This window comes from Microbacterium sp. LMC-P-041 (assembly GCF_030209555.1).
Taxonomy (GTDB): Bacteria; Actinomycetota; Actinomycetes; order Actinomycetales; family Microbacteriaceae; genus Microbacterium.
This window is the reverse complement of record NZ_JARVRV010000004.1, coordinates 616,390-671,485: the sequence shown is the minus strand read 5'-3', so window position 1 is coordinate 671,485 and position 55,096 is coordinate 616,390. Positions and strand designations below refer to the sequence as shown.

Sequence of the window (55,096 nt, the reverse complement as noted above, 5' to 3'; positions counted from 1 at the left end):
GCCCGCCGCGGCGGCGGCGAGTCCCAGGACCAGACTGGCGGCCGCATACGCGAATGCGAGCACCGGGGCGTCGCCCCAGAGCGCGACCGTTCCGGTCATGAACGCGCTGTAGGTCGTGAAGCCGCCGAGCACGCCCGTGCCGAGCAGCAGTCTGAGCTCCGTGGCGCCGGGCAGGCGCGCGGCGAGAACGCCGATCAGGAGCGATCCGAGCACGTTCACGACGATGGTCGCGAGAGGCACGCCCCCGACATCCGGCATCAGCAGACCGATCGCGAGCCGAGCGGCGGTGCCGATGCTCCCGCCGACGAAGACGAGGAGCAGGCGGCGAAAGGTCACGCGGCAACTCTATCCGCGCCATTGCAACGCATCCCTCGAATGTCAACCCGTTGGGCGAAGCCGGTCGGCAGGCGAAGACTGAGGCCATGAAGCCACTGTGGAAGCTCGACCGGACCCCGCCCACCGGCACACCGTTCGACCCCGGCGCACGACACGACGTGATCATCGTGGGTGCGGGCCTCACCGGCCTCAGCACGGCGGTCATGCTCACGCGCGCCGGTCTCGACGTCGCCGTGATCGAGGCGGGATCCGTCGCCGAGCTCGCGACCGGCGGCAACACCGGCAAGCTCACCCTGCTGCAGGGGAAGCGTCTCGCCGAGATCCGCAAGCACCACTCCGCGGCGCTCGTGCAGGCCTACGTCGAGGGAAATCGCGAGGGCATGGACTGGCTGGTCGGCTTCGCCGATCATGCGGGAGTCAGCTACGAGCGGCGGATAGACCACTCGTACGCGCAGGACGCCGGCGGCATCGACTCGGTGCGCGAAGTGCACGAGGCGGCGCGGGAGGCGGGCCTCGAGACCAGGATGCTCACGCGAGGAGAGCTGGCCGGTGCGGCCTTCCCCGCAGCGGGAGCCGTGGCGCTCGACGACCAGGTGACCATCGATCCGGCACTCGTCACCCACGCGCTCGCGGACGAGCTTCTCTCCGCCGGAGGAACCCTGCACACCGGCGTCCGGGTCACGGCGACGCATGCGCTGCCCGACCCTCGAGTCGAGACGCTGCTGGGCCCGATGTTCGCCGATCACATCGTGATCGCGACCGGGTACCCGATCCTCGACCGGGGACTCTACTTCGCGAAGATGCGCGCCTTCCGCTCGTACTGCGTCTCGTTCCGCCTCCCCGGCGGCGTGCCGGACAGCACGTTCATCTCGGTCGACAGCCCCACGCGCTCGATCCGCCCGGTGTCGGATGCGGACGGCCCCGGCGGTCCTGCGCGACTGGTGGTCGGCGGAAACGGCCATTCCGTCGGACGCTCGGACGGCGAGACCGCCGCCGTCGACGACCTGGTCGAGTGGACGAGGCGGTACTTCCCGGATGCCGAGGAGACCCACCGCTGGTCTGCCCAGGACTATCAGTCGAACAACCAGATCCCGTTCGTCGGCGCCATGCCCCGGGGTCTCGGCCGCATCCGCTTCGCGACCGGGTACGCCAAGTGGGGCCTGTCGAACGCCCCCGCCGCCGCCCTGCGTCTCACCGCGGAGATCCTCGGTGCGAACTGGCACGACCGACCGTCGTGGATGGTCAAGATCGGCACGAGGCTCACCGTGCCGGCCGATCTGGCCCGCGGGGCCATCGAGGGCGCCAGGGTCGCTGCCGCCGCGACGACCGGGTGGGTCGACGCCGAGCGTCGCCCCGTGCCGGTCCCGCAGCCGGCAGAGGGCGAGGGCGTGGTCGCGAACCGCAGCGGCCGACCCGTGGGCATCTCGACGGTCGACGGCGTCACTCGGGCCGTCTCGGCCGTGTGCCCACACCTCGGAGGCGTGCTCGACTGGAACGACGCCGAGTGCACGTGGGACTGCCCGCTGCACGCCTCGCGCTTCACGGCGGACGGCACGCGCATCGAGGGGCCGGCGCTGCAGGACCTCAAGCCCCTGCCCCGCAAGGTCGGCGGCTGAGGCTCAGCCCGCCGTCGGCGCTCCGGCGCCCGGCGGCGGCGCGTCCCATCCCTGCTGCGGCTGGTCGCAGTTCTCGCGGAACACGTACTGCGAGGCGAGCTTGCGCTGATGGCTCGACCAGTCGATGGCCGGGCGGCGCTGCTCGGGCGGCAGATAGCCGAGGCGGTACACCGCCATGAGCTCGAGGTCGTCCGGCACGCGCAGCAGCTTGACGATCTCGTCCCACTGCCCAGGGACCTCCATCGGGAACGAGATGAACTGGATGCCCATGCCGAGCTCGACCGTGGTGAGCCAGACGTTCTCCATCGCCGCGCCCATGCTGAACACCGAGTAGAACGACGACAGCTGGCCCGGTCGGTATTCGCTGCGATCGAGCATCACGCCGAGCAGCAGCGGCGATCCCGCGACGAGCTTGTGATTCTCCTCCCCGAGGGTCTTCGGCACCCCGAACGTGTTCATCAGCTTCTGGCCGCGCTTGGTGAACACCTGACTCGTGAACGGGCGGAGGGCCGCGGGGAGCTTGTCGAACAGCATCCCGCTGCGCTTCTCCTCCATCTCGGCCTGGCTGAAGCGGAAGTACGGCTTGTAGCGTTCGAAGAACGTGCCGTTCGACATCGCCTCGGTCATGCTGTCGCCCGAGATGCGGGCGATCTTGTCGATCGTGTCGCGGTTCTCGACGACCACGAACCGCCACGGCTGGCTGTTCAGCTGCGACGGCGCCCGACCTGCCGCCTCCAGCAGGATGCGCTGATGCTCCTCCGATACCGGGTCGGGCAGGAAGGGCCCGTTCGTGGTCTTGCGGCGGCGGATGGCGTCGAGCAGTTCCATGCGTTCACTTCCGGTCGGTGGCGAGGCGCGAGCAGACGAGGCCCGCGACGATGAAAGGGGCTGCGGCGAGCGCGACGAGCGGATGCCGTCGGCTGTGCGTGCCGAGATACGGGATGGCGGCGAGCGGCGCGGCGGCGGGCGCGAGGGCCAGGGCCGCGCGACGGCTCGCGTGCTTCGGCCGGCCCCAGAGGATCGCCGAGAACGCGGCGGCCGAAGTGGCGCACGTCGCGATGTAGATCGCATGGTGCAGCCAGCGGAAGCTGCTCGTGTCGATGAGTCTCGCGGCGACGGCCGAACCGAGGGCGACGTTCGCGGTGTAGGCGACGGCCGCCGCCGCGAACAGCGGCGCGGCATCCGTGCGTCTGCGTCGGTGGCCCATGCCATGACCCTACGCCCACCTCCGGCATCCGCTCCCGGCCTTGATCCGGTGTCCGCACTTGTGCAATGCCGTGACTCCCGTGCGGGGTCGAGAACACATCGGAATCGGGTGATTCGGATGCGCTCTCGACCCCGCGGCGACCGGCGAAGGCGGTGCAGCGGGTTACAGGTTGCCGTCCGCGTAGATGCGGAGCGCGTCGCGGACGAACTCGGCGCCCTGCGTTCCGCTGGCGGACGTGGCGTAGTTCGCGCCGAAGCGCGGGTCCGCGACGTACATCTCGCCGAGGCCGATGACGTACGCCTTGACGTCGCCGCCGGGCACGGCCGCGGGAGTGCCCGGGATGCCGGTCAGCCACTCGACGTGACGGCGGGCGATGTCCTGAGCCTCGGCGGACGCCGGATCGATGCCGCTCTCGGCGGCAGCTGTCCAGTCCCGGCCGAGGTCGGAGACGCGCTGCTGCCAGTCGGCGCGATCGGCGTCGGTCATCCCGCGCCACCAGCGGTCGCTGTCGGCGTAGGTCTTCCGACCCCAGCGCTGCTCGACCTCCTCCTTGTAACGGGTGTGGTCGAAACCGTCGAACATGTTCTCTGCCATGAGTTCTTCACCTCCTCTCAATGCGTTGATGGTGTTCTCGACCGACGCGATCTGCCGCGCCAGTCGGTTCTGTTCCTCGCGCAGCAGCTCGAGGTGCGTCTCCAGCGCGGATTCCTCGCTCTGCCGTGCGTTCACCGGGTCGAGCACCTCGGCGATCTGCGGCAGACCGAGTCCGAGCTCGCGCAGCAGCAGAATGCGCTGCAGGCGCACGAGCGCCGCCTCGTCGTAGTGCCGGTAGCCGTTGTGCGCGATGCGCGAGGGCGGCAGCAGGCCCACGTCGTCGTAGTGACGCAGGGTTCTGCTCGTGGTGCCCGCGAGACGGGCGATGTCCTGGATCGACCATTCGCGACCGGCCATCTCGTCTTCCTTCCCTGGAACTGATGATGACTCCACGGTAGAAGTTGACGCTGCGTCAATGTCAAGTGAATCCACGCATGTCAGCATTCTGCACTCGAATGACTAGCTTTCGTGACGCAGCAATGACAGCCTCCGTGTGTAACGACAAAACGGAGGTGGACAGATGTCCCTAATGGCGGCAATGGAGCCGATGCTGATGAAGCGCCGCGCACAGGACGCACTGGATGAGGCGATCCTGCGTCTCGATGCCTGGTGGCTGGTGGTGATCGCGGCGATTCTCGTGTTCGGCGTCGCGTTCCTGGCAGCGCTGGCGCTGTGGTGCTTCTTCAAGGCGGGTGGCAGGCGCTTCACCGGCAACTGGCAGTGGGGCAAGAGCGGCGTCTCAGTGTGGATCGAATGCGTCTAACCCCTCGTCGCTTCCGGACTTCGACCCCGATGTCCGGAAGCGGCGGCTTCGCACCGGACCCGCGCGTCCTCCTCGACGTCTCATCGGTCTCGTTCGCCTACTCGAAGCGCGCTCCGGCGCTCCGTGATGTGTCGTTCGCGATCGAGCGCGGCGAGAAAGTGGGTCTCGTCGGACCCAACGGATCGGGCAAGTCGACGCTCATCCGCCTCACCGCCGATCTGCTGCAGCTCGGCCAGGGGAGCATCCGCATCACCGGGCGCCCTCATCAGGACCGCGCATCGCGCGAGCAGCTGGCTTTCATCGCGAGCAACGACTATCTGCCGCAGTTCCTGACCGGGCGCGAGTACCTCGATCTGATGCTCCGCCTCTATCGCCACCGTGCCGACCCGACCAGGGCCGACGAACTCCTCAGCCGCTATCAGATGGAGGCGCGTCAGTTCGACCTCATCGAGGACTACTCGCACGGCATGCGCAAGAAGATCCAGCTCATCTCGACGCTTCTGCTCGAGCGCCCGCTCACGATCATCGACGAGACGCTCAACGGCGTCGACGTCGATGCGCTCTTCGAATTCGAGACGGATGCATCCCGGATCGGAGGGGCGAGGGGGCTGCTGCTGTGCAGCCATGACTTCCGTCTTCTCGAGGCCGTGTGCGACCGCATCATCGTGCTGCGTCGCGGAGAGATCGCCTTCGACCTCCCGCTCCCCCGCATCCTGCGCGAATTCGGCTCGGTCGACTCCCTCGTCAAGACCGCGATCGCGCAGCCGTCGAGGGCGGTGGAATGACTCCCGCCCTGCAGCTCGCCGGCTTCCTCTCGGTGTTCCTCGTCAGGCGCATCGCTCGTCGGGGCGTGCTGCGCCTGCCGTCGGCGCGCTGGACGATCGCTCTCGCCGGTCTTGCCGCTTTCGTCGGCTTCTGCGCGTTCGGGGTGGTGATCCTCCGCCAGATGATCAGCGAGCCCGAGCAGCTCTCGCCGCTTCTGCGCGTCGTCGGCGTGTCCACCCCGCTGTGGGTCCTGACGGTCTTCACGGTCGTGCGCGTGCTCTTCATGAAAGCGAGCGATCTGGTCGAGCTCACGTTCTCTTTCCCCCTGACCAATCGGGCGCGAACGCTGGGATTCATGCTCTTCGAGTCGCTGGTCGTGGGCCTCGGCGTGATGCTCATGCTCGGCGCGTTGGTCACCGGCACGATCTCGATCGGCGGATTCGGGATCCTCGATCAGGTCATCACCTGCCTGGTCATGCCCTCGACCGTCGCCTATCTCGTCGCGAGCGTCTACTACCTGGGCCTCGAGCGACTGCTGCTGCGTCTGCGGCTGGCGAGGCTCCGGGCGTTCCTCGTGCCGGTGGTGCTGGCGGCCACGCTTGTCGCCCTCTACCTCGGCGTGTCGACGCAGTCGGAATCCGTGCTCTTCGCGGCGGTCGGCCAGGGCGACGACTACTTCGCGGTGCAGCTGCTCTTCGCCGACATCGCCGCGAGTCACGGGATCATGGCGGCCACGGGCATCTGGCTGGCCATGCTGGCGCTGCTGGTCTGCGCCGTCTTCGCGATCGCGCCTCGGCAGTTCGATCCGACCCGTCGCTTCGCGATCGTGCCCCGCCTGTTCGGCCCCACGGAGTTCGGCGCGTACTTCGCCGCCCACATCAGGGGAATCGAGACGGTGACGGTCTGCGGCATCTCCCTCGCAGGCTCCTACGCGCTCTTCCTCGCCGACATCCGACTCCCGCCGATCCTGCTGCTGGCCGTCACCGTGCAGTCCGTGTACGCCTACGTCTCGACGGAGCCCCTGCGGGCGTGCGGTCCGCGCCGTCATGGTCCAGGCATGCGGTACGTGCTCGTGATCGGACCCCAGCTGGCGACCCTCGCGATCATCGCACCTCCGATCAGCATCCTGTCCGCTCTCACCGGGGCGAGGCTCGACGAGATCCTCTCCGTCGTCGGCTTCGCGGTGTCGAACGTCATCGTGCTCACCCTCGCCGGCATCGCCTTCCCGCCCGAGAAGGGCAACCCCTTCTCGGTCATCGCGGGAGCCGCCGTCGCCGGCCTCGTGACGGGCACGATCATGCTCGGCACCAACCTCCTGGGTCTTCCCCCACAGTTCACGGTCGGAGTGATGCTCGCGCTCACCCTGATCGCCGCCGCACTCTCCATCGCAGGGATGGACAGGATAGAAAGGACCTCTCGTCATGAAGTGGTTGTTTAGGGCCGCCATCAGCGTCGTCGGAGCGCTCGTCGTCATCGCGGGATCCGCCGTCACGGCCGCGATCTGGCTGATGTTCAGCGGAGGATCCGCCGAGGGCCGACGCCTGGGATTCTTCGACTCGGTCTTCGTCGACGTCCGGCAGAGCGCCGAGGGCGCGGTACAGCTCGGCACCGGCATCAACGATCCCCTTCCGCTGATTCTCGGAATGATCGTGGTCGCCGTATTCATCCTCGCCGTGTTCGTCGTGCACGACGGCCTTCTCGAACGGAAGAGGCAGCTCCTCGCCGAGGCCGACTGACATGTGGTCGGTCAGTGCGTCGCGCATCGATGGGGTTCTGGTCTGCCGATGGCTGCTGCTCGCCGCCTGGCCGATGAACACCGTGTTCGCGGTTCTGCTCACCGCGACCGTCGCTCTGGGCGCGATCACCGGGCAGCCCGCGATCGTCGAGGCCGCACTGATGATCGCAGTCCACTACGCCGCCGGCCTCGGCGGGTCGTTCGCGCTGCATGAACTCGGGCACCTCGCCGTGCTGTCCCGGGCGACCGGCGTCACGGCGATCACGCTCGAGCGCTCGCTGTGGAGGACGTCGATCAGTCCGCACGGCCGAGTCGGCGACCGGGACGCCGTGCTCGCCGCCCTCGCGGGTCCTGGCGCGTGCGTCGTCGTCGGAGCCGCCCTGTGGCTGCTCGCGCCGGGACTCCAGCTGCACGGGTGGTACCTGGCGCATGCCGTGTTCCTCATTCCGGTCTTCAACGACGGCCGGATCCTGTGGTCCGTCAGTCGGGCTCGCCGCACCGCCTCCTCGCGGGCGGTCGAGTGACGCCAACCGATATTCTTCATCCGCTCGTCACACGTTGTGGCCCCACCATCGCTACGGTCGACACGTGCCCGAATCACACTCCGCCATGCATCCGCTCGCCCTCGCTCCGGTGATCGCTCCCCCGAGCACCGTCGACGAATTCGTGAAGCGATTTCTGCACAACCTCAATCTCGAGCGCGGCGTCGCACTGTCGGCATCGAGCGCGAACGACCGCTATCTCGCGCTCGCGCACACGGTGCGCGACTACCTGATGGCTCGCTGGCTCGAGGATCTGCGTCACCAGAAGGAGACGCAGGCGAAGGGCGTCTGCTATCTCTCGGCGGAGTACCTGCTCGGTCGCCAGCTCGACAACAATCTGCTCGCGGCCGGTCTCACCGACATCGCCGACGAGGCCCTCGCCGCGTGCGGCGTCTCGCTCGACGACCTGCGCGCGCACGAGGTCGAGCCCGGTCTCGGCAACGGTGGGCTCGGGCGCCTCGCGGCCTGCTTCGTCGACTCGCTCGCCACGATGGGCGTGCCCAGCATCGGATACGGCATCCGCTACGAGTACGGGATCTTCCGACAGACGTTCGTCGACGGCCAGCAGGTCGAACAGCCCGACTCCTGGCTCACGCTCGGTTCGCCGTGGGAGTTCGCCCGTCCCGAAGACGCACAGACCATCGCGTTCGGCGGCCACACCGAGAAGTACGACGACGACGGCATCACGCGCAGCCGCTGGGTGCCGGCGTGGAACGTGCAGGCGGTGCCGTACAACTACATGGTCCCTGGGTTCCGCAACGGGCGGGTCAACACCCTGCGCCTGTGGAGCGCCGTCGCCACCAGCGCGTTCGACCTGCGCATCTTCAACTCCGGCGACTACGAAGAGGCGGTGCGCGCGCAGACCTACGCCGAGACCATCTCGAAGGTGCTCTACCCCGAGGACTCCACGCCGCAGGGCAAGGAACTGCGTCTGCAGCAGCAGTACTTCTTCGTCGCCGCGTCGATCCACGACTTCCTCGACAACATGCTCGCCGACGGCTTCGAGCTCGCGAACCTCCCCGACCGCGTGATCTTCCAGCTCAACGACACGCACCCGGTGATCGCTGTGCCCGAGTTCATGCGGGTGCTCGTCGACGAGAGGCATCTCGAGTGGGATGCCGCGTGGGCCATCACGCAGCAGTGCTTCGCCTACACGTGCCACACACTGCTTCCGGAGGCGCTGGAGGTGTGGCCGGTCGAGCTGCTCGGACGCCTGCTGCCCCGCCACCTCGAGATCATCTATCGCATCAACGACGAGTTCCTCGTCGCGGTGCGCGAGCGGTTCGGCGATGACGAGATGCTCGTGCGCAACATGTCGATCATCGCGGAGCACCCGGTCCGCTCGGTGCGCATGGCATACCTGGCGACCGTCGCGGGCGCCAAGGTCAACGGCGTCGCCGAACTGCACTCGCAGCTGCTGCGCGACAAGGTGCTGAGCGACTTCGATGCGTTCTTCCCCGACAAGTTCACGAACGTGACCAACGGCGTGACGCCGCGGCGCTTCCTCCGCCTCGCCAATCCCGAGCTCTCGTCGCTCATCACCGCGGCGATCGGCGAGGGCTGGACCACCGATCTGGAACGCCTGCGCGAACTCGAGCCCTTCGCCGATGATGCCGAGTTCCGCGCCGCGTTCGCCTCGGTGAAGGCCGCCAACAAGCGCCGCCTGAGCGACGTGCTGCGCGAACGCGACGGTGTCGAGATCAGCGACGGCCACATGCTGGATGTGATGGTCAAGCGCCTGCACGAGTACAAGCGTCAGCTGCTCAAGGTGCTGCACATCGTCACCACCTACGAGGGGGTGATCTCCGGACGCCTCGCAGTGTCGGATGTCGTGCCGCGCACCGCGATCTTCGGGGCGAAGGCGGCTCCCGGCTACGCGATGGCGAAGCGCATCATCCACCTCATCAACGCGGTCGGCGAGGTCGTGAACACCGACCCTCGGCTGGAAGGCCGCCTCACGGTCGTCTTCCCTCCGAACTACAACGTGACGCTAGCCGAGCGGGTCATCCCCGCCGCCGACCTGTCGGAGCAGATCTCGCTCGCAGGCAAGGAGGCGTCGGGCACCGGCAACATGAAGTTCGCGCTGAACGGCGCGCTCACGATCGGGACGGACGACGGGGCGAACGTCGAGATCCGCGAGCTCGTCGGAGACGACCATTTCTATCTGTTCGGCATGAGCGAGCCCGAGGTCGAGGCGCTCAGCATCCGCGGTTACCGGCCGCAGGAGTTCTACCAGCACGACGAGGGACTCCGCCGGGCGATCGACCTGATCGCATCCGGGGCCTTCTCCCGCGGCGACCGCTCGGTGTTCGAGCCGGTCGTCTCGAATCTCCTCTACGAAGACCGCTTCATGGTGCTCGCCGACTATGCGTCGTACATCGAGGCACAGAGCAGAGTGGATGCCGCGTACGCCGACCAGGACGCGTGGAACCGCTCAGCGATCCTCAACGTCGCCCGCACCGGCTTCTTCTCGTCCGACCGTTCGATCCGTGATTACATCGACCGGATCTGGCACACCCCGCCTCTCGTCTGAGGCGTCCTCCCGGGCTGTCTCCTGTGTTTCAGGCCCGGTCGTCCAGACCGTGTGCAGGACCGAATCGTCCAGACCGTGTGCAGGACCGAATCGTCCAGACCGTGTGCAGGACCGAAGCACGTCTGCATGAACATCCCACACGGATTCTCCTGCAGACGTGCCGCGATCCTGCAGACGGGATGCTCGGAACACCCCCTTGACAGAGTCGAGATATATCGTGTTACTCTGTGCAGACACGATATATCGTGATCCCTCGAACCAGGAGAAGCAGACATGACCGAGAAGTGGCTCATCGCCCCCGGCGAAGAACGCGTCATCGACATCGAGAACGTCACCCGACTGAAGATCGGCCTGGTCGGCGGTCAGGTCGATGTCATCGCACACGACGAACCCGGCATCCGCATCGAGGTGCACGGCGTCACGACCAAGGACCTCCGCATCGAGGCGAACAACGGCGAGGTCGAGATCGACCACCCGCAGCTCGGCTGGGACAACTTCCTCGAGGTGTTCCGCAACTTCGGATCGGGCGGCCCCAAGGCCGAGGTGAGCGTCGCCGTCCCCCGCTCGATCGCCCTCAACCTCGGCGTCGTGAGCGCCGGAGCGCTCGTCTCGGGCATCCGCAACGACGCCCGCCTCAACACCGTCTCGGGCGACCTCATCGTCGACACCCTCATCGGCGACCTGACCGTCAACTCGGTCTCCGGCGACGTGCAGGTGCGCGGACTCACGGGATCGATCAGCGCGAACAGCGTCTCGGGCGATGTCGCAGTCACGGGCACCATCCGTCGCGCGACCGTCGACATCGTCTCGGGCTCGACACTGGTCGACGCCGCAGGCGATGTGAACACGATCAACGTCAACTCGGTCTCGGGCGGCACCACGGTGCGCCTCGACGAGTCGCTCGCTGCGAACTACGTCATCCGCTCGCTGAGCGGGCGACTGCTGATCGACGGCGTCGAACGCGGCTCCTCCGGCATCAACAACTACACCGGCTCGACGGGCGAGCTCGCCGGACGCTTTGTCGATCTGCGCGCCAACTCGGTCTCCGGCGGCGTGACCGTGCTGCGGCGCACGCCCGAGTCGATCACCGACGATGCGGAGTGGGAAGCATGAGCCCCGCAGTCTTCTCGCACGGCGACCTCAGGCTCTACCTGCTCTCGCTGCTCGCCGAGGCGCCGCAGCACGGCTACGGGATCATCCAGGCGCTGACCGATCGCACGGGCGGCACCTACACGCCGAGCGCCGGCACGATCTACCCTCGGCTTGCCAAGCTCGAGGAAGAGGGGCTGGTCACCAAGACGGTCGACGGTCGCACCACGATCTACGCGATCACGGATGCGGGACGCGCCGAGCTGGCATCTCGCGAGGGCGACCTCGCCGGAATCGAGGCCGGCCTGACCGACTCGGTGCGACTGATCGCCAACGAGGTGCGACAGAGCGTCAAGGAGGCCATGAAGAGCCTCCGCGCCGACCTCGCCACGGCGGAGAAGGATGACCGCGCTGCATCCAAGTCCCGTCCGCGGACGGCAGGCGACGACGAGCGCATCGTCACCCGTGAGGAGCTGCACCGAGCGGATGCCGTCATCAACGCCTTCCGCGCACGCGTGCGCACCGACCTCCGCACCCACGTGGCGAAGGGCGGCACGCTGCCGGCATCCGTCGTCTCGCAGCTGGAGGACGGCCTAGACGCCGCGGCGCGAGGCATCACCACCGCGCTGGCGTCACTCGGCCGCTGAGCTCAGCGGCCGACGCCTGCTGAGACGCTCGAAGCCCCTCCCGTCACACGACGAGAGGGGCTTCGGCCGTTCGCATCCCCAGGAACTCAGCGAGGGATGCCGAAACCTACTCGGTCCAGATCTCGGGCTGCTCGTCGGGCACGGGCTCCTGCAGCGGCACGACGAGCACCGACCGGTGCTGGCGGTGCGCGAGGCGGGCAGCGACGGACCCCGTGAAGAACTCGCGGATCGACTCTCCGATGCCGCGCTTGCGTGTGCCGACCACGATCAGCTGGGCGTCGAGCTTGTTCGCCAGCTGTTTGATGGCGAGCGCCGGATCGCCCACGAGCTGCCGGGCCGTCCATGTCAGGCCCGTTCCGTCGAGGGCCGCAGCCGCCTCCGCCTGCACGGCCTCGAACTCGGCCGTGCCGGCATCGAAGTTGATGTCGATGGGCGCCGAGTGCACGTAGCCGTCGGGGTCCTCATAGGTGACGAAGCGCGTGACGTCGACGTGTGCGACCACCAGCGGCACGCGGAGGAGCCGTGCGAATCGCGCCGCCTCTTCGATCACCCGTTTCGGCTGACCCGGCTGCATCCCGACGATCACGGCCTTCTGCAGTGTCGCGTTCTGCGCGGCCTCGTCGGAGGGCGTCGAGGTGTTGTCGGTCATGAGGATCGCTCCCTTCACCAGCTGCCAACGGGCCAGTGCGGTCTGGCCGCGTGCTATTCTGAATGCTACTCTTACCGGCCCTCAGCCGGTGTCGTGAATGACTCGGGCCAGTCGTTGCCCGCAGCTTAACTCGTGAGGGGGTCTCAGGCATGGGCCGTGGCCGTCAAAAGGCGAAACACACCAAGATCGCCCGCGAACTGAAGTCGTTCAGTCCGTCGGTGAACTACTCGGCGCTCGAGCGCGAACTCGCGCACCCGAGCGACGCTGAAGACGCATACGTCGACAAGTGGGCCGACGAGTATGCAGACGAAGACGAGGACGAACTCGAAAAGGCCTGACCGCCTCTTCGCTCGTCATCGATTCCCCCGTGCACCGCACGGGGGTTTCGTCGTGTCCGAAATCCCGGAACTCTCGGCATCCACGCCGGGCTCGTGACGGACGGACACCGCGTGCCCTGAGAGGATCGACCCATGGCCCGCGTCGTCTCCCTCTTCCGTCATCCGATCAAGGGCTTCACGCCCGAGTCGGTCGAGTCCCTCACCGTGCAGCCTGATGGGCGCATCGCCGGCGATCGGGTGCTGGCGTTCCGCTTCGCCGACGCGATCGCGCCGGAGTCTCGTGACGGACTCGACCACTGGCCGAAGGCGAAGGGACTCTCCCTGCAGGACTTCCCGGGCCTCGCGGCGTTGCGCACCGACTACGACGACGATCGGCAGCGCGTGCGGATCGAGCACGAGGGTTCCGTGCTCGTCGAGGCGGGACTCGATGACTCCGGTCGTGGCGAGCTCGCGGACGCGGTGACCGAGTTCGTGCTCGCGAGCCCGGAAGGCCGGCGGATCCGGCGCCCCGGACGACTGCCGCTCGTACTCGTCGGCGACGGTATGACGTCGAGGTTCCAGGATCGTGAGCGCGGCTACGTCTCCGTGCACAGTCGTGGCAGCGTCGACGCACTGAGCGACTCTCTCGGCTTCGGCATCGATGACCGCCGATTCCGCTCCAACGTCGTCATCGATGACGTCGCCCCCTGGTCGGAGCTCGACTGGGCCGGCGAGTTGAGCATCGGCGAGGTGACGTTCCGCACCGCGGGGCCGATCGTGCGTTGCCTCGCGACACACGCCAACCCCGACACGGGCGTTCGCGACGCGAAGGTGCTGACGACCCTCACGAGCGCCCACGGTCAGGACGAGCCGACTCTCGGCCGACTCCTTCTGCCGCCGCAGGACCCGGCCGATGCGTCAGCGCCGTGGGTCGGCGGCACGATCAGCGTCGGCGACCAGGTGCGAGCGCACTGACGGACCTCGGGCCCACGCCGATCCACCGGCGCCCCTTCACCGCCGCGAGTCACCAGCGACCGTGGCGACGCTCCCAGTCCTCTTCGATGGTGCGACGTCGACCGGCGATCCATCCGGCGGGGATCACCGCGATCAGAACCCCCACGAGCACCCACAGGGGAATCTCCCAGCTGTCGGTCATGTCGTGCAGCAGGCCGATCAGCAGCGGGAACACCGCGGCGACCGCGTAGCCGATGCTCTGCACGAAACCGCTGAGCGCCACCGCGCTCTCGGGCGTGCGGGCCCGGATGCTGAGCAGCACGAGGGCGAGCGGGAAGAGCCCGGGTGCGAGGCCGTAGAAGACCACCCACAGCGGCAGCGCCACCGTGGGCAGGAACAGGAATCCGAACAGCCCGATGAGCCCGCACGCGATCGAGATGAAGAACACAGGACGGGTCGCCTGGAACCGGACGATGAGAATGGGCACGAGCAGAGAGCACGGCAGGCCCATCAGGCCGAACAGCGAGAGCAGCAGCCCCGCGTTCGCCGGCGAGACCCCGCCCACGTCGATCATGATCGACGGCAGCCATGCGAAGGAGACGTAGGCCAGCGTCGACGACGACGCGAACACCAGCGCGATCGACCAGGCCATGGGCAGCCGCCACAGCCGACCGAAGACCCGCGGATTGGCGGGCGTCGTCGCGATCGGTCCGGTCGCCACGGACGCTGCGTCGTAGCCGTCGCGCTCGATCTCGGTCGCGGCGGACTCCGTACGCGCGGGAGCCGAGGCGACGGCATCCGCCCGGCTCGTGACGAGCATCGCCACCCAGGGCACGAGCGCGATCGCGGCGAACACGCCCCACAGCCCCAGCGACACCCGCCACCCGGCCGAGTCGGCGAGCGGCACTGCGACCAGCGGCGGCACGAACGTCGACACCGCCATGGTGGTCGAGTAGACCGTCATCATCAGGCCGAGGCGATCGGGGAAGTACTTCTTCACCAGCGGCGGCAGCAGCACGTTCCCCGAGCCGACGCCCGCGAACACCACTGCCGTCGCGGCGAGCAGCGATGTCGAGTCGACGGCGAGGCTGCGCAGCAGCAGCCCGGCGGCGATCAGGGCGATCGCCACGACAGCCACGCGCTCGAGTCCGAATCTCCGCTCGAACAGCGGCGTCAACAGCCCGAACACCGCGAAGCACACCGGCGGCGCGGCTCCGATCAGGCCGACGACGACCGACGAGACCGGGAAGTCGTCGGCGACGTGGTCGAGCACGGGCGACAGCGACGCCACGGCCGAGCGCAGCGAGAACGCGACCAGCACGATGCCGACCAGCGCGAGCGCACGGCCACGCCAGAGCGGCTGCGCACCCGAGGTCACGAGGTCTGCGACCCCTCCACCCAGGCCAGGTACTCGTCGGAGACCGTGCCGGTGACGTACCGGCCGTCGAAGCAGCTCATGTCGAGGTCGCTCAGCACGGATCCCTCGGTGATCGCAGCCTTGAGGTCTTCGACCTCCTGATAGACCAGGTGATCACAGCCCAGCTCGGCGGCGATCTCGGGGATCGTCCGGCCGTGGGCGATGAGCTCGTGACGCGACGGCATGTTGATGCCGTAGACATGCGGGTGACGCACCGGCGGAGCCGCGGAGGCGAACGTCACAGAGGTGGCACCGGCATCCCGGGCCATCTGGATGATCTCCTTCGACGTGGTCCCGCGCACGATCGAGTCGTCGATCAGCAGCACGTTCTTGCCCTGGAACTCGGTCGACATCGCGTTCAGCTTCTGACGCACGCTCTTCTTGCGCACGGCCTGCCCGGGCATGATGAAGGTGCGGCCGACGTAGCGGTTCTTGTAGAAGCCCTCGCGGTACTCGATGCCCAGCTTGCGGGCGACCTCCATGGCGGCGGGCCGGGAGGAGTCGGGGATCGGCATGACGACGTCGATCTTGTCCATCGGCACGTGCTTCGCGATCGTGTCGGCGAGACGGTCGCCCATGCGCAGGCGCGACTCGTAGACCGAGACGCCGTTCATGACCGAGTCGGGTCGGGCGAGGTAGACGTACTCGAACGCGCAGGGCGCGAGAGTGGTCTCCTTCGCACACTGCCGGCTGTGCAGCTCGCCCTCGTTGGTGATGAAGATCGCCTCACCGGGCTCGACCTCGCGCACGACCTCGTAGTCGGCGTTCTCGAGCACCAGCGACTCGCTCGCCACGACCCATTCGTCGCGGCCCTCTGCGCCGGGGACGGTCGAAGGACGACGGCCGAGGATCAGGGGACGGATGCCGAACGGGTCGCGGAACGCGAGCAGACCGTAGCCCGCGATCACCGCGATCACGGCGTACGCGCCCTCGATGCGCTCGTGCGTGCGCTCTACGGCCTCGAAGACGCGCTCGGCGTCGAGGTCGACCGTCGACGTCGTGTTCTGCAGCTCGCCGGCGAGGACGTTGAGCAGCAGCTCGGTGTCGCTCGACGAGTTGAGGTGACGGCGGTCGCGCTTGGCCATGTCGGCCGTGAGCTCGCGCGTGTTCGTCAGGTTGCCGTTGTGGATGAGGATGATGCCGTAGGGCGCGTTCACGTAGAACGGCTGCATCTCCTCTTCGTTCGACGCGGTGCCCTTGGTCGCGTAGCGCACATGACCGAGGCCGACGTTGCCGAGGAGTCCGCGCATGTCACGAGTGCGGAACGCCTCGCGGACCATGCCCTGCGCCTTGGCGTTGTGCATCACGCCGTTCGCCTCGGCGGTCGCGATTCCCGTTGCATCCTGACCGCGGTGCTGCAACAGCAGGAGTGCGTCGTAGATGTCCTGATTGACCGGGGCAGAGCCCACCATTCCGACGATGCCGCACATGGACTCTTACTTCGCTCCGTCCGCGTAGGCGCCGATCAGGCGCACCGCTCCACCGTCGACGCCCTTGGCGCCCTGTTCGAACTCTCCTGCCGGCCGCGCGCCGAAGCCCACGGTTCCGACCTGCCACGCGGGCATGCCGTCGGCCGCGAGCGCTGCGATCGCGGCATCCTTCTTGTCGGCTGCGACGATCGCGAGGAACCCGATTCCGAGGTTCCAGGTGCCCTCGGCGGACTCCAGCGTGGACCCGGCGATGTCACTGAGCACGCGGAAGACCGGGCTCGGCGACCAGGTGCTGCGGTCGACCTCGGCCCAGCTGCCCTGCGGGAGCACGCGCGCGAGGTTCGCCGCGATGCCGCCGCCGGTGACGTGGCTGAGCGAGTGGACCCCGCCCGAGCCTGTGCCGCCGCCGAGCTGCTCGATGAGGCGCAGCAGCGGGAGCGTGTAGAGACGAGTCGGCTCGAGCAGCGCCTCGCCCCACGTCTTGCCGAAGTCGGCGGCGTTGTCGCCGTAGCCGATGCCCGCGTTCGTGACGATGTGGCGCACGAGGGAATAGCCGTTGGAGTGCAGTCCGCTGGACTCGACGGCGATGACGACGTCGCCGTCCTGCACGCGGTCGGCCCCGAGGATGCCGTCGGCCTCGACGACTCCGGTCGCGGCTCCTGCGACGTCGTAGTCGCGCGGGCCGAGAAGACCGGGGTGCTCGGCGGTCTCGCCGCCGATGAGCGCGGTCCCCGTCGCGGTGCACGCCTCGGCGATGCCGCGCACGATGTCGGCGATCCGCTGCGGGAAGACCTTGCCGCACGCGATGTAGTCGGTCATGAAGAGCGGCTTGGCGCCCACCACGACGATGTCGTCGACGACCATGCCGACCAGGTCCTGGCCGATCGTGTCGTGCTTGTCGATGGCCTGCGCGATGGCGACCTTCGTGCCGACGCCGTCTGTGCTCGTGGCGAGCAGCGGACGACGGAAGTCGCGCAGCGCACTCGCGTCGAACAGTCCGGCGAATCCGCCGACACCGCCGAGCACTTCAGGGCCGTGCGTCGCGCGCACGGAGGACTTCATCAGCTCGACGGCGAGATCGCCCGCAGCGGTATCGACGCCGGCTTCGGAATAGGGATTGGTGGGGGAGGCAGCCACACCTCCAGCCTACCGCCCGCGGAGACCTCCTCTCCCCTCCCTCCATCTCCTACGATGGGGCCATGGCCGACAAGCCGCAGTGGTTGATCCGCGAGGACGCGAGCGTTCCGGTGCTCGTCGCGCTCGCGCTGCGGCAATCGCTCGGCATCCGCGCACCGGAAGATCTTCCGAGCCTGCGCGATCTGCCCGTCCGGGCACCGGATGCCGCCGAGGTGACGCCCGAGCTCGAGAAGCAGTGGCGCGACTACTGGGACATGACCGTCGAGCCCCGAGCGCATCCGTCCGGCGTGCCGCTCGAGCTCGTCGACGGGTTCGACACGCTGGTGGCGCTGCCGGCGACCGGTGCCGAACAGCTCGCCGAGGCGATCGCGCCGCATGCCGCATCGGCGATGCACTACGCCCGCGTCGCACACGATCGCTACGTGTCGTCGATCCACAGCTCGATCGCCAACCGGTCGGGTGGCGGGACGATCGGGGGCGAGTCGTATCGCGCCTATGCCAGCGCGATCGCCGAGTTCGAGCGCGAGATCGGTCGCCGTGCGCACTCGTTCGAACTCAACGTGCAGGTGCTGCCGTTCTCGCAGCGGGGGATCTGGTGGATCGGCGCGCTCACCGTCGCGGTGACCGACGGCCTGCGCCGCGACGTGGTCTCGTTCGACGCGGCGATCCGGCCCATCATCGCCGAACTGGCGTGACACCCCGGGGCGTGATCAGTCGTTCGCGATGATCGTCTCGTGCTCGACCCTGACGACGTGGTCGTGGCGACGCGCGACGCGTTCGAGGATCAGCGCGACGACGCTCGCGAGGGCGAAGCCGATCGGCACCGTCCACAGCAGCAGGAATCCGAACACCTGCCCTGGCGGGTAGACGACGTTGACCGCTTCGGACGGCTCGTAGCTGCCCATCATCGTCAGGATGCCGGCGGCGATGATGCCGAGCACGACGCCGATGCCCATGAACACGCCGAAGCGCGGCACGCGGCGGACGGTCGCCTCGACCGTCTGGGAGGAATCGTGGGAGGACATGCATCCATTGTCCCACCGTTGGCTGCGGGGCGCTCCCCCTCCTGCGCACTCAGCCGTGCGACGGGTCAGGGGCGCAGTGGCAGGACGTCCGAGAGATCTGCGCGGGTTCCGGAAGCGCTCACGCGCCCCGAGCCCGCCGCATCCGACCAGTGCTCCACGCCCGTCGCGACCGCGATCCAGGTCGCCGGGTCCATCTCGACGACATTCGGAGGGGTGCCGCGGGTGTGACGGGGGCCCTGGATCACCTGCACGGCACCGAACGGGGGCACCCGCACCTCGACGCTGTTGCCCGGGGCCTTCTCGTCGAGCAGCTGCAGCAGGTAGCGCACGGCGGTCGCGAGGGGAGCGCGTTGCGGCTTCTCACCTGCGGCATCCGCGCGCCTGACCTCGTCGAGGGCGGCGCGTCCGTCGATGATGTCGATCTTCCTGGAGGGCATGGAGAAAGGGTACGCCGAGGCGGGTGCGGCGTAGGCGGGGGTGCCTCGTAGGCGCGGGCGCCTCGGACGGAGATCTGCGCTTTCGAAGGACAGATCACCCGAATCCCTCCTTCGCACGCGGAGATCTCCTTCGCCGGCGACCTGGATCGGACCGATAGTCGCCCGGCGCCCGCGCGCACAGGAATAGGCTCGAGGCGATGAGCCAGAATCCCGATACCCTGCGTGGCGCGCGAGCCGAGCTGATCGCGGCGACGCGGCGCGGTGATGCGTGGGCGAAGCCGTTCCCGGCGGTCGGCGACGGTGCGCATCCGGCATCCGTGCTCGTGCTGTTCGGGCGGCTGGACAGTATCGCGGCCGGGACCGACGAGGCGACTGTCGCCGCCGACCTCGATGTACTGCTGCAGCGTCGGGCAGCGACCCTCTCGTCGCATCCCGGCCAGGTGTCCTTCCCGGGCGGCCGGGCCGAGGACACGGATGCGGATGCCGTCGCCACCGCCCTGCGCGAAGCCGAGGAGGAGACCGGACTCGACCCGGACGGCGTCGAGGTCCTCGCGACCCTGCCCGAGCTTCCTCTCGCCGCCAGCAACCACGTCGTCACCCCCGTGCTCGGGTGGTGGCGCACTCCGTCGCGCGTCGCCGCCGTCGATCACGCCGAGACGGTCGAGGTCTTCCGCGTTCCCGTGGCGCAGCTGCTCGACCCCGCCAATCGGCACACGTCGACCATCCACCGCATGGGACGCACGTGGAAGGGGCCCGCGTTCGACATCGACGGCACGATCGTGTGGGGCTTCACGGCGATGGTTCTCGATGCGCTGTTCGATGCAGCCGGGTGGGCTCTGCCGTGGGACCCGTCGATCGAGCGGGCGATCGACGTCTGACCGGGAACCCGCCGAAACCCGCGCCCTCGCCTCGGTAGTCTGGACGGGTGAAGATTCTCGTCCTCGGTTCCGGTGCCCGTGAGCACGCGATCATCCTCGCTCTGCGAGCAGAGACCGCGGAGCACGAGATCTTCGTCGCCCCCGGCAACGCCGGCATCGCCCAGGATGCGACCCCCGTCACCCTCGACATGCTCGACGGCGCCGCGGTGACCTCCTTCGCCAACGAGCATGCGGTCGATCTCGTGGTCGTCGGCCCCGAGGCTCCTCTGGTCGCCGGAGTCGCCGATGTCCTCCGGGCCCATGGCATTCCCGTGTTCGGCCCGGGCAAGGCCGCGGCCCAGCTCGAGGGGTCCAAGTCGTTCGCGAAGCGCATCATGGATGCCGCCGGTGTCCCCACCGGTCGCGCAGTGCGCGCCACCACCACCGCAGAGGTCGAGGCCGCGTTCGACGACCTCGGCGCCCCGCACGTCGTGAAGGCCGACGGCCTCGCTGCCGGCAAGGGTGTCATCGTGACATCCGATCGTGCCGAGGCTCTCGCTCATGCCGAGCACTACCTGCCGTCCGGTCCCGTGCTGATCGAGGAGTTCCTCTCGGGCCCCGAGGTCTCGCTGTTCTTCCTGAGCGACGGCGACACCGTCCGAGCGCTCAGCCCGGCGCAGGACTTCAAGCGCGCGCTCGACGGCGACGAAGGCCCCAACACCGGCGGCATGGGCGCCTACTCGCCGCTGCCCTGGCTCGCCGACCAGTTCGGCAGCGAGCAGGCCTTCGTCGAGGAGGTCACCCGCGACGTCGCCCTGCCCGTGATTCGTCAGCTCGACGAAGAGGGCACGCCGTTCATCGGCCTGCTGTACGCCGGCCTCATCCTCACTCCCGCAGGCGTGCGCGTCATCGAGTTCAACGCCCGCTTCGGCGACCCCGAGACCCAGATCGTGCTGCCGCGTCTCGTGACCCCGCTGTCGGAGCTGCTGCTCGCCGCGGCATCGGGCACACTCGAGGATCAGCCCGAGCCCGTGTTCAGCGACGACGTCGCGATCACCGTGGTGCTCGCGAGCGAGGGCTACCCCGAGGCTCCGCAGACCGGCCGTCCGATCGAGGGCCTCTCCGATGCGGCGGCGGTCGAGGGCGTGCGTCTCGTGCACGCGGCGACCGCGAGCCCCGACGCACCCGGCGGGTCGCTGATCGCCACCGGCGGCCGCGTGCTCAACGTCGTCGCCGTGGGATCGGACTTCCGCACCGCGCGTGACCGGGCATACGAGGCCATCGGTCTCATCACCCTCGAGGGCTCGCACTTCCGCACGGACATCGCTGCCCGCGTCGCGGAGTAGTCCGACCCGTCGTCGCTTTCCTGCCGATTCGCGCAGGTACTCCGCCAACTCGGCCGAGAACTGTTGACACCACCAGCTTTCTTCAAGAAAGTTGGCGGATGCCGCTCCGCTCCAACTGGTCGACAGCCACCTGCCCGATCGCCCGCTCCGCCGATGTGCTCGCCGACCCGTGGGTCCTCCTGATCCTGCGGGAGCTCTTCTCCGGCCGCTCGCGCTTCGACGAGCTGCGCGATGCGACCGGCGCCGCCGACTCCGTGCTCGCCCGGCGCCTCGCCTCGATGGGCGAGGCGGGTCTCGTCGCGCACGGTGACCCCGGCTATCGGCTCACGGACGCCGGACGCGAGACCCTCCCGATCCTGCACGCCTACGCGCGCTTCACGAGCACGACCAATCCTGACGGGTCCTGGGGCCTGACCGTCAGCTGCGGTCGCTGCGGCGAGGCGACGGCATCCGCCGACTGGTGCGCGACCTGCGCCGCCCCACTCGACGCCGACAGCACGCGATGGACCCGCCGCAGCATGGGCGGCGAGCCGTTCGCCCTCACGTCAGGCGACGCAGCGTGACCGCAGACTCGGTCGAGGAGCCGACCGGCACCCCGACACCCGCACTCCGGCAGCGCCGCATCCATCCCGCCTGGATCGTCGCACTCGTGGCTCTGATCGCACTGATCGGAGCCGCCGGATTCCGCGCCGCGCCCGGGGTGCTGATGCTGCCCCTGCAGGACGAGTTCGGCTGGACCACCGCAGAGCTCTCCCTCGCCGTCACGGTCAACCTGCTGCTGTTCGGCCTCACCGCTCCCTTCGCCGCCGCGCTGATGCAGCGCTTCGGCATCCGCGCGGTGACCGTGACCGCTCTGTTCGTGATCGGCGCCGGCGCCGCGCTGAGCGTCTTCGTGGCCACCCCGGCGCAGCTCGTACTCACGTGGGGTGTGCTGATCGGACTCGGCACCGGGTCCATGGCGCTGGTCTTCGCTGCGACGATCACCGACACCTGGTTCGCGACCAGACGCGGGCTGGTCTCGGGTGTGCTCACCGCGGGCAGCGCGACCGGACAGCTCATCTTCCTGCCCGTGATCGCCGCGGCGGCCGAGGACATCGGATGGCGCGGAGCATCTCTCATCATCGCCGGCGGTGCTCTCGCGGTCGTCCCCCTGGTCTGGATCTTCGTGCGCAACCGACCGAGCGATCTCGGCGTCACCCGCTACGGCGACACCGGCCCTGTCACCGTGGCCGCGCGGCCGAAGGGCAACGCGTGGGGCGCCGCTCGCCTCGCCCTCACCACGTTGCGCGACGCCGCCCGCACCAAGACGTTCTGGGCCCTCGCGATCGGGTTCGCGATCTGCGGCGCCACGACCAACGGCCTGATCGGCACCCACTTCATCCCCAGCGCGCACGACCACGGGATGCCGACGACGACCGCGGCCGGACTGCTCGCCGTCGTCGGGATCTTCGACATCGCCGGCACCGTGTTCTCGGGGTGGCTGACCGACCGGGTGAACCCCCGCATCCTGTTGGCCGCCTACTACGCGCTGCGCGGCGTGAGCCTGCTCTTCCTGCCGAGCCTGCTGTCGGCCGAGGTGCAGCCGAGCATCATCGTCTTCATCGTGATCTACGGCCTCGACTGGGTGGCGACTGTTCCGCCGACCATCGCGCTGTGTCGCGAGGTCTTCGGAGACCGAGGGCCTCTGGTGTTCGGCTGGGTGTTCGCCGCGCACCAGATCGGCGCCGGCATCGCCTCGTTCCTCGCGGGCATGGTGCGCGACCACACCGGCCAGTACACGTTCGCCTGGTTCGCCGCCGCCGGGCTCTGCGCGGTAGCGGCGCTGGTCAGCGCGACGATCCGCCGGCATCCGGCGCCGACGCCGACTCCGACCCCCTGACTCGACACGAACGAAGGCCCCCGTCCGGAACCGGATGGAGGCCTTCGTCACGGAGTACCGCTCAGAGGACCTTCGAGAGGAAGTCCTTCAGCCGCTCGTTCTTCGGCGCGCCGAACAGCTCGGCGGGCGGCGCCTCCTCGACGACGACTCCGGCGTCCATGAACACCGTGCGGCCCGAGACCTCGCGGGCGAAGCCCATCTCGTGCGTCACGAGCACCATCGTCATGCCGCCGGACGCCAGGTCGCGGATGACCTGCAGCACCTCGCCCACCATCTCGGGGTCGAGGGCGCTGGTCGCCTCGTCGAACAGCATGATCTCGGGGTCCATCGCGAGCGCGCGGGCGATCGCCACGCGCTGCTTCTGACCGCCCGACAGGGATGCCGGCTTGGCGTCGGCCTTCTCGGCAAGGCCCACGCGGTCGAGCAGAGCCAGAGCGCGCTCCTTCGCCTGGGCCTTCGAGAGCTTGCCGAGCTCGACGGGAGCGAGGGTGATGTTCTCGAGCACCGTCATGTGCGGGAACAGGTTGAAGTGCTGGAACACCATGCCGATGCGCTGGCGCACCTCGTCGAGCTTGACGCTCTTGTCGGTCAGGTCGACGCCGTCGACGATGACATGGCCCGACGTGGGCTCCTCGAGCTTGTTGAGGCAGCGCAGCAGGGTCGACTTCCCCGACCCCGACGGGCCGATGACCGCGACGACTTCGCCGTCCTCGACCGTGAGGTCGATGCCCTTGAGCACGTGGTTGTCGCCGAAGGACTTGTGCAGGTCTCTGACCTCGATCTTGCTCATGCGGTGAACTTCCTCTCCAGGCGGTTCGCGAGCAGCGTCAGAAGCGTGATCACGACGAAGTAGATGATGGCGACGATCGTCAGCACCTGCGCCGACAAGTACGTCGAGGCGATGATCTGACGCGACACGAAGGTCAGCTCTGCGAGGCCGATGACGCTGATGAGCGACGTGTCCTTGAGGGTGATGATGCCCTGGTTGACGAACGAGGGGACCATGATGCGGAACGCCTGAGGCAGCACGACCTTCTGCATCGTCTTCCAGTGTCCGAGACCGAGCGAACGCGACGCTTCGGCCTGGCCCGGATCGACGGCCTGGATGCCACCGCGGATGATCTCCGTCATGTACGCGCCCGTGTTGAGCGAGAGCGTGATGGCTCCGGCGACGAAGGGGTTGAACGTGAGCCCGGGGAAGAGCTGCGGGATGGCGAAGAACACGAAGAACGCCTGCACGAGGATCGGTGTGCCGCGGAAGACGTAGACGTAGGCCGTGGCCACCCAGCGGAACGGCGCGAAGGCCGAGACGCGGCCGAAGCCGAAGATGAGGCCGAGGATGAATGCGGCCACGATCGCGACGAGCGTCGCGAGGATCGTGAGCCAGAGGCCCTCCATGAGAGCGGGCCAGTACTTCACGGCGACGGAGAAGATGTCGGTCGCCTGCGTGGTCTCCTCGCCGCCGGCGAGGTAGCTGTCGACGATCTCGTCGTACTCTCCGGAGGCCTGGAGATTCGCGAGACCCTCGTTGAACATCTCGATCAGCTCGGGGTTCTGCCCCTTGTTGACGGCGAACCCGTACTCGCCGCCGAGCTCCGGCTCACCGATCAGGCGGAAGCCCGACCCCTGCTGGATCCCGTAGGCGAGCACCGGGAAGTCCTCGAAGTAGCCGACGGCCTGGCCTGCCTTGACAGCGTCGACCATGTCGGTCGTGTCCTGGTAGGGCGTGATGCGGAAGCCGTACTCGTCCTGGTTCTCCTCCGCGAAGGTCTGGCCCTGCGTGCCGGTCTTGACCGCCACGGCCTCGCCGTCGAGGTCGTCGAGCGACTGGATGTCGCTCGACTCGAGCACTCCGAGCTGGATGCCGCTGGTGAAGTACGGCTCGCTGAAGTCGAACGTCTCCTGGCGCTCCTCGGTGATCGACATCCCGGCCATGACCGCGTCGACCTGGTTCGCCTGCAAGGCCTGCACGGCGGCGTCGAATCCGAGCTGACGGATCTCGACCTCGAAGCCCTGGTCCTTCGCGATCGCACGCAGCAGGTCCATGTCGATGCCGACGAGCTCACCGTCGGGAGAGGTGAACTCGAACGGCGCGAACGTGGTGTCCGTGCCGATGACGTAGGTCTCGGAGTCATCGGCCGCAGTCGCGGCGGAGGCTCCGCCGAGCAGGGCTCCGACGGCGACGAACGCCGTGAGCGCCATCGCCCCGGCGGTGCGTCCGAGCGCGCGCAGGCGCGCGGAAGCAGAGGTGGGATTTCGTATCACGACGGATGCTCCTCAGAGGGGACGGGCGGCAGGATGCTGCCACCGGGATGGTCGTCGACCATCAACCCTAACCGGCGACGACCGGCACCCCTGTCCCGGAGGCGCTTCGCGGATCGGCGTCAGAGCGTGATCCAGTAGCGCCGGAGCATGGCGTGTCCACGCTCCGACTGGTCGCTGACGTCCTGCAGCACGCCACCGGCGCCCTCGATCGTTCGGTAGGAGCCGACGTTGTCGTCGTCGCACGTGACCAGCACGCGCTCGAGTCCGATCTCGCGGGCACGCTCGAGTCCGAGCCGCAGCGCGGCCGATGCGTAGCCCTGGCGACGACGGGAGGCGCGCACCGAGTAGCCGATGTGACCACCCGCCTCACGCAGCCATTCGTTGAGCTCGTGCCGGAAGGACAGGAACCCGACGACCTCGCCGTCATCCACGATCCAGTACAGATCGTTGTGCACGGCATCCTCGGGCAGCTGCGCGGAGGTGTCGGAGAGAACCGCCGACTTCTCGATCAGCGCGTCCAGCGTCGCCCGATCCGGGGTGACCGGCGCCTGCAGACCCGACCCGTCGACGTGCCCGTCACCGAACTCGGCGACCGCAGCCGCCCAGGAGTCGAACAGGTCGGTGGTGGGCCTCGTGAGCTCGATCGTCATCGCCCGATGAGATCACATCCGCGGTCACGGCCGCAAACCGGGAGAGCCGGGCCCGCTGCACGATCGCGCAGTCGACCCGGCTCGCCGACGGACCGGTCACGCTGCGGGGGCGGGCGCCTCCGCGGGGGCGGATGCCGCGGCATCCGCCTTGTCGTAGCGACCGAGGAAGAGCGACGCCACGAGAGCGATGACCATCACGCACGCCGGCAGCAGGATCGCCTGCGACATGCCGGCGGCGAATCCCTCGGCGACCTGCGGAGGAAGCGATCCTCCGCCTTCGATCCCCGCGGGTGCGTCGGCGAGACCCGGCAGGTTCGCTTCGAGACGCGACTGCATGAACGCGGCGATGGATGCCGAGCCGATGACCGATCCGATGGTGCGGGTCGTGTTGTAGATGCCCGCGCCGGCACCGGCCTGGCGGGGAGGCAGCTTGCGCGTCGCGGTGGTGGCGAGCGGTCCCCACATTCCGGCGTTGCCGACGCCCATGAGCGCCGAGGGCAGCAGGAACATCCAGATCTCGGTATCCATGTTGATCAGGGCCGAGTACCAGACGAGCGCGACGACCACGCAGAGCAGACCGGGGATGAGGATGATCCGCGGGTCGATGCGGTCGAGCAGCTTGCCGGCGAACGGGGCGAGCACGCCCGACAGCACGGCCATCGGGATCAGCAGCAGCGCGGCCTGCGTCGGGGTGAGCCCTCGCGCCGTCTGCAGGAAGAACATCATCGGCAGCGACATGCTCGTCACGGTGAAGCCGACCGCGGCGATCGCGACGTTCGCCCCCGAGAAGTTGCGGTCGCGGAACAGTGCGAGAGGCACCAGGGCCTCGCTGCGCGTGCGCGCCTGCTGCACGATGAAGAGCGCGAGCACGACGAGGCCGGTGATGATGATGCTCCACACCGAGATCGGTCCCCAGATCACGCCCCAATCGAACTTCTCGCCCTCCTGCAGTCCGAAGACGATGAGGAACAGCGCCACCGCGCTGAGGATGACGCCCAGGATGTCGAACCGGTGCGCACTGGTCTGCAGCTTCGGGACGAGTCTCCACGCGAGCACGAAGGCGACGATCCCGACGGGGATGTTCACGAAGAAGATCCACTCCCAGCCGAAGCCGTCGACGAGCAGGCCCCCGACGAGCGGTCCCACGAGGGTCGCGACGCCGGCCGTCGCACCCCATAGCCCCATGGCGGCGCCGCGGCGCTCGGGCGGGAACGTCCGGGTGATCACGGCCATGGTCTGCGGCGTCATGAAGGCGGCGCCGAGCCCCTGCACGGCGCGAGCGGCGATCAGCATCTCGAGCGAGTTCGACAGCCCGCACCACAGCGAGGCGAGCGTGAAGATCGCGAGGCCGATGAGGTAGATGTTCTTCGGGCCGAACCGATCGCCGAGACGGCCCGTGATCAGCAGCGGCACCGCGTAGGCGAGCAGGTAGGCGCTGGTGACCCACACGACGTTGTCGAGGTTGTTGGTGGTCGGGTCGAGCGCCGCCTTGATCGCGGGGTTCGCGACCGAGACGATCGTCGTGTCGACGAGGATCATGAAGAAGCCGATGACGAGCGCCCAGAGCGCGGGCCAGGGGCTCGCGGGTCGATGCCCGGCGGCGAAGGTGCCGGTCGAGGGACCGGATGACCCGGATGCCGTGGGCCGGCCTCCGGTCGAGGGGGAATCGGTCATTGCTGTGCAGCCTTTCGCTGAGCGAGGTAGCGGTCGGTGTTCTCGAAAGCCGTGGGCCCCCAGGGGAACTCCTCGGCCTCGAGACGATCGAGGAGCGAGTCGAGCCAGCGCAGCTCGGCGTCGAGCAGCACCTCCTGGCGCTCGAACTCGACGAGCACCTGCTCGGGGGCGCCCCTTCTGCGAGCGCCGACCAGCCCGTCACGGTGCAGCGCGTGGCCTTCGGCGAGCGCGGAGCGGCGCTCGCGGAGGCGGTCGATGACGTCGGGACGCTCGAGATTGTGAGCCTCGGCGAGTGCGATGCGGAACTCGGCCGGGCGCTCGATGATCGACAGCTCGCGACGCAGCCAGGCGATCAGCGCGTCCCGTCCGGCATCCGTGAGCGTGTAGGTGGTGCGCTCGGGGCGGTTGCCCTCTCGGTCGATGCCCACCTCGTCGATGAGACCGGCCCGCTGGAGTCGGCCGACCGTGTGATAGAGCGTCCCGTTCGTGACGGCGAGCAGCCGTTCGTCGCGGCGCACGCGCATCAGGCGCACCATCTCGTAGGGGTGCATGTCGCCTTCGCGCAGCAGCGCCAGCACCATGACGCCCATCGGGGTCAATCGCTGCATCGGCCCCTCCCCAGATGGTTCCGCTTGAAATAGTCCATGTGGACTATACGCCTGGCACGCGTCATCGACAAGACGGCGCCCGCGAGCATCAGCTGCTCAGCTTGCGCAGAGCCGATCCCTTGTGCGCCGCGGTGTCGCCGCTCTTCTCCGACTTCACGATGTAGGCGGGATCATCGTCGGAGGCGGTGAAGCTCTGCCCGGCGAACCGGAAGTCCTTCGTCCGCTTCTCCTCGACGGTGCCGTGCGTGCGCCCCTGCGACGTGTTCCAGCTCACCCGGTCCCCCGTGGAGAGATCCTTCGTCATGACTCCTCCGTTCGTCTTCCGTCGAGCCTCGCCGATGCATCGGAGGTCGCACCAGGGCTTGACACGACACCGGCGACGTCGACCCGGGATAATGGGCGGGTGAGCACACCTTCGGACAGCAACGCGCAGACCATCCCCGGCTGGCGCCACATCTACTCGGGCAAGGTCCGTGACCTGTACGCCTCGGACGACGCCGCCGACACCCGCATCCTCGTGGTCGCGTCCGATCGCGTGAGCGCGTTCGACTTCGTGCTCTCGCCCGGCATCCCCGAGAAAGGCGCGCTGCTCACGCGTCTCAGCCGCTGGTGGTTCAGCGAGCTCGACGATGTGCCCAACCACCTCGCCGAGGGTGAGATCCCCGCGAGCGTCGCCGACCGCGCCATGCTCGCGCAGTCGCTGGAGATGCTTCCGGTCGAATGCGTCGTGCGCGGCTACATCACCGGATCCGGATGGGCGGAGTACACCGAGAGCGGCACCGTCTGCGGCATCCCGCTGCCCGCCGGCCTGCAGAACGGCGACCGCCTGCCCGAACCGCTGTTCACCCCGGCCTACAAGGCGCCCATGGGCGAGCACGACGAGAACATCACCTTCGAGCGGACCGTCGAGCTCGTCGGACCAGAGCGCGCGGCCGAGCTGCGCGACGTCTCGATCTCGCTCTACACACGTGCCGCCGCGATCGCCGAGGAGAAGGGCCTGATCCTCGCCGACACCAAGTTCGAGTTCGGGACGGATGCCGACGGCGTCCTGCACCTGGCCGACGAGGTGCTCACGAGCGACTCGTCCCGGTACTGGGATGCCGAGGCCTGGCGCACCGGAACCACGCCGAGCGAGCGCATGGCGAGCTTCGACAAGCAGATCGTGCGCGACTGGCTGGCCGCGAACTGGGACAAGCAGGGTGAACCGCCCGTGCTGCCCGACGACATCGTCGAGCGCACCGCCGCCCGGTATCGCGAGCTCATCGAGCGCCTCGGGGCCTGAGGCCCGGTACCGCCCCCGTCCCTCACTCCGTTTCCCACTCGCTGCGAAGGAGATCTCACCCAGCGAAGGGGCGATCTGCGGATGCGGCCGTTCATTGCGCGAGTTCTCCTTCGTAGCGCGCGGCGACCCCGCCGCTCCTCCGTCCCCCGCGCACCCAGCCAACACTCAGGAATCGGTAGTGTTGCTCCAGCACTCCCACTCCCCCCGATCCTGAGGAGCCCGCATGCCCCTGTGGAAGACCCACGGAAACGGACGCACCGTCGAACCCGGTGCCGTCGTCAAGCCCGAAGAGCGCCTGAACTGGCCGGCCACGATCGCGATCGGTGCCCAGCACGTCGTCGCCATGTTCGGAGCCACGTTCCTGGTGCCGACGCTGACCGGCTTCCCGGTCTCGACGACGCTGCTGTTCAGCGGCCTCGGCACCCTGATCTTCCTGCTGATCACGAAGAACCAGCTGCCCAGCTACCTCGGCTCGTCGTTCGCGTTCATCGCGCCGATCACCGCCGCGGTCGCAGCCGGCGGCACCGGATCCGCCCTCGCGGGCGTGGTCGCGGTCGGCATCCTGCTCACGGTCGTCGGCCTGGTCGTGCAGTTCGCCGGCCTCCGCTGGGTCGACGCTCTGATGCCCCCGGTGGTCGCCGGCGCGATCGTCGCCCTGATCGGCTTCAACCTCGCCCCCACCGCGTGGAACAACTTCCGGATCGACCCCGTGACCGCGACCATCACGCTCGTCGCGATCATCCTGTTCGCGGTGCTGTTCCGCGGATTCCTCGGACGCATCTCGATCTTCCTCGGCGTCGCCGTCGGCTTCATCTACGCCGCCTTCACGGGCTCCTTCGAGGTCCCCAACGCGCTGCGCGGAGGCAAGACGCCGGCGGAGCTCATCGCCGACGCCCCCTGGGTCGGTCTGCCCGAGTTCCAGCTTCCCGACTTCGTCGCTCCCGGCACCTGGTCGACCATCGCGATGTTCCTGCCGGTCGTCCTGGTGCTCGTCGCTGAGAACGTCGGGCACGTGCGCGGCGTCGCGACGATGACCGAAGACCCCGCGATCAACAAGCACACCGGTCGCGCGCTGATCGCCGACGGGGTCGCCACGACCATCGCCGGTGGTTTCGGCGGCTCGGGCACGACGACGTACGGCGAGAACATCGGCGTCATGGCCGCGACCCGCGTCTACTCGACCGCCGTCTACTGGGTCGCCGGTCTCTTCGCCATCCTGCTGGCGTTCTCCCCGAAGGTCGGCGAGGTCTTCAACTCGATCCCCGCCGGTGTGCTCGGCGGTGCGACCACCGCGCTCTACGGTCTCATCGGCATCATCGGCATCAAGATCTGGGTCGACAGCAAGGTCGACTTCTCACGACCGGTCAACCAGTACACCGCGGCCGTCTCGCTCGTGATCGGCGTCGCCGGCTTCTCGATGCAGCTCGGCGACTTCGCCTTCGGCGGCATCGTGCTCGGCACGGTCGCGGCTCTGCTGATCTACCACGTGGGCAACCTCATCGCCCGCGCCCGCAAGACCGGCGCCGACGACCCTCGCCCCCTCGAGGCCGTGGGGCCGCTGGGCGGAGACCCCGCGTAATCACACGCGACTCGCGAACGCGAAGATCCCGGATGCCGCTGCGGCGGCATCCGGGATCTCTGTGTCAGGGCGCGGTAGCTCTCAGGCGATGACGGCGAGCACCGCGTCGGGCGCGACCGAGGCCGAGAGCTCCACGCGGTGCGACAGCGTGCCGGCACGATGGGCGGTGACCGTGGTCTCCATCTTCATGGCGTCGAGCACCGCGATCGGATCGCCCTCGGCGACGCTCGCCCCGTCGTCTGCGAGCCACCGCACGAGCGTTCCCGGTGCCGGAGCACGCAGCTCGGTCGGATCGGATGCGGCGGGCGCACCTCCGGAATCCGCCAGGCCGCCGAGCCCCGCGAGCAGCGCCATCGGGAGCCCGAGCACGACACGGCGCCCGTCGATCTCGACGGGGAAGCGCTGGAGAGCGGCATCCGGTGCGGGGGCGGGACGCAGTTGCGGCTCGAGGCGCGGCAGCAGGGTGCTCTCGATCCACTGGGTGTGCACCGCGAAGGTCTCGGTGGCGAACGCCTCGTCGTCGAGCGCGAGCATATCGAACGGGATGACCGTGGCCGGCCCCTCGACGACCAGCTCGCGCAGCGCCCGACGCGCCCGCACGAGGGCCGCGTCGCGGTCGTCGGCATGCACGACGAGCTTCGCGATCATCGAGTCGAAGGCGGGCTGAACGACGTCGCCCGCCTCGATGCCGCTGTCCCAGCGCACACCGGGTCCGCCGGGGATCCGCAGGGACTCGACACGACCGGGGCTGGGCAGGAATCCGCGACCCGGGTCTTCGGCGTTGATCCGGAACTCGAAGGCGTGCCCGGTCGGCACGGGCGTCTCGGTGAACGAGATCCCCTCGCCGAAGGCGATGCGGAACTGCTCGCGCACGAGATCCGTGCCGGTGACCTCCTCGGTGACGGGGTGCTCCACCTGGAGTCGGGTGTTCACCTCGAGGAAGGAGATCGTCCCGTCGGCCGCGAGGAGGAACTCGACGGTTCCTGCGCCGCGGTACTGCACCTCGGCGCAGATCGCCCTGGCCGCGTCGTGGAACCGCGTGCGCTGATACCTCGACAGGCCCGGCGCGGGTGCCTCTTCGATGAGCTTCTGATTGCGTCGCTGCATCGAGCAGTCTCGATCGCCGACGACCACGACGCCGCCGAGTCCGTCACCGAGCACCTGGACCTCGATGTGGCGCGGGCTCTCGAGGAAGCGCTCGACGAAGCACTCCCCCCGCCCGAAGGCGGCGATGGCCTCGCGCGTCGCGGCCTCGAAGGCATCCGCGACCTCCGACAGCTCATGCACCACCTTCAGCCCCCGGCCGCCTCCGCCGAACGCCGCCTTGATCGCGATCGGAAGCCCGTGCTCCTCGGCGAAGGCCACGGCCTCCTCGGGGCCGGCGAGCGGCTGATCGGTGCCGGCGGCCAGGGGAGCCCCGACGCGCTGCGCGATCCGGCGCGCGGTCATCTTGTCGCCGAGCGCATCGATGCTGTCGGGCGACGGGCCGATCCAGATGAGGCCCGCACCCTCGACGGCCCGCGCGAACTCCGCGCTCTCCGAGAGGAATCCGTAACCCGGGTGCACGGCATCCGCTCCGCTCGTGCGGGCGGCGTCCAGCAGCGCATCGATCGAGAGATAGGTCGTCGCAGCGGTGTCTCCCCCCAGTCCGACGGCCTCATCGGCGAGCCGCACGTGCAGAGCATCGGCATCCTGGTCGGCGTAGACCGCGATCGACGTGTACCCGGCTTCGGCGCAGGCGCGGATGACGCGCAGGGCGATCTCTCCGCGATTCGCGATCAGCACCTTGGTCATGAGGTCTCCTTGACGATGAAACGGATGCGCACGCCGGGCGGCAGCTGCGCGGCGAGGTCGAGACTGCGATCGGTGAGGGCGCCGATGATCGGATACCCGCCGGTGAGCGGGTGATCCGGGAGGAACAGCACGGGCTGACCGTCAGGCGGCACCTGGATCGCCCCGGTGACCGCCCCTTCGCTGGGCAGCTCGCCCCCGACGGAGCGCGCGAGGGGCCTGTCGCCCTCGAGCCGGATGCCGACGCGGTCCGACCGCGGGGTCACGGTCCACTCCTGGCCGGCGAGCGTCGAGAGCGCTGCGGGGGTGAACCAGTCGTCCCGAGGGCCGAGGGTGATCTCGAGGTCGACGACGTCACCGGATGCCGGCAGCGTCCGCGGGGTGACATCCGGCTCGACGGGATGCCGTGCGGAATCGCCGATGCGCAGCACGTCTCCTGCTGCCAGCGGATCGGGCCCGAGCCCGGCGAGGGTGTCGCTCGCGCGGCTGTCGAGCGCCGTGTCGACGGCCACTCCGCCACGGACCGCGATGACGTAGCGCAGCCCGCTGGTCGGATGCCCCAGCGTGAGCTCGTCGCCCTCGACGCTGGCGAAGGGCGCGCCATGGGCGATGCGACGCGCCACACCGTCCGCGTCGATCAGGTCGAGCGCCCCGACAGCGCCCGTGACAGCGGCGACCCCGGCGCCCCGGAAACGCAGCACGGCACCGCCGACGCTCTCGAGCACGGCCGCGCCGCTCGCGTTGCCCACTGCCCGGTTCGCCTCGCGCATGGCGCGGCGATCGGCGACACCGGACGCTGAGACGCCGAGCGCCGCGAATCCCGGACGACCGGCATCCTGCACCAGCAGCTGCATCGACGGACGCACGACCTCGACGGCCGGGGACGCCGGAGAACCCGGGTCCGTCGCGCTCGCGGCGGCGTCTCGCTCGGTGACGCGCCGCGCGTCGGCACGATCGTCTGCGTTGTCCGACATCACGGCCTGCGCCCGCACCTGCTCGAACCGCACCGTCGTGCCGGGCGACAGCAGCGCAGGAGGGTCGCGATCGATGTCCCACATCAGGGCATCCGTGCATCCGATGAGCTGCCATCCGCCGGGGCTCTCGCGCGGGTACACGCCGGTGAACTGGCCGGCGAGGGCCACGGATCCGGCCGGCACACGGGTGCGGGGCGACGAGCGGCGGGGCACATCGAACAGCGGATCACTGCTCACCACATACCCGAAGCCGGGGGCGAAGCCCGAGAAGGCGACCGTCCACTCGGCGGCGAGGTGGCGGTTCACGAGCTCGGATGCCGAGACACCCAGCAGGGATGCCGCCTCGTCGAGGTCTTCCCCGTCGTACCGCACCGGAACAGTGACCTCGCCCGTGGCCGGCAGATGAGCGGTGTCGATCTCGGTCGCGGCGAGCGCGCGGGCGAGATCGGCGGCCGACACCGCCAGCGGATCGAACCGCACGAGCACCGTGCGAGCGCCGGGGATGCGCTCGACCACGCCGTGCACGCCGTCCCACGCGAGGTTCAGACGCATCGCCTCGTCGAGGTCGGCCGCCTCGACGAGAAGCGCGTGGTCGGATGCCGTGAGGATGCGCATCAGACCAGGTACTCCGCATCGGGGACATCGGTGATGAACATGTAGCCGGGCGCGTGGGTGATGGCGAACGGCGGCTTCGAGGCCATGATGGCGGCCTGCGGCGTGACGCCGCACGCCCAGAACACCGCCACCTCGCCCTCGCGCACTTCAGGGGCATCGCCGAAGTCGGGGCGGGCGAGGTCTGCGATGCCGAGCGATGCCGGGTCGCCGATGTGCACCGGGGCCCCGTGCACGGCGGGGGTGCGGCCGGAGATCTGCACGGCATCGGCCACTCGGTCCGCGGGGATCGGTCGCATCGACACGACCATCTCGCCGCTCAGCCTGCCCGCGGGGGTGCAGGGCACTGCGGTGCGGTACATCGGAACGTTGCGTCCGAGTTCCTGATGGCGGATCGGGATGCCCGCCTGCACGAGCCCGGACTCGAACGTGAAGCTGCATCCGATCAGGAACGAGACGAGGTCGGGTTGCTCCTCCCACGCCTCGGTCGCATCGGAGACCTCGTCGACCAGTTCGCCGTCGCGCCAGACGCGGTACCGGCCGATGTCCGTGCGGATGTCGCTGCCCGGGGCGAGCCGCGATTCCACCTCGCCCTGTTCGATGACCTCGAGCACGGGGCACGGCTTCGGGTTGCGCTGCGCGAAGAGCAGCGTCTCGAAGGCCCAGTCCGCGGGCACCGAGATGAGGTTCGCCTGCGTCAGTCCGACGGCGACGCCGCTGGTCGGCGCGGCGTGCCCCGCCCGGATGGCGGCTCGCGCTGCCCGCGCGGCGGCGAGCTGGTCGGGGGTGGCGAGAACGGTCATCTCAGACTCCCGCGAACGGTGCGATCGTGATGCCGGCGTCCTGCAGCATCCGCTTGGTCTCGGCGGCCATGGCCACCGAGCCGGGGCTGTCGCCGTGCACGCAGATCGACTGCGCGCTGACGGGCACGTCGGTGCCGTCGATCGCGCGGATCACTCCTTCGCCGGCGAGGCGCACCATGCGCTCGGCGACCGCGACGGGGTCGTGCAGCACCGAGCCCGCCTCGGTTCGTGAGACGAGCTGGCCGTCGGGCTGATACGCCCGATCGGCGAAGGCCTCGGCCGCGATCTGCAGGCCCGCACGCTCGGCGACCTCGAGCACGACGCCTCCGGCCAGACCCAGCAGCACGAGGTTCGGGTCGATCGCGCGGATCGCCGCCACCACGTCCTTCGACTGCCGCTCGTCGCGGGCGATCGTGTTGTAGAGCGCTCCGTGCGGCTTGACGTAGGCGACCGTGCCACCGACGGCTGCGGCAAGACCGATCACGGCACCGAGCTGGTACTCGACGTGCGCCTGCAGGGTGGCCGAGTCGATCTCGACCTTCGTGCGGCCGAAGTTCTCGTAGTCGCGGTAGCCGGGGTGCGCGCCGATCACGACGCCTCCGGCCACGGCGCTCTCGAGAGTCGATCGGATGCCCTCGGGGCTGCCCGCGTGGAACCCGCACGCCACGTTCGCGCTCGTCACGAGGCGCAGCATGCTCTCGTCGTCGCTGACCACCCGGTCGGGGACGTTCTCGCCGAGGTCGGAGTTCAGGTCGATCGATGTCATGGGGTCACGCTCCGATTCCGAGGAAGGCGAAGATGGGGCCGACCGAGACGATGCCCATGTACCAGGTCAGCAGCGTCACGAGCGTGCCGGCGATGAGCAGCCACAGCGGGTACTTCTTCGAGCCGAGCAGGTCACGGCGGAACCAGCCGATGTACATGAACACCGTGAGGCCGATGGGGAGGATGAGCCCGTTGAAGCCGCCGACGAAGACGAGGATCGCGGCCGGCGCGGTGCCGATCGAGAGGTAGACGATCAGCGACACGACGATGAAGGCGACGGTGGCCAGCTGCAGCGGCCATCCGCCCCGGAGCTTCTTCGTGAAGGTCGAGAGGAAGGTCGCTGACGTGTATGCCGCGCCGATCACCGAGCTGATCGCGGCGGCCCAGAAGATCGCGCCGAAGATGCGGAGTCCCGCGTCGCCGAGCACGGCGCCGAAGGCCTGTCCCGCGGGGTTCGCGGCCTGGCTCGACAGGTCGAGCGAGACGCCCGAGGCGACCACGCCGAGGACCGCGAGGAACAGCACGTAGCGCATGATGCCGGTGACGAGGATGCCGTTCGCCGCGGCGCGCATCACAGGACCCGCCTGCTCGGGACCCGTGTGACCCGAGTCGAGGTAGCGGTGGGCACCCGAGTAGGTGATGTATCCGCCGACCGTTCCGCCGACGATCGTGGTGATCGTGGCGAAGTTGAGCTCGTCCGGCGCGAACGTCTGGCGCAGCGCCTCGCCGATGGGCGGTTGGGCGATCACCGCGACGATCACGGTCATCACGATCATGCCGATGCCGAGCACGACCAACACGATGTCCATCACGGGCCCTGCCTTCTTGATCAGGAAGATGATGATGGCGAGGGCCGCAGTGAGCATGCCGCCGAGCTTCGGGTCGATGCCGAGCAGCGCGTTCAGCCCGAGGCCACCACCGGCGATGTTGCCGATATTGAAGGCCAGGCCGCCGATCACGACGAGCACGGCGATGACGTGGCCCGAGAAGGGGATGGCACGGTTGGCGAGCTCTCCTGCACGCATGCCGGAGGAGGTGATCATGCGCCAGATGTTCAGCTGCACTGCGATGTCGACGAGGATCGAGACCAGGATCGCGAACGCGAAGGCCGCCCCCATCGTCGCGGTGAAGGTGGCCGTCTGGGTGATGAACCCGGGACCGATGGCGCTGGTGGCCATCAGGAAGATGGCGCCGATCACGGCGCTGCGGCCGGCGCGTCTCTTGGCGGCGGAGAGCCGGACTTCGTCTTCGGCGGACAGCGGGGCTGCGGTGTTCTCTGACATTGCGGGGGATTCCCATCGTCGTTGGTGGGTGTCGAGTGACACCCAGTGTAGAACGGATCGAGCAATATTGTTCAACAACTTTGTTTCCGCTGTGCTACGGCCGAGTTGCATTCGCGTGATGGCAGAGATGCTTCCTCGAACGATCCGCTCCGGCCGCCGCCTACGATGAAGGCATGAACCAGCAGGGCATGCTCGCCGATGCGCTCCGACAGCAGATCATCGACGGCGCGTTCGCACCCGGTTCCCGACTGTCGGAATCGGCCATCGCGGAGCACTTCGGCGTGGCACGCAACACGCTGCGCGAGGCGTTCCGCGCCCTCTCCGAGCAGGGTCTGCTCGAGCACGTGCCGCACCGGGGCGTCTCCGTCGCCTCGCCGTCGATCGCCGACGTGATCGACATCTATCGCGCACGTCGCATCATCGAGTGCACCGCGCTCCTGCACTCCGAGCCGGAGCATCCGGCGGTCCAGCAGATGCAGGAGGCCGTGCTCGCCGCCGAGGCCGCGGCGCACGACGCACTCCTCGACGACGCCGAGACGTGGCGCGCGGTGGGCAGCGCCAACATGGCGTTCCATGTCGCCCTGGTGTCGCTCGCGGACAGCCCCCGTCTGGCCCGCACCTACCGTGACCTCGCGGCAGAGCTGAGACTCGCGTTCCTGAAGATCGACGATCCTCGCTCGCTGCACGAGCCGTTCGTGCGCAAGAACCGCGCGGTGCTCGACACCTTCCTCGCCCGCGGTGCGGCGGCCGGTGCGGCCGAGCTCGAGCGCTACCTCGTGCAGTCCGAGCGCGTGGTGCTCGGGGCCTTCGCCCGGATGCAGCTGGGCTGACGCCGTCCGCGATGGAGGGTCGGCCGCAGCTCGGTCACTCCTCGTCCCGCAGAGCCCCCGCCGCCCTGGTCCTCGCGTCCGGATCCCGGGGCGCGAGTTGCAGCGGAAGCGGCGCCTCGGGCTCGGGCAGGCCGTAGAGACGCCGCACCCAGCGTCGGGCGTCTTCGAGCGGGTAGGTGTCGCCGTAGACGGCGTACTTCATGAAGACGCCCTCGAGGGTGGTGCGCAGCATGATCTCCTCGAGCGGAGGATCGGCGGCACCCCTCTCGCGGAAGATCTCGCGGACGGCGTTCTCCGATGCGATCGCCTGCTCGGCGAACCGGGTCTCGGCCTCGGCGAACATGCGGTGGGTGCTGGGCTGCTGCTGCATCGCGAACACCGCTCGCTGCACCGGGAGGGCGAAACCGGTGGCGGCGAGAGCACCGTCGATGATCCCGGCGAGCCGGACGTCGGCGGGCCCCTCGACCTGCGGGATCGCGAAGAGCGCCTCGTACCAGCGGTCGATCACGGCGGCCACGAGCTGGTCCTTGCCGCCGAAGTGGTAGCTCACGAGTCCCTGCGCGACCCCGGCGCGGCGGGTGATCTCGGCGATGCTCGCGCCGGAGACGCCTCGTTCGGCGAACAGGATGATGGCCGATTCGAGAATGGCTTCGCGGGCGCGCTCCCGCGCGGCCCGGTTGTGTTCGTCTGAACGTGCCATCGGTCCCGCTCCCCAGCATCGGACGACTTCGGATTTCCCCCCGGAGGCTATATATTAGCGACTGAATAGCTGTTCAAGCTATGAGCGGCCCCAGGCCCCACCCTCAGGAGTGTGATGAGCCCGACATCATGGTTCACGCGTCCCCAGAGGCTCGCGCCATCCGAGCGGTTCTCCACCACCGACACCGAGGCGAACGAGATCGCGCTGGGCCTGCTGCAGATCAGCTCCCTCCCGTCCGGGCCCTGGAACGACCCGACGGCCCCCTCTCTGGGACCTGACGACAGGGCGCTCGTCGCCGAGACGTGGGGCATCCGCTCCCGTGACGACTGGCTCGGCATGATCGACCATCTCAGCACCGTGCGACGTCGACGTCAGGCCTGGATGCTCCGTCTGGCTGTCCGCAACGACCTGGACACCGCCCTCGGGCGTGTGCCGACCACGCGGGAGTGGCTCGCGGGGATCGTCGCCGAAGGCGGAGACGCGCGCGACGCGTTACCGTTCGTGGCCGGCATCGAGCGCATCGAGCGCGAGGTGCGCAGACGAGTCGGGAAAGATGTCGTGACGCCCGATGTGTATGTGCGCACACTCGACGCGTATGCGCTCGGTCAGGCCGTGGCGATGACGACGTGGGGTGTCGCGCTCGGATACGCCGACGTCGCAGAGGCCCGACGCATCATCCACCGGATCAACGTCGACACCCGCCCGTCGTTCGTGTCATGGGTCGATTTCGGCCTGAGCTACATCGCCGGACGGGTCATGCACTGGAGCGACGGGAACCTCGACGCGGAGTCGTTCGAGAAGTACGGCGAGGTGTGGACGGATTTCGCGACGGCAGTGATGCCCAAGCGCAACGGCCCGTGGGCGACACTGCGGTGGCCCGCGACGATCGATCAGCGGTCACGAGACCGGATCGGCTGATCGCCCGAAGACCCACGGATGCGGACCGACCTGGAGGGGCGTATGGTCCGCATCCGTGTTCTTCGGTCGCCCCCGTTCGATCCCGGCCCGCGCGAGGTCACGACGAGGCGCGCACCACCAGTTCGGTCGGCAGGATCGTCGTGTGCGCCGGGTCGCGTCCGGCCAGGCGCGAGAGCAGCACTCCGGCCATGGCCTCGCCCTGCGCGTACATGGGTTGCCGCATGGTGGTCAGCGGCGGGTCAGTGCTCAGCGCGACCGACGAGTCGTCGAACCCGACGAGCGCCACGTCCTCGGGAACACGGATGCCGGCCGAGCGCAGCGCCGTGAGCGCGCCACGGGCCATGAGGTCGCTGGCGACGAAGATCGCATCCGGACGCCCCGCCGCGAGGATGCGGCGCGCGGCATCCGCTCCGCTGGCTTCGCTGTAGTCACCGGCCTCCTCGGCGAACGGCGAGAGCCCTGCATCGGCCAGTGCCCCGCGGAAGCCCTGCACACGGTCGACGGAGGAGACCATCGTGATGGGCCCCGAGATCGTGGCGATCCGCGTGCGACCGGTCTCGATCAGGTGCTGGGTGGCGGTGCGGGCGCCGGCGACGTTGTCGACGTCGACCACGTAGTCGCCCTCGCGGATGCGCACCGGCCTGCCGCCCCAGACCACGGGCACGGCATCGGCGACCCGGTCGATGAACGCGTCGCTCGTGTGGTGCGAGACGATGAGCGCGCCGTCCACACCGCCGTTGCGCACGAAGCTCGTCATCTTGTCGCCGGGGTCGTCGCTCGCGATCAGCAGGTTGAGCAGGTAGTCCGAGCCCCGGAGCGCCCCCGTGATGCCCGCGACGATCGCCGCGAAGAAGGGATCTCCGAAGAACCGCGTGGTGTCCTCGGGCACGATCAGGGCGATCGCGTGGGTCTGTCGGGACGCGAGTGAGCGAGCCGCGCGGTTGGGCACGTAGCTGAGCTCCTCGATGGCCCGCTTCACCGACTCGAGGGCTTCAGGACTCACCGCCGTCGACCCGTTGACGACTCGTGACACCGTCGACCGTGAGACTCCGGCGGCCGATGCCACCTCTTCGATGGTCGCTCGTGACGACACGACTCTCCCTCCGTCCGGCGGCGAGGCCGGATGCTCCCTGGTGACGCCGCCCGGCGTCAGAGAGCGCGAGCGGCGATGATGCGAGCGTACTCCCGACCGGAGTCCTTCAGACTCCGCTCCTGGGTGTCGTAGTCGACGCGCACGATGCCGAACCGCTTGTCGTAGCCCCAGGCCCACTCGAAGTTGTCGAACATCGACCAGTAGAAGTAGCCGCGCACGTCGACGCCGGCATCCGCCGCATCGAGCACGGCGGCCAGGTGCAGGCGCAGGAACTCGGTGCGGTCCTCGTCGTGCACGCGGGTCTCACCGTCTTCGACGACCGCGACGTCGTCATAGGCGGCACCGTTCTCGGTCATGTACAGCACGGTTCCGGCGGGCTCGGCGTACTCGGTCCACACGCGCTGCAGCAGACGGGTGAGCCCCTCGGGCTGCACCTCCCAGTTCTGCGCCGTGCGCGGGAGTCCGCGTTCGACGGGGTGGATGCCCTCGCTCGACGGATACGGGCTTCGACCGACCCGGTCGGTGGCGGGTCCGCCGCTGAGCGGGGTCCGCTCAGGGGCGGGAGCCGTGCCCGAGACGAAGTCGCCGTGGTAGTAGTTGACACCCTGCGTGTCGATGCGCTGAGAGATGACATCGAGGTCGCCGTCGTGCACGGCATCCGTGAAGCGGGCGACGGCATCGGCATCCACCGACCGGATGTCCCGGATGATGTCGTCCGGGTACACGCCCCGGTAGATCGGGTCGAGGAACCAGCGGTTGAACTGGCCGTCGACGCGACGCGCGGCGTCGATGTCTGCGGGGTTGGTCGGATCGGCGGGGTCTGCGACCGTGTGGTTCAGCGTGATGCCGAGATTCAGGCTCGCATCCCGGCCACGCAACTCACGGACCGTCTCGCCGTGGGCGAGCAGCAGGTGGTGCGCCGAGAGCAGACCCTCGGCGACGCTCGTGTGACCCGGAGCGTGCTCGCCGCCGGTATAAGAGAGGAACGACGAGCACCACGGCTCGTTCAGGGTCGTCCACACGTTCACCCGATCGCCCAGGGCGTCGTGCATCGTGCCGGCGTACTCGAGGAAGCGTCCGACGGTGTCACGGTTGGTCCACCCGCCGGTCTCCTGCAGCGCCTGCGGCATGTCCCAGTGATAGAGCGTCAGCCAGGGCAGGATGTCGTTCGCGAGCAGCTCGTCGACCAGGCGCTCGTAGAAGTCGACGCCCTTCGCGTTGACCGCGCCGCCGTCGGGCCGGACGCGCGACCACGAGGTCGAGAAGCGGTAGGTCTGCAGCCCGAGCTTCTTCATGAGAGCGACGTCCTGCGGATAGCGGTGGTAGTGGTCGCACGCCACATCGCCGTTGTCGCCGCCGATCACGGCGCCGGGCTCCCTGCTGAAGGCATCCCAGATCGACGCGGTGCGCCCGTCTTCGAAAGCCGCCCCTTCGATCTGGTACGCCGCTGTCGCGGCGCCGAACAGGAAGTTCTCGGGAAAGGCACGGGTCATAGGGGTCATCCTTTCACCGCGCCCGCCATGATGCCACTGACCAGCTGCCGGCCCGCCACGACGAACAGGACGAGCAGCGGAAGGGTCGCGAGCACCGCACCGGCGAGCACGATGGAGTAGTCGATGTAATAGCCGGACTGCAGCTGGCTGAGGGCCGTCTGCAGTGTCGGGTTCTGCGGGGAGAGCACGATCAGCGGCCAGAGGTAGTCGGTCCACGCAGTCATGAAGGTGAAGAGGCCGAGGATCGCCATGGCAGGGCGAGCGGCCGGGATGCCGACGGTGAGGAACGTGCGGAACTGGTTCGCGCCGTCCATCCGCGCCGCCTCGATCAGCTCGTCCGGGATCACGTCGACCAGGTACTGCCGCATGAAGAAGACGCCGAAGGCGGTGACCAGTGTCGGCACGATGACCGCGCCGATCGATCCGGTCCAGCCGAGCTCCCGCATCAGCATGAACAGCGGGATGATGCCGAGCTGCGTCGGGATCGCCATGGTCGCGATCACGAAGATCATCAGTCCGTCGCGGCCCGTGAAGCGCAGCTTGGCGAAGGCATAGCCGGCCAGCGTCGAGAACGTGACGACCGAGACCGTGATGATCGCCGAGATGAGGAACGAGTTGCCCAGAGCGAGCCAGAACGGGATCGCGTCGAACACCTTGGCGGCGTTGGTGAAGAAGTTGCCGCCGGGGATCAGCGGCAGGGTTTCGCCACGCGTGGCGTTCGTGCCGCTCGCCACGACGACCGACCACCACAGCGGGTAGACGCTGCCGATGATGAACGCGGCGAGCAGGCCGTAGGTGAGGAAGCCGGGGCGGCTGCCGATCCCGGCGTTGCCGCCCACGGCGCCTCGACGGCCGCGGATCTTCTCGGGGACGCTCAGCGCCTGGGTGGCGGTCATCGCGCATTCTCCTCGGTCGTGGTGGCGATCGTCGTGCCGGCGGCGGCCGTCGCGGCTGCGGCGGCAGCGGCGGTGCGGGCTCGTCGGCGCGCGGCGCGGCTCTTCGGAGCATCCCCGGTCGAGATGCGTCGGGAGATCAGGAAGTTGATGACGCCGATGCCGACGATGAGCAGGAACAGCAGGATGGCGACGGCGGATGCTTCGCCGAGGTCCCGGCGGAAGAAGGCGAGCTCCCACAGGAACAGCACGGTCGTCTGGAACTGCCGGTCGCTGCCGCCGATGCCGCCCGCCGTCGAGACGTCGAACAGCCGGGGCTCGGCGAAGATCTGCAGACCACCGATAGTCGCCGTGATGATCACGAAGATCAGCGTGGGGCGGATCGTGGGGATCGTGATCGAGAAGAACCGGCGGGCAGCGCCGGCTCCGTCGAGGGCTGCCGACTCGTAGAGATCGCGCGGCACCGCCTGCATGGCGGCGAGGAGGATGAGGGCGTTGTAGCCGGTCCAGCGGAAGTTCACCATCACGGCGATCGCGAGGTGCGACAGGGCCGTGTTGTGCTTCCACTCCTGGTCGGCGATGCCGATCAGATTGAGCAGGTTGTTGGCGAGGCCGTCGGCCTCGTTGAAGATGCTCGAGAAGATGATGGCGACGGCGACGGGGGTGACGACGAACGGGATGAGAACGCTCATGCGCCAGAACGTCGGGGCACGCAGGCCGCGGTCGAGGAGGTAGGCGATCACCAGGGCGACCGCGAGCTGCGGGATCGCCGACAGCAGGAAGATGCTCAGGGTGTTGAAGATCGAGTTCCAGAACATCGGGTCGCCGAGGATCTCGACGAAGTTCCCGGCGCCGATGAACTCGCCCTGCCCCTTGAGCAGGTCCCACTCGTGCACGGCCACCCACACCGTGTAGAGCAGCGGGAAGAGTCCGACCAGCCCGAAGAGCAGGAAGAACGGCGAGATGTAGAAGTACGGGGAGGCGTTCTGGTCGAACCGCGAGACGCGGTGCCGCCAGGGACGCCGAGCCGCGGCATCCGTCTTCGGGCTCTTCGCGTCGTTCGACGACGCGGATGCCGTCTCCGAGCGCTCATGCGTGAGGGTCATGACTCTTCCTTGGTCCTGTTCCGGGCTTCCGTGGTGCTCCGGTCGCAGTCCGTGCCGCCCCGGTGAAGGCGGCGCGGCACGAACTGCGACCGGAACGGATGCGGTGGCTGGGTCAGTCGACCAGCTCGTTCAGGAGCTCGACCGCGGCATCCCAGGCGCCCTGGGTGTCGGTCTCGCCACGGTCGAGGCCGCTGAGGGCCGGACCGAAGACGTTCTCCTGGATCACCGAGTCATCGGCGCCCTTGAACTGGGCGACGACGCCCTTGGCACGCTCGGCGAGGATGGCACCGGTGGGTGCGTCGTTGAAGAACGCGTTCGGAGTCGCCTCGGACGAGAGCGTCTCCTGCGCCTTGATCGTCGACGGGAAGTTGCCCGCGGCGGCGGACTGCTTGACCTGCTGCTCGGGCTGCGTCAGCCAGTCGGCGAGGTCGGCCGCGGCCTCCTTGTGCTGCGAGCTCTCGGGGATCGACAGGAATGCGCCGCCCCAGTTGGCTGCGCCGCCGGGGAAGACGTCGGCGAAGTCCCAGCCGGTGGAGGCGTCGCCGCCGCCGGCCTCGACCTGGCCCTGCACGACGCCGAGCATCCAGCCCGGGCAGACGAACGTGGCGAAGGTGCCGTCGACGAACGACTTGCCGCCGTTCCAGTCCCACGCGGTCTGTGCAGCGGACTGACCGCCTTCGGTCGCGGCCCCGAGCAGCTCGAAGCGCTCCTTCAGCTCGGCGTTGTCCTCGACGTTCAGCTCGCCGTCAGAGGTGTAGTACCCCTCGTCGAGCTGGTTGACCATGGCGTTCCAGACGAAGCCCGAGTGGTCGTACCAGGCCTTGCCGGTCTTGGCCGTGTACTCGGCGCCGACCGCGAAGTAGTTCTCCCAGTCGCCGTTCAGCAGCTCGGCGACGGACTCGCGGTCGCTGGGCAGGCCGGCCGCCTCGAAGGCGGCGCCGTTGTAGCAGATGCCGCTCGGGCCGATGTCGGTGCCGTAGCCGATCACGCGGCCCTCGGCGTCGGTCGCCTGTCCGTACTTCCAGTCGACCCAGTCGGACTTGCGGTCTTCGATGCCGTAGTCGCGCAGGTCGACGAAGGTGTCGGAGACGTCCATGATCGCGCCGAGCCACCCCTCCTCGATCGCGACGACGTCGCTGAGACCCGAGCCGGCTGCGATCTTCGTGAACGCGTCGGTGCGGGCGTTGCCGCCGGTGTCGATGTTGGTCGCCTCGATCGTGACGTTCGGGTTCGCCTTCTCGTACTCGTCGTAGAGGTCGTCGTATCCGAAGGTGCCGAAGGTGGTGACGGTCAGTGTGACCTTCTCGTCACCGGAAGCGCTGTCGCCGGCATCGGCGGAGGCGCAGCCGGCGAGGGCCAGGGCGGAGACGGATGCGACGGCTGCTGTCGTCAGGATCCGCTTGCGGGCACGTGTGTTCACAGTTCACTCCTTTGTGGTGGGTCGTGCAGTGGTGGTGCGGGTGGTGCTCGGGGTCGTGCGGGGGCTTTCCGTGATGGCTTCCCGTGAGGATTCCTGTGGGAGCGCTCCCATGCACTGTCCAGTGACTCTATGGGAGCGCTCCCACGGTGTCAAGCCCGAGCCTTTCGCGTAGCCTTGACCGGTGCCCGACACCGATCTCTCCCCCGCCCTCGTCCGCGCCGAATCCCTGATCCGCAGCATCCCCGACTATCCCGAGGCGGGGATCATCTTCCGCGACATCACCCCGCTGCTCGCCGACGCCGAGGCCCTGCAGGCGACCACCGACGCGATCATCGCGCCGTTCGCCGGACAGTTCGACGTCGTGGCGGGCATCGAGGCACGCGGCTTCATCCTCGCCGGAGCGGCCGCGATCGCCGCAGGCGTCGGCCTCATCCCGATCCGCAAGGCCGGCAAGCTGCCCCGCCCCGCGGCATCCGTCGACTACGCCCTCGAATACGGCACCGCGACGATCGAGATGCACGACGATCTACCCGCCGGATCCCGCGTGCTGCTCATCGACGACGTGCTCGCCACCGGGGGCACGCTCGCCGCCGGACGCGAACTGGTCGAGCGCCTGGGCAGCCACGTCGTCGGCATCTCCGTGCTGTTCGAGATCGACGGTCTCGGCGGCCGCGAGGCGATCGGCGACCTGCACACCGTCTTCCACGCCTGAGCCCCGTCACCCGGGAATCGGGCGAGTCCCGAGCCGGTAGACTGGACACGCCCGTCCGCCCGCGACTTCCGGAGCCGTTCATGCCCACCATCGTCGTCGACGTCATGCCCAAGCCCGAACTGCTCGACCCGCAGGGGAAGGCCGTGTCCGGCGCATTCTCCCGTCTGGGCGTCGAGGGCTTCTCCGATGTCCGCATCGGCAAGCGCTTCGAGCTCACCGTCGAAGGCGAGGTCACCGACGAGATCCTCGCCGAGGCCCGCCGCATCGCCGATGAGGTGCTCTCCAACTCCGTGATCGAGGACGTCGTCGGCATCGAGGTCGCCGAGTGACCACGCGCATCGGCGTCATCACCTTTCCGGGCTCGCTCGACGACCGCGACGCCCAGCGCGCTGTGCGCATCGCCGGCGCCGAGCCGGTCGCCCTCTGGCACGGTTCGCACGATCTCGAGGGCGTCGACGCCCTCGTGCTGCCCGGCGGCTTCAGCTACGGCGACTACCTGCGCGCCGGTGCGATCGCCGCGCTCTCGCCGATCATGGCGGAGGTCAAGGACGCCGCGGCCAAGGGCATGCCGATCCTCGGCATCTGCAACGGCTTCCAGATGCTGGTCGAGGCGCACCTGCTGCCCGGCGGCCTGATCCGCAACGATCACCAGCACTTCGTGCGGCGCGATCAGAAGCTGATCGTCGAGAACTCCGACACCGCGTGGACAAACCGCTTCCGCACGGGCCAGGAGATCACGATCCCGCTGAAGAACGCCGACGGCGGGTACATCGCCGACGAGGAGACGCTCGACCGTCTCGAGGGCGAGAACCTCGTGGCATTCCGCTATGCGGGCGTGAACCCGAACGGCTCGCTGCGCGACATCGCCGGACTCACCAACGAGGCCGGCAACGTCGTCGGTCTCATGCCGCACCCCGAGCACGCGACCGAGGCCGGCTTCGGCCCCGACACCTCGGCCGCCATGCGCTCGGGCATCGACGGCGTCGACTTCTTCACCAGCGCGATCGCCGCCGTCGCCCGCGTCGCCGCGTAAGCGGTAGGCGCCCGCAGCCGGGGCCAGTTCCGCACCGCGCCCGCAGCCGGGGCCAGTTCCGCACCCGCGCGCACAGCCGGGACCAGTTCTGCACCCGCGCGCACAGCCGGGGCCAGTTCCGCACCCGCGCGCACAGCCGGGGCCAGTTCTGCACCCGAATCGCCGGTTTCGGATGCGTTATTGGCCCCGCATCAGCGGAGGATGCGCTTTTGGCCCCGCACCGGGGCGATGACGCCGGCCCCAGCACCGAGGGGGTCGGTTCCGCACCCGCTCGCGCAGCCGGGGCCAGTTCCGATCCCGCTCGCGCAGCCGGGGCCAGTTCCGCATCCGCGCGCGCAGCCGGGGCCAGTTCCGCACCGCGCCCGCAGCCGGGGCCAGTTCCGCATCCGAATCACCCGAATCCGGTGCAATGGTGACCACGCACCGCGCCGGAGGTGCACTAGTGACCCCGCACCGCGCCCTACGTGGCGGCAGGCGTCACCGCGCGCGACGGGTCAGTCGACGGGCAGCGCGAAGGGATTGTCGCCCGCGGCGGCGAGCAGGTACCAGGCCGTCGCACCGGTGTGCAGGCTGGCGTAGTAGAGGTCGCCGAAGCCCGAGTCGAGGCCGTCGGTCGACGTCGCCACGATCCCCTTGCCGTCGCCGTTGGCCGCATCGCGCTGACCGAGGCGGATGCTGCTCAGCAGCGACTCCACGCGCTCGGCGTCACCGGGCGCATCGCGCAGCGTGAGAGCGAGCGCCAGGTGGCCGGATCCCTCGAACCACACCTTCGACACGTCGGCGTCGCTGATCGACGCGCCCTGATACTGCCCGTCCGTCGCGATGAGGTGGGTCAGCGTCCAGTCCAGCGAGGTGTCGTAGCGGGGGTCGCGCGTGGCGAGCGAGCTCCAGGTCTGCGCGTCGAGGGGAATGGGGCGGGTGTTGACCGTCGACCCGTCCAGCAGGGTGCCCGTGTCGACATGGCCGTCGGCGCTCTGCATCGCGGCCACGAAGGCCGACGCGACGCCCGCCCGATCGGCCCAGACGGAGTCGCCGGTGAGCTGTGCGAGCTGCGTGAAGAAGCCGGCGATATCGCTGTTGTGCTCGGTGGACTTCCACTCCAGCGACGAGCCGTTCTCGAGCTGGCCGCCGGTGTAGCCGAAGGGCGCTCGCACCATGTCGGCGGTGTTGTTCTGGATCCATTCGGCGATCTGCACCGCCCCGGCGAGGTACTTCGAGTCGCCGGTCGCGTGGAAGAGACGCGCGAGCGCCATACCGGTCCAGGCCTGGTTGCCGGTGAACGTGCCGGGGCCGGTGATCTCGACCCTCCCCTGACGGATGCCGTGCGGCTCGTACGAGGTGCGCACTCGGCCGTCGCCGATCGGGTCGTTCGCCTGCACGAAGAGCAGGGTGTCGCCGATGGTCCGCGCCCGACGGATGTCGTCGGGGAGCCCGCGTGCCGTGTATGCGATCACGACGAGGGCGTCGTCGTAGACGAACGACGGGGTGAAGTCCCAGGTCGGCAGGTCGGTGAAGAAGCCTCCCTGATAGCTGCGGGGAAGGCAGTGCCCCGCGCCGTCGCAGAACTCGTCGACGCGCGCATCGAGGAACTCGTAGGCGAGGGCGACCGACAGAGTCGGATCCGGTGCGGCGGTCGGGTCGTCGGCGGGGGCATCACCGGAGGCCGCGGTGGTCACGCCCGCGACCATCGCGGCGGCGATGAGTGCGGCGGCGAGCATCCATGGCGCTGAACGGCGCGATGACCCCGACATGAAGACCCCCTCGGTCTGAACCGCAGTCGGCGACCGCAGGCGACCAGGAGGTCACGTGCAAAATGCTGGCATACCAGGAAGTCTCGGCGGAAGTGGCGAAGGTCTAGTCTTTCGAGGCGCCCGGCGTGTCGCGCCCCGCGAGTAGCATGCGAGCCATGCCCATCACACTGGAGAACGTCGGCATCGCCGTGCGCGACCTCGAGGCGACGATCGCCTTCTTCACCGATCTCGGCCTCACCGTGCTCGGTCGGGACGAGGTCAGCGGCGAATGGGCCGACACCGCCGTCGGCCTCGACGGCAACCACGCGAAGATCGCCGTGCTGCAGACACCCGACGGCCACGGTCAGCTCGAGCTGTTCGAATACATCCATCCCGACGCGATCGAGACCGAGCCGACCCTGCCGAACGAGATCGGGATGCACCGGGTGGCGTTCTCCGTCGACGACATCGACGAGTCCCTGGCCATCGCTGCCCGGCACGGATATCACCCGCTGCGAGGAGTCGCGAACTACCAGGGCGTCTACCGGCTCACCTATCTGCGCGGCCCGAGCGGGATCCTCGTCATGTTCGCGCAGGACCTCACGACGGATGCCGCGGCGAACTAGCCGAGAGCCGGCGGCCAGACGCCGATGATCACGGCCATGACCACGATCGTGACGATCTCGTGTGCGATGTTCATGGTGGTCAGCGCTGTCGGGCGCCCCTCGAAGGCGTCGTGCGTGATGAACCGCGCGGCCGTGAACCCGGCCCACAGCAGCACGCCGGTGACGACGGCGGCCCAGAAGAACGATCCGTCGTAGAAGTGCCAGGCGATCGCGGATGCTCCGGCGAGCACCCACGCCGTCGCGAAACTCACGATCACGGTGGTGATGATCGCCATCGTCGCGCTCGCCCCCGGACGATCCATGTCGACGTTCGCGAGCTTCGACCAGCGGGTGCCGAACACCTTCGGCGCGTACCAGATCGAGCCGACGATCATGCTCGAGGCGGTCGCGAGCAGAACGGCCCAGTAGTTGATCTCGGGAACCATGACAGCCTCCTGTGGTCGGATGCCCGAAGCATACTCCCGGGCCTGCAAGCGGCTGCGGACCGGCGCAGAATATCGGATCCCCGAATCGATTCGATGCTCGCTCTGGCAATCATGTAAGCGTTTGCACTAATCTGTTGCCATGGCACAGCTTGAGCAGATCGCAGCCCCCGGTTCCGAGTGGTGGCGCAGCGCGGTCATCTACCAGATCTACCCCCGTTCGTTCGCCGACGCCTCGGGCGACGGCATCGGCGACCTGCCCGGCATCACCAGCCGGCTCGACTCGCTGAAGGAGCTCGGCGTCGACGCGATCTGGCTGAGCCCGTTCATGACGAGCCCCCAGCGGGACGCCGGCTACGACGTCGCCGACTACCGCGACGTCGACCCGCTGTTCGGCACCCTCGACGACTTCGACACGATGCTGAACGAGGCGCATGCCCGCGGCATCCGCGTCGTCGTCGACCTGGTCCCCAACCACTCGTCGGCGCAGCACGCCTGGTTCCAGGAGGCCCTCAAGGCTGCTCCCGGCAGCCCCGAGCGCGCGCGGTACATCTTCCGCGACGGCAAGGGCAAGAACGGCGAGCTGCCCCCGAACAACTGGGAGTCCGTCTTCGGCGGCGGCATGTGGGAGCGCGTGACCGAGGCCGACGGCACGCCGGGCCAGTGGTACCTGCACATCTTCGACCCGACGCAGCCCGACTTCGACTGGAACAACGAAGAGGTGCGCGAGGAGTTCCGCTCGATCCTGCGCTTCTGGCTCGACCGCGGCGTCGACGGCTTCCGGGTCGACGTGGCCCACGGCATGATCAAGGCCGACGGCCTGCCCGACTACACGCCCCCGGCAGACGCAGACTCGATGGGCGGCGGCGAGGCGAACGTGCCGTACTGGGGCCAGGACGGCGTGCACGATATCTACCGCGACTGGCACAAGGTGCTGGCCGAGTACGACGGCGACCGCGCGCTGTGCGGTGAGGCCTGGATGCCGACGCTCAAGCAGACCGCCCTGTGGGTGCGCCCCGACGAGATGCACCAGACCTTCAACTTCCCCTACCTCATGACCGAGTGGGACGCGAAGGCTCTGGGGTCTGTCATCCGCGAATCCCTCGACGCGTTCGGCGAGGTCGGCGCACCCAGCACCTGGGTGCTGTCGAACCACGACGTCGTGCGCCACGCGTCGCGACTCGCGCTCACGGCCGAGAACCCGCAGGGCGAGGGCATCGGCCCGAACACCCCGCACAAGCCCGACACCGCCATCGGACTCGCGCGCGCTCGCGCGGCGACGACCGTGATGCTCGCGCTTCCGGGTTCGGCATACCTCTACCAGGGCGAGGAGCTGGGCCTGCCCGAGGCGATGGAGATCCCCGACGCCTTCCGTCAGGACCCGACGTGGTTCCGCACCAACGGCGAGCGCTACGGTCGCGACGGATGCCGTGTGCCGCTGCCGTGGGAGGCGGATGCTCCGGCGTTCGGCTTCAACGAGACCGGTGCGTCGTGGCTGCCCCAGCCCGCCGACTGGGCGTCGTACTCGCGCGACGTCGAAGAGGTCGACCCCGCCTCGACGCTGGCGCTCTACAAGCGCCTGCTCGCCGGACGGCGTGAGCACGGCTTCGGCAGCGGATCGCTCGTCTGGGAAGACGCCGGCGCAGATGCGGTGGCGTTCCGCCGCGGCGACGTGCACGTGCTCGCGAACCTCGGCACCGAGCCGCTGCCGCTGCCGACCGACGCGTTCGTGATCCTGCAGAGCCAGCCGTTCGACGGTGGCGCCGTGCCCGTCGACACCGCGGTCTGGTACACCAAGGCGTAACGTCGCATCATGTTCCGGTCGCAGTTCGCGCCGCCCACGGCACCGCCCGACGGCACGAACTGCGACCGGAACGGCTCAGAGAGGATCCCCATGGCGAGCATCGATGAGGTCGCCCGGCTCGCCGGCGTCTCGACCGCGACGGTCTCGCGCGCGCTGAGCGGCCGAGGCCATGTGTCGGAGTCGGCCCGCCTGCGCGTGCAGGAGGCGGCATCGGCGCTCGGCTACGTCGTGTCCTCCCGCGCGTCGAGCCTGGCATCGGGCCGCACCCGCAACATCGGGGTCGTGGTGCCCTTCCTCGACCGATGGTTCTTCAGCACCGTGCTGTCGGGGGTATCGTCCGCGCTGATGCGCGAGGGCTACGACATCACCCTCTACAACATCACCGCCGACAAGGACGTGCGCCGCCACGTGTTCGACACCTTCCTGCGGCGGCAGCGAGTGGATGCCGTGATCGCGGTGTCGATCGAGCTCGACGACGACGAGACTCAGTATCTGCTCGACCTCGGCCTGCCGGTGATCGCGATCGGCGGGCCGAACCCCAAGCTCGACACCCTCACCGTCGACGACGTCGCCGTGGCCCAGCTGGCGACCGAGCACCTGATCGGTCTCGGACACCGCGACATCGCCCACATCGGCGCGAACCCCGAGTTCGACATCGACTTCCACATCCCGACGAATCGTCGCCTGGGCTTCGAGAAGGCACTGGCGAAGGCCGGCATCCCTCTGAATCCGGCCTTCCTCGAGCCCGCCGACTTCACGGTCGAGGGCGGATACCGCGCGGCGAAGCAGCTGCTCGGACGCCCCGGCCCGCGACCCACCGCCGTGTTCGCGGCATCCGACGAGATGGCGATCGGGGCGATCCTCGCCGCCCGCGACCTCGGATTCGCCGTGCCGGATGACCTCTCGATCGTCGGCATCGACGGTCACGAGCTCGGCGAGTTCTTCCGACTCAGCACCGTCGACCAGTTCCCCCTCGGGCAGGGCGAGCGTGCGGCGGATGCCGTGCTCGCGAAGCTCGCCGACGGCGAAGCCGCGGGAATACCGGCCGAGCTCCCCTACGAGCTGAACGTCCGAGGCACGACCGCGCGCCTGGTCGGCTAGCCCCACGCGGGCGAGCATCCTGCCCCGCGCGACGCCCCGGACGCTACGCTGACGCGGGTGACGAACATTCGCGACATGGTGCTGATCCCCGGCGGAACCTACCGGATGGGGTCCGAGGACTTCTACCCCGACGAGCGCCCGGTGCACGAGCGCGAGGTCGCCTTGTTCGAGATCGACCGCTACCAGGTGACCAACGCGCAGTACGCGGAATTCGTCGACGCCACGGGATATATCACCGTGGCCGAGCGGCCTCTCGACCCGGCTGCCTTTCCGGATGCGGATCCGAAGGACCTCGTGCCCGGTTCCTGGTCTTCACGCCGACTCCCGGCCCGACCGACCTGCGCAACTGGCGCAAGCTGCGGTTCCCGAAGCTCTTCAATCTGCGCACCGATCCGTTCGAGCGCGCCGACATCACCTCGAACACCTACTGGGACTGGGTGCTCGACCACATCTTCCTGTTCATCCCGGCTCAGGCGTATGTGGCGAACATGCTGCACACCCTTGCCGAGTTCCCCGCTCGCCAGGAATCGGCATCGTTCACGATCACCCAGGTGATGGCGAAGCTGCAGTCGACGGTCGGCAGCTCCTGACCATCGCCCTCAGGCGTCGAGCGGCGATCGGCGGGCGAGAGCGTTGCGCCTCGCGAGCATCAGCCCGCCGATCACCGCGGCGATCAGGGAGCCGAGGAGCACGCCGATCTTGACGTGCTCGTCGGCGACCGAACTCGACCCGTAGGCGAGCTCGCCGACGAGCAGGGAGACGGTGAATCCGATTCCGGCGAGGAACGCCATGCCGGTGAGGTCGGGCCAGCGCAGCGATTCGTCGAGACGCAGAGCGGGCACCCGGCTGAGCAGGAACGTGGTCGCGAGGATCCCGATCGGCTTGCCCAGGACGAGGCCGACGATGATGCCGATCGCGATCGGATCGGTCAGCGCCGACGCGAGCCCCGCGAGTCCGCCGATCGTGACGCCCGCCGCGAAGAAGGCGAACACGGGCACGGCGAACAGCGTCGCCACGACACCCCACCGGTCGGCGAAGTGCGGGGCGAGGCCGTCGTAGAGGGGCTCGCCGTCGGCATCCGTCCCTCGCGGCACCCGAGCGCGCTCGGTCGGGATGACAGGAACGACGAAACCGAGGAGGACTCCGGCGACGGTCGCGTGGATGCCGGCGGCATGGATGCAGACCCACACGGCGATCGCGAGAGGCATCAGGATCCACCACGCCCGCACGCCCTTCTGCACGAGCAGCGCGAATCCTGCGAGGGGCAGCAGCGCGAGAGTCAGCCAGGGGAAGCTGATCGAGTCGGTGTAGAAGGTCGCGATGATCGTGATGGCGATCAGGTCGTCGATGATCGCGAGTGTGAGCAGGAAGACACGGAGCGCCGGTGGGAGGAACTTCCCGACCACGGCGATCACGGCGACCGCGAACGCGATGTCCGTGGCGGTCGGGATGGCCCAGCCGCGCAGGGCGTCGCCGTCGCCCGCGTTGATCAGGGCGAAGATGATCGCCGGCACGATCACCCCGCCGACGGCTGCGGCGATCGGCAGCGCCGCCTGACGCGGATCGCGCAGTCGGCCGGTGACGAACTCCTCCTTCAGCTCGAGACCCACGACGAAGAAGAAGATCGCGAGCAGGCCGTCCGCGGCCCAGGCCC

General features: G+C 68.9%; 57 protein-coding genes and 1 pseudogene (2 of these 58 running past the window's edge). 28 read left to right on the top strand and 30 right to left on the bottom strand.

The genetic code is table 11. From position 1 onward, the window contains the following. A protein-coding gene (locus QRN21_RS09730; protein WP_072590646.1) for a fluoride efflux transporter FluC crosses the window boundary here: on the bottom strand, positions 1-336 show its 5' portion. It extends 54 nt beyond the left edge of the window; only the first 336 of its 390 coding nucleotides appear in the window; it begins with the start codon at positions 334-336; the stop codon falls past the left edge of the window. An 86-nt stretch (positions 337-422) separates the two neighbouring features. Here QRN21_RS09730 and QRN21_RS09725 point away from each other — a divergent pair, with 86 nt between their 5' ends. Next, complete coding sequence (locus QRN21_RS09725) at positions 423-1,952, top strand: FAD-dependent oxidoreductase (RefSeq protein WP_285363840.1); 1,530 nt, start codon at positions 423-425, stop codon at positions 1,950-1,952. A 3-nt stretch (positions 1,953-1,955) separates the two neighbouring features. On the opposite strand, the gene QRN21_RS09720 is transcribed toward QRN21_RS09725, so the two are convergent. The 3 genes from QRN21_RS09720 to QRN21_RS09710 all read right to left on the bottom strand — a co-directional run bounded on the left by QRN21_RS09720 (position 1,956) and on the right by QRN21_RS09710 (position 4,110). Next, positions 1,956-2,780: a nitroreductase family protein gene (locus tag QRN21_RS09720; RefSeq protein ID WP_053098629.1), complete on the bottom strand. Its 825-nt coding sequence runs from the start codon at positions 2,778-2,780 to the stop codon at positions 1,956-1,958. 4 nt (positions 2,781-2,784) lie between these two features. After that, complete coding sequence (locus QRN21_RS09715) at positions 2,785-3,159, bottom strand: hypothetical protein (RefSeq protein WP_056276548.1); 375 nt, start codon at positions 3,157-3,159, stop codon at positions 2,785-2,787. A 162-nt stretch (positions 3,160-3,321) separates the two neighbouring features. Further along, the gene (locus tag QRN21_RS09710; RefSeq protein ID WP_285363837.1) at positions 3,322-4,110 is read right to left on the bottom strand and encodes a MerR family transcriptional regulator; all 789 of its coding nucleotides are present in this window, start codon (positions 4,108-4,110) and stop codon (positions 3,322-3,324) included. Between the two features lie 196 nt (positions 4,111-4,306). Here QRN21_RS09710 and QRN21_RS09705 point away from each other — a divergent pair, with 196 nt between their 5' ends. The 8 genes from QRN21_RS09705 (at position 4,307) to QRN21_RS09670 (ending at position 11,827) form a co-directional block, all read left to right on the top strand. Beyond that, the gene (locus QRN21_RS09705) at positions 4,307-4,516 is read left to right on the top strand and encodes a hypothetical protein (protein WP_198032368.1); all 210 of its coding nucleotides are present in this window, start codon (positions 4,307-4,309) and stop codon (positions 4,514-4,516) included. A 29-nt stretch (positions 4,517-4,545) separates the two neighbouring features. Continuing rightward, positions 4,546-5,301 carry an ATP-binding cassette domain-containing protein gene (locus tag QRN21_RS09700; protein WP_285363836.1) on the top strand — a complete coding sequence of 252 codons (756 nt, stop codon included), beginning with the start codon at positions 4,546-4,548 and terminating at the stop codon, positions 5,299-5,301. Continuing rightward, complete coding sequence (locus QRN21_RS09695) at positions 5,298-6,719, top strand: hypothetical protein (RefSeq protein ID WP_285363835.1); 1,422 nt, start codon at positions 5,298-5,300, stop codon at positions 6,717-6,719. Before QRN21_RS09700 ends, QRN21_RS09695 begins: the two co-directional genes overlap by 4 nt. Next, positions 6,703-7,017 carry a hypothetical protein gene (locus tag QRN21_RS09690; RefSeq protein WP_285363833.1) on the top strand — a complete coding sequence of 105 codons (315 nt, stop codon included), beginning with the start codon at positions 6,703-6,705 and terminating at the stop codon, positions 7,015-7,017. The genes QRN21_RS09695 and QRN21_RS09690 overlap by 17 nt, the downstream gene beginning before the upstream one ends. 1 nt (position 7,018) lies before the next feature. Then, on the top strand, positions 7,019-7,540 hold the full coding sequence (locus QRN21_RS09685; RefSeq protein WP_285363831.1) for a hypothetical protein: 522 nt from the start codon (positions 7,019-7,021) through the stop codon (positions 7,538-7,540). Between the two features lie 85 nt (positions 7,541-7,625). After that, positions 7,626-10,091 (top strand): glycogen/starch/alpha-glucan phosphorylase, encoded by a 2,466-nt coding sequence (locus tag QRN21_RS09680; RefSeq protein WP_056276522.1) that lies wholly within the window; start codon positions 7,626-7,628, stop codon positions 10,089-10,091. 273 nt (positions 10,092-10,364) lie between these two features. Further along, on the top strand, positions 10,365-11,204 hold the full coding sequence (locus QRN21_RS09675) for a DUF4097 family beta strand repeat-containing protein (RefSeq protein ID WP_053098620.1): 840 nt from the start codon (positions 10,365-10,367) through the stop codon (positions 11,202-11,204). Beyond that, positions 11,201-11,827 (top strand): PadR family transcriptional regulator, encoded by a 627-nt coding sequence (locus tag QRN21_RS09670; protein ID WP_053098619.1) that lies wholly within the window; start codon positions 11,201-11,203, stop codon positions 11,825-11,827. The genes QRN21_RS09675 and QRN21_RS09670 overlap by 4 nt, the downstream gene beginning before the upstream one ends. Positions 11,828-11,933: 106 nt before the next feature. Here QRN21_RS09670 and QRN21_RS09665 read toward each other — a convergent pair whose 3' ends face one another. Then, complete coding sequence (locus QRN21_RS09665; RefSeq protein ID WP_053098618.1) at positions 11,934-12,476, bottom strand: universal stress protein; 543 nt, start codon at positions 12,474-12,476, stop codon at positions 11,934-11,936. A 149-nt stretch (positions 12,477-12,625) separates the two neighbouring features. On the opposite strand from QRN21_RS09665, the gene QRN21_RS09660 reads away from it, so the two are divergent. Both QRN21_RS09660 and QRN21_RS09655 read left to right on the top strand, forming a co-directional pair. Beyond that, positions 12,626-12,814, top strand: coding sequence for a DUF3073 domain-containing protein (locus tag QRN21_RS09660; RefSeq protein ID WP_042537993.1), 189 nt, complete (start codon positions 12,626-12,628; stop codon positions 12,812-12,814). A 132-nt stretch (positions 12,815-12,946) separates the two neighbouring features. After that, the gene (locus QRN21_RS09655) at positions 12,947-13,768 is read left to right on the top strand and encodes an MOSC domain-containing protein (protein WP_285363828.1); all 822 of its coding nucleotides are present in this window, start codon (positions 12,947-12,949) and stop codon (positions 13,766-13,768) included. A gap of 49 nt (positions 13,769-13,817) precedes the next feature. Here QRN21_RS09655 and QRN21_RS09650 read toward each other — a convergent pair whose 3' ends face one another. From QRN21_RS09650 to purM, 3 genes are read right to left on the bottom strand one after another with little or no spacing between them, the layout of a single operon-like run. Continuing rightward, a complete protein-coding gene (locus tag QRN21_RS09650) occupies positions 13,818-15,125 on the bottom strand; it encodes an MFS transporter (RefSeq protein ID WP_056276518.1) in 1,308 nt (435 codons plus the stop codon). After that, positions 15,122-16,594 carry an amidophosphoribosyltransferase gene (gene purF / locus QRN21_RS09645; RefSeq protein ID WP_053098615.1) on the bottom strand — a complete coding sequence of 491 codons (1,473 nt, stop codon included), beginning with the start codon at positions 16,592-16,594 and terminating at the stop codon, positions 15,122-15,124. Before purF ends, QRN21_RS09650 begins: the two co-directional genes overlap by 4 nt. Before the next feature lie 6 nt (positions 16,595-16,600). After that, a complete protein-coding gene (gene purM, locus QRN21_RS09640) occupies positions 16,601-17,731 on the bottom strand; it encodes a phosphoribosylformylglycinamidine cyclo-ligase (RefSeq protein ID WP_053098614.1) in 1,131 nt (376 codons plus the stop codon). Between the two features lie 62 nt (positions 17,732-17,793). Here purM and QRN21_RS09635 point away from each other — a divergent pair, with 62 nt between their 5' ends. Continuing rightward, positions 17,794-18,426 carry a hypothetical protein gene (locus QRN21_RS09635; protein ID WP_053098613.1) on the top strand — a complete coding sequence of 211 codons (633 nt, stop codon included), beginning with the start codon at positions 17,794-17,796 and terminating at the stop codon, positions 18,424-18,426. Between the two features lie 15 nt (positions 18,427-18,441). Here QRN21_RS09635 and QRN21_RS09630 read toward each other — a convergent pair whose 3' ends face one another. Together QRN21_RS09630 and QRN21_RS09625 are read right to left on the bottom strand one after the other, a co-directional pair. Then, complete coding sequence (locus QRN21_RS09630) at positions 18,442-18,756, bottom strand: hypothetical protein (protein ID WP_053098612.1); 315 nt, start codon at positions 18,754-18,756, stop codon at positions 18,442-18,444. Positions 18,757-18,821: 65 nt separating this feature from the next. Then, positions 18,822-19,193: a sterol carrier family protein gene (locus QRN21_RS09625; protein WP_056276513.1), complete on the bottom strand. Its 372-nt coding sequence runs from the start codon at positions 19,191-19,193 to the stop codon at positions 18,822-18,824. 197 nt (positions 19,194-19,390) lie between these two features. Between QRN21_RS09625 and QRN21_RS09620 the strand changes: the two genes are divergently transcribed. From QRN21_RS09620 to QRN21_RS09605, 4 genes are all read left to right on the top strand, one after another. Continuing rightward, positions 19,391-20,071 carry an NUDIX hydrolase gene (locus QRN21_RS09620; protein ID WP_285363824.1) on the top strand — a complete coding sequence of 227 codons (681 nt, stop codon included), beginning with the start codon at positions 19,391-19,393 and terminating at the stop codon, positions 20,069-20,071. A 47-nt stretch (positions 20,072-20,118) separates the two neighbouring features. Then, positions 20,119-21,396, top strand: coding sequence for a phosphoribosylamine--glycine ligase (gene purD, locus QRN21_RS09615; RefSeq protein ID WP_187248923.1), 1,278 nt, complete (start codon positions 20,119-20,121; stop codon positions 21,394-21,396). A gap of 98 nt (positions 21,397-21,494) precedes the next feature. Further along, entirely contained in the window at positions 21,495-21,959 is a 465-nt protein-coding gene (locus QRN21_RS09610) for a winged helix-turn-helix transcriptional regulator (protein WP_285363822.1), read from the top strand. Further along, on the top strand, positions 21,956-23,275 hold the full coding sequence (locus QRN21_RS09605; protein WP_285363821.1) for an MFS transporter: 1,320 nt from the start codon (positions 21,956-21,958) through the stop codon (positions 23,273-23,275). Before QRN21_RS09610 ends, QRN21_RS09605 begins: the two co-directional genes overlap by 4 nt. A gap of 61 nt (positions 23,276-23,336) precedes the next feature. On the opposite strand, the gene QRN21_RS09600 is transcribed toward QRN21_RS09605, so the two are convergent. The 6 genes from QRN21_RS09600 to QRN21_RS09575 form a co-directional block, all read right to left on the bottom strand. Further along, positions 23,337-24,065 carry an amino acid ABC transporter ATP-binding protein gene (locus tag QRN21_RS09600; protein WP_056276496.1) on the bottom strand — a complete coding sequence of 243 codons (729 nt, stop codon included), beginning with the start codon at positions 24,063-24,065 and terminating at the stop codon, positions 23,337-23,339. Beyond that, on the bottom strand, positions 24,062-25,540 hold the full coding sequence (locus QRN21_RS09595) for an amino acid ABC transporter substrate-binding protein/permease (RefSeq protein WP_072590633.1): 1,479 nt from the start codon (positions 25,538-25,540) through the stop codon (positions 24,062-24,064). The genes QRN21_RS09600 and QRN21_RS09595 overlap by 4 nt, the downstream gene beginning before the upstream one ends. A gap of 119 nt (positions 25,541-25,659) precedes the next feature. Next, positions 25,660-26,190, bottom strand: a complete 531-nt coding sequence (locus tag QRN21_RS09590) for a GNAT family N-acetyltransferase (RefSeq protein ID WP_072590632.1) — start codon at positions 26,188-26,190, stop codon at positions 25,660-25,662. Positions 26,191-26,286: 96 nt separating this feature from the next. Then, positions 26,287-27,864: a DHA2 family efflux MFS transporter permease subunit gene (locus QRN21_RS09585; protein WP_056276494.1), complete on the bottom strand. Its 1,578-nt coding sequence runs from the start codon at positions 27,862-27,864 to the stop codon at positions 26,287-26,289. Further along, a complete protein-coding gene (locus tag QRN21_RS09580; protein ID WP_053098603.1) occupies positions 27,861-28,472 on the bottom strand; it encodes a PadR family transcriptional regulator in 612 nt (203 codons plus the stop codon). The genes QRN21_RS09585 and QRN21_RS09580 overlap by 4 nt, the downstream gene beginning before the upstream one ends. Positions 28,473-28,560: 88 nt before the next feature. Then, positions 28,561-28,776, bottom strand: coding sequence for a hypervirulence associated TUDOR domain-containing protein (locus QRN21_RS09575; RefSeq protein WP_072590630.1), 216 nt, complete (start codon positions 28,774-28,776; stop codon positions 28,561-28,563). Positions 28,777-28,875: 99 nt separating this feature from the next. On the opposite strand from QRN21_RS09575, the gene QRN21_RS09570 reads away from it, so the two are divergent. Beyond that, positions 28,876-29,754, top strand: coding sequence for a phosphoribosylaminoimidazolesuccinocarboxamide synthase (locus QRN21_RS09570; protein WP_285363817.1), 879 nt, complete (start codon positions 28,876-28,878; stop codon positions 29,752-29,754). A 223-nt stretch (positions 29,755-29,977) separates the two neighbouring features. After that, positions 29,978-31,333 carry a uracil-xanthine permease family protein gene (locus QRN21_RS09565; protein WP_056276489.1) on the top strand — a complete coding sequence of 452 codons (1,356 nt, stop codon included), beginning with the start codon at positions 29,978-29,980 and terminating at the stop codon, positions 31,331-31,333. An 81-nt stretch (positions 31,334-31,414) separates the two neighbouring features. On the opposite strand, the gene QRN21_RS09560 is transcribed toward QRN21_RS09565, so the two are convergent. Genes QRN21_RS09560 through QRN21_RS09540 form a run of 5 tightly spaced genes read right to left on the bottom strand, consistent with a single transcriptional unit; the run spans position 31,415 to position 37,561 of the window. After that, complete coding sequence (locus QRN21_RS09560; protein WP_285363816.1) at positions 31,415-33,127, bottom strand: acetyl/propionyl/methylcrotonyl-CoA carboxylase subunit alpha; 1,713 nt, start codon at positions 33,125-33,127, stop codon at positions 31,415-31,417. Further along, entirely contained in the window at positions 33,124-34,713 is a 1,590-nt protein-coding gene (locus QRN21_RS09555; protein WP_285363815.1) for a 5-oxoprolinase subunit B/C family protein, read from the bottom strand. The genes QRN21_RS09560 and QRN21_RS09555 overlap by 4 nt, the downstream gene beginning before the upstream one ends. After that, positions 34,713-35,513 (bottom strand): putative hydro-lyase, encoded by an 801-nt coding sequence (locus tag QRN21_RS09550; RefSeq protein ID WP_285363814.1) that lies wholly within the window; start codon positions 35,511-35,513, stop codon positions 34,713-34,715. Before QRN21_RS09550 ends, QRN21_RS09555 begins: the two co-directional genes overlap by 1 nt. 1 nt (position 35,514) lies before the next feature. Next, positions 35,515-36,279: a LamB/YcsF family protein gene (locus QRN21_RS09545; RefSeq protein ID WP_285363813.1), complete on the bottom strand. Its 765-nt coding sequence runs from the start codon at positions 36,277-36,279 to the stop codon at positions 35,515-35,517. Between the two features lie 4 nt (positions 36,280-36,283). Continuing rightward, positions 36,284-37,561, bottom strand: coding sequence for an NRAMP family divalent metal transporter (locus tag QRN21_RS09540; protein ID WP_285363812.1), 1,278 nt, complete (start codon positions 37,559-37,561; stop codon positions 36,284-36,286). Positions 37,562-37,734: 173 nt separating this feature from the next. Here QRN21_RS09540 and QRN21_RS09535 point away from each other — a divergent pair, with 173 nt between their 5' ends. Next, on the top strand, positions 37,735-38,391 hold the full coding sequence (locus tag QRN21_RS09535; RefSeq protein WP_053098594.1) for a GntR family transcriptional regulator: 657 nt from the start codon (positions 37,735-37,737) through the stop codon (positions 38,389-38,391). 34 nt (positions 38,392-38,425) lie between these two features. On the opposite strand, the gene QRN21_RS09530 is transcribed toward QRN21_RS09535, so the two are convergent. Continuing rightward, positions 38,426-39,091 carry a TetR/AcrR family transcriptional regulator gene (locus QRN21_RS09530; RefSeq protein WP_082297963.1) on the bottom strand — a complete coding sequence of 222 codons (666 nt, stop codon included), beginning with the start codon at positions 39,089-39,091 and terminating at the stop codon, positions 38,426-38,428. Between the two features lie 114 nt (positions 39,092-39,205). Between QRN21_RS09530 and QRN21_RS09525 the strand changes: the two genes are divergently transcribed. Further along, on the top strand, positions 39,206-40,009 hold the full coding sequence (locus tag QRN21_RS09525; protein WP_285363811.1) for a DUF1266 domain-containing protein: 804 nt from the start codon (positions 39,206-39,208) through the stop codon (positions 40,007-40,009). 97 nt (positions 40,010-40,106) lie between these two features. Here the strand turns inward: QRN21_RS09525 and QRN21_RS09520 are convergent, their stop codons facing one another. The 5 genes from QRN21_RS09520 to QRN21_RS09500 form a co-directional block, all read right to left on the bottom strand. Further along, positions 40,107-41,102, bottom strand: coding sequence for a LacI family DNA-binding transcriptional regulator (locus QRN21_RS09520; protein ID WP_056276469.1), 996 nt, complete (start codon positions 41,100-41,102; stop codon positions 40,107-40,109). Positions 41,103-41,158: 56 nt separating this feature from the next. After that, positions 41,159-42,595 carry a GH1 family beta-glucosidase gene (locus QRN21_RS09515; RefSeq protein ID WP_285363810.1) on the bottom strand — a complete coding sequence of 479 codons (1,437 nt, stop codon included), beginning with the start codon at positions 42,593-42,595 and terminating at the stop codon, positions 41,159-41,161. 5 nt (positions 42,596-42,600) lie between these two features. Next, complete coding sequence (locus tag QRN21_RS09510) at positions 42,601-43,491, bottom strand: carbohydrate ABC transporter permease (RefSeq protein WP_285363809.1); 891 nt, start codon at positions 43,489-43,491, stop codon at positions 42,601-42,603. Beyond that, a complete protein-coding gene (locus QRN21_RS09505; RefSeq protein WP_285363808.1) occupies positions 43,488-44,594 on the bottom strand; it encodes a carbohydrate ABC transporter permease in 1,107 nt (368 codons plus the stop codon). The genes QRN21_RS09510 and QRN21_RS09505 overlap by 4 nt, the downstream gene beginning before the upstream one ends. A 112-nt stretch (positions 44,595-44,706) precedes the next feature. Then, positions 44,707-46,014 (bottom strand): ABC transporter substrate-binding protein, encoded by a 1,308-nt coding sequence (locus QRN21_RS09500; protein WP_072590620.1) that lies wholly within the window; start codon positions 46,012-46,014, stop codon positions 44,707-44,709. A gap of 181 nt (positions 46,015-46,195) precedes the next feature. Here QRN21_RS09500 and QRN21_RS09495 point away from each other — a divergent pair, with 181 nt between their 5' ends. The 3 genes from QRN21_RS09495 to purQ all read left to right on the top strand — a co-directional run bounded on the left by QRN21_RS09495 (position 46,196) and on the right by purQ (position 47,759). Next, positions 46,196-46,726, top strand: a complete 531-nt coding sequence (locus QRN21_RS09495; RefSeq protein ID WP_053098587.1) for an adenine phosphoribosyltransferase — start codon at positions 46,196-46,198, stop codon at positions 46,724-46,726. Positions 46,727-46,806: 80 nt separating this feature from the next. After that, the gene (gene purS, locus QRN21_RS09490; protein ID WP_053098586.1) at positions 46,807-47,055 is read left to right on the top strand and encodes a phosphoribosylformylglycinamidine synthase subunit PurS; all 249 of its coding nucleotides are present in this window, start codon (positions 46,807-46,809) and stop codon (positions 47,053-47,055) included. Further along, a complete protein-coding gene (purQ, locus tag QRN21_RS09485; RefSeq protein WP_053098585.1) occupies positions 47,052-47,759 on the top strand; it encodes a phosphoribosylformylglycinamidine synthase subunit PurQ in 708 nt (235 codons plus the stop codon). The genes purS and purQ overlap by 4 nt, the downstream gene beginning before the upstream one ends. A 494-nt stretch (positions 47,760-48,253) precedes the next feature. On the opposite strand, the gene QRN21_RS09480 is transcribed toward purQ, so the two are convergent. After that, entirely contained in the window at positions 48,254-49,510 is a 1,257-nt protein-coding gene (locus tag QRN21_RS09480; protein WP_285363807.1) for a YyaL domain-containing protein, read from the bottom strand. 155 nt (positions 49,511-49,665) lie between these two features. On the opposite strand from QRN21_RS09480, the gene QRN21_RS09475 reads away from it, so the two are divergent. Continuing rightward, on the top strand, positions 49,666-50,115 hold the full coding sequence (locus tag QRN21_RS09475; RefSeq protein WP_285363806.1) for a VOC family protein: 450 nt from the start codon (positions 49,666-49,668) through the stop codon (positions 50,113-50,115). Here the strand turns inward: QRN21_RS09475 and QRN21_RS09470 are convergent. Continuing rightward, positions 50,112-50,540, bottom strand: a complete 429-nt coding sequence (locus tag QRN21_RS09470; RefSeq protein WP_053098583.1) for a DUF1761 domain-containing protein — start codon at positions 50,538-50,540, stop codon at positions 50,112-50,114. The two genes, QRN21_RS09475 and QRN21_RS09470, sit on opposite strands and share 4 nt — an antisense overlap. A 139-nt stretch (positions 50,541-50,679) precedes the next feature. On the opposite strand from QRN21_RS09470, the gene QRN21_RS09465 reads away from it, so the two are divergent. The 4 genes and pseudogenes from QRN21_RS09465 (at position 50,680) to QRN21_RS09450 (ending at position 54,032) form a co-directional block, all read left to right on the top strand. Further along, entirely contained in the window at positions 50,680-52,341 is a 1,662-nt protein-coding gene (locus tag QRN21_RS09465) for a glycoside hydrolase family 13 protein (protein WP_072590618.1), read from the top strand. 90 nt (positions 52,342-52,431) lie between these two features. Continuing rightward, positions 52,432-53,442, top strand: a complete 1,011-nt coding sequence (locus QRN21_RS09460) for a LacI family DNA-binding transcriptional regulator (protein ID WP_056276449.1) — start codon at positions 52,432-52,434, stop codon at positions 53,440-53,442. 75 nt (positions 53,443-53,517) lie between these two features. Then, positions 53,518-53,795 (top strand): annotated as a pseudogene (locus QRN21_RS09455) (SUMF1/EgtB/PvdO family nonheme iron enzyme); the annotation flags it as partial. Between the two features lie 84 nt (positions 53,796-53,879). Further along, positions 53,880-54,032 carry a hypothetical protein gene (locus QRN21_RS09450; protein ID WP_285363903.1) on the top strand — a complete coding sequence of 51 codons (153 nt, stop codon included), beginning with the start codon at positions 53,880-53,882 and terminating at the stop codon, positions 54,030-54,032. Between the two features lie 9 nt (positions 54,033-54,041). Here QRN21_RS09450 and nhaA read toward each other — a convergent pair whose 3' ends face one another. After that, positions 54,042-55,096, bottom strand: partial view of a Na+/H+ antiporter NhaA gene (gene nhaA / locus QRN21_RS09445; protein ID WP_285363804.1) — the 3' portion only. 226 nt of this gene lie beyond the right edge of the window; only the last 1,055 of its 1,281 coding nucleotides appear in the window; its start codon lies beyond the right edge, outside the window; the stop codon is at positions 54,042-54,044.

Bases quoted from the DNA above. Each gene is read 5' to 3' on its own strand.
- QRN21_RS09670 (WP_053098619.1), top strand. From the start codon at position 11,201: ATGAGCCCCGCAGTCTTCTCGCACGGCGACCTCAGGCTCTACCTGCTC.
- QRN21_RS09465 (WP_072590618.1), top strand. From the start codon at position 50,680: ATGGCACAGCTTGAGCAGATCGCAGCCCCCGGTTCCGAGTGGTGGCGC.
- QRN21_RS09565 (WP_056276489.1), top strand. From the start codon at position 29,978: ATGCCCCTGTGGAAGACCCACGGAAACGGACGCACCGTCGAACCCGGT.
- QRN21_RS09695 (WP_285363835.1), top strand. From the start codon at position 5,298: ATGACTCCCGCCCTGCAGCTCGCCGGCTTCCTCTCGGTGTTCCTCGTC.
- QRN21_RS09665 (WP_053098618.1), bottom strand. From the start codon at position 12,476: ATGACCGACAACACCTCGACGCCCTCCGACGAGGCCGCGCAGAACGCG.
- QRN21_RS09545 (WP_285363813.1), bottom strand. From the start codon at position 36,279: ATGACATCGATCGACCTGAACTCCGACCTCGGCGAGAACGTCCCCGAC.
- QRN21_RS09715 (WP_056276548.1), bottom strand. From the start codon at position 3,159: ATGGGCCACCGACGCAGACGCACGGATGCCGCGCCGCTGTTCGCGGCG.
- QRN21_RS09525 (WP_285363811.1), top strand. From the start codon at position 39,206: ATGAGCCCGACATCATGGTTCACGCGTCCCCAGAGGCTCGCGCCATCC.
- QRN21_RS09540 (WP_285363812.1), bottom strand. From the start codon at position 37,561: ATGTCAGAGAACACCGCAGCCCCGCTGTCCGCCGAAGACGAAGTCCGG.
- purS (WP_053098586.1), top strand. From the start codon at position 46,807: ATGCCCACCATCGTCGTCGACGTCATGCCCAAGCCCGAACTGCTCGAC.
- QRN21_RS09530 (WP_082297963.1), bottom strand. From the start codon at position 39,091: ATGGCACGTTCAGACGAACACAACCGGGCCGCGCGGGAGCGCGCCCGC.
- QRN21_RS09600 (WP_056276496.1), bottom strand. From the start codon at position 24,065: ATGAGCAAGATCGAGGTCAGAGACCTGCACAAGTCCTTCGGCGACAAC.
- QRN21_RS09470 (WP_053098583.1), bottom strand. From the start codon at position 50,540: ATGGTTCCCGAGATCAACTACTGGGCCGTTCTGCTCGCGACCGCCTCG.
- QRN21_RS09560 (WP_285363816.1), bottom strand. From the start codon at position 33,127: ATGACCAAGGTGCTGATCGCGAATCGCGGAGAGATCGCCCTGCGCGTC.
- QRN21_RS09705 (WP_198032368.1), top strand. From the start codon at position 4,307: ATGAAGCGCCGCGCACAGGACGCACTGGATGAGGCGATCCTGCGTCTC.
- purF (WP_053098615.1), bottom strand. From the start codon at position 16,594: ATGTGCGGCATCGTCGGAATGGTGGGCTCTGCCCCGGTCAATCAGGAC.
- QRN21_RS09580 (WP_053098603.1), bottom strand. From the start codon at position 28,472: ATGCAGCGATTGACCCCGATGGGCGTCATGGTGCTGGCGCTGCTGCGC.
- QRN21_RS09515 (WP_285363810.1), bottom strand. From the start codon at position 42,595: ATGACCCGTGCCTTTCCCGAGAACTTCCTGTTCGGCGCCGCGACAGCG.
- QRN21_RS09685 (WP_285363831.1), top strand. From the start codon at position 7,019: ATGTGGTCGGTCAGTGCGTCGCGCATCGATGGGGTTCTGGTCTGCCGA.
- QRN21_RS09550 (WP_285363814.1), bottom strand. From the start codon at position 35,513: ATGACCGTTCTCGCCACCCCCGACCAGCTCGCCGCCGCGCGGGCAGCG.
- QRN21_RS09575 (WP_072590630.1), bottom strand. From the start codon at position 28,776: ATGACGAAGGATCTCTCCACGGGGGACCGGGTGAGCTGGAACACGTCG.
- QRN21_RS09660 (WP_042537993.1), top strand. From the start codon at position 12,626: ATGGGCCGTGGCCGTCAAAAGGCGAAACACACCAAGATCGCCCGCGAA.
- QRN21_RS09480 (WP_285363807.1), bottom strand. From the start codon at position 49,510: ATGTCGGGGTCATCGCGCCGTTCAGCGCCATGGATGCTCGCCGCCGCA.
- QRN21_RS09630 (WP_053098612.1), bottom strand. From the start codon at position 18,756: ATGTCCTCCCACGATTCCTCCCAGACGGTCGAGGCGACCGTCCGCCGC.
- QRN21_RS09680 (WP_056276522.1), top strand. From the start codon at position 7,626: ATGCATCCGCTCGCCCTCGCTCCGGTGATCGCTCCCCCGAGCACCGTC.
- QRN21_RS09675 (WP_053098620.1), top strand. From the start codon at position 10,365: ATGACCGAGAAGTGGCTCATCGCCCCCGGCGAAGAACGCGTCATCGAC.
- QRN21_RS09620 (WP_285363824.1), top strand. From the start codon at position 19,391: ATGAGCCAGAATCCCGATACCCTGCGTGGCGCGCGAGCCGAGCTGATC.
- QRN21_RS09535 (WP_053098594.1), top strand. From the start codon at position 37,735: ATGAACCAGCAGGGCATGCTCGCCGATGCGCTCCGACAGCAGATCATC.
- QRN21_RS09710 (WP_285363837.1), bottom strand. From the start codon at position 4,110: ATGGCCGGTCGCGAATGGTCGATCCAGGACATCGCCCGTCTCGCGGGC.
- QRN21_RS09585 (WP_056276494.1), bottom strand. From the start codon at position 27,864: ATGACCGATTCCCCCTCGACCGGAGGCCGGCCCACGGCATCCGGGTCA.
- QRN21_RS09690 (WP_285363833.1), top strand. From the start codon at position 6,703: ATGAAGTGGTTGTTTAGGGCCGCCATCAGCGTCGTCGGAGCGCTCGTC.
- QRN21_RS09635 (WP_053098613.1), top strand. From the start codon at position 17,794: ATGGCCGACAAGCCGCAGTGGTTGATCCGCGAGGACGCGAGCGTTCCG.
- QRN21_RS09655 (WP_285363828.1), top strand. From the start codon at position 12,947: ATGGCCCGCGTCGTCTCCCTCTTCCGTCATCCGATCAAGGGCTTCACG.
- QRN21_RS09610 (WP_285363822.1), top strand. From the start codon at position 21,495: ATGCCGCTCCGCTCCAACTGGTCGACAGCCACCTGCCCGATCGCCCGC.
- QRN21_RS09590 (WP_072590632.1), bottom strand. From the start codon at position 26,190: ATGACGATCGAGCTCACGAGGCCCACCACCGACCTGTTCGACTCCTGG.
- QRN21_RS09510 (WP_285363809.1), bottom strand. From the start codon at position 43,491: ATGACCGCCACCCAGGCGCTGAGCGTCCCCGAGAAGATCCGCGGCCGT.
- QRN21_RS09625 (WP_056276513.1), bottom strand. From the start codon at position 19,193: ATGCCCTCCAGGAAGATCGACATCATCGACGGACGCGCCGCCCTCGAC.
- QRN21_RS09555 (WP_285363815.1), bottom strand. From the start codon at position 34,713: ATGCGCATCCTCACGGCATCCGACCACGCGCTTCTCGTCGAGGCGGCC.
- QRN21_RS09475 (WP_285363806.1), top strand. From the start codon at position 49,666: ATGCCCATCACACTGGAGAACGTCGGCATCGCCGTGCGCGACCTCGAG.
- QRN21_RS09460 (WP_056276449.1), top strand. From the start codon at position 52,432: ATGGCGAGCATCGATGAGGTCGCCCGGCTCGCCGGCGTCTCGACCGCG.
- QRN21_RS09505 (WP_285363808.1), bottom strand. From the start codon at position 44,594: ATGACCCTCACGCATGAGCGCTCGGAGACGGCATCCGCGTCGTCGAAC.
- QRN21_RS09700 (WP_285363836.1), top strand. From the start codon at position 4,546: ATGTCCGGAAGCGGCGGCTTCGCACCGGACCCGCGCGTCCTCCTCGAC.
- QRN21_RS09720 (WP_053098629.1), bottom strand. From the start codon at position 2,780: ATGGAACTGCTCGACGCCATCCGCCGCCGCAAGACCACGAACGGGCCC.
- QRN21_RS09725 (WP_285363840.1), top strand. From the start codon at position 423: ATGAAGCCACTGTGGAAGCTCGACCGGACCCCGCCCACCGGCACACCG.